General features: G+C 42.0%; 42 protein-coding genes and 1 pseudogene (1 of these 43 running past the window's edge). 26 read left to right on the top strand and 17 right to left on the bottom strand.

Features of this window, described 5'->3' with window-relative positions; all coding sequences use genetic code 11:
• From OU683_RS15870 to OU683_RS15860, 3 genes are all read left to right on the top strand, one after another.
• Positions 1-992: the 3' portion of a peptide MFS transporter gene (locus OU683_RS15870; protein ID WP_268140061.1), read on the top strand. Its footprint begins 604 nt before the window's first position; the window shows 992 of its 1,596 coding nt (coding positions 605-1,596); its start codon lies beyond the left edge, outside the window; its stop codon occupies positions 990-992.
• Positions 992-2,779, top strand: a complete 1,788-nt coding sequence (locus OU683_RS15865; RefSeq protein WP_268140059.1) for a peptide MFS transporter — start codon at positions 992-994, stop codon at positions 2,777-2,779. Before OU683_RS15870 ends, OU683_RS15865 begins: the two co-directional genes overlap by 1 nt.
• Positions 2,780-2,877: 98 nt before the next feature.
• Positions 2,878-3,429: a thioredoxin family protein gene (locus OU683_RS15860; RefSeq protein ID WP_268140057.1), complete on the top strand. Its 552-nt coding sequence runs from the start codon at positions 2,878-2,880 to the stop codon at positions 3,427-3,429.
• A gap of 54 nt (positions 3,430-3,483) precedes the next feature.
• On the opposite strand, the gene OU683_RS15855 is transcribed toward OU683_RS15860, so the two are convergent.
• The 5 genes from OU683_RS15855 to surE form a co-directional block, all read right to left on the bottom strand.
• Positions 3,484-5,418 (bottom strand): ComEC/Rec2 family competence protein, encoded by a 1,935-nt coding sequence (locus OU683_RS15855; protein ID WP_268140055.1) that lies wholly within the window; start codon positions 5,416-5,418, stop codon positions 3,484-3,486.
• A gap of 118 nt (positions 5,419-5,536) precedes the next feature.
• Entirely contained in the window at positions 5,537-6,091 is a 555-nt protein-coding gene (locus OU683_RS15850) for a C40 family peptidase (RefSeq protein WP_268140053.1), read from the bottom strand.
• Positions 6,088-7,206, bottom strand: coding sequence for a lipid-A-disaccharide synthase (gene lpxB, locus OU683_RS15845; protein WP_268140051.1), 1,119 nt, complete (start codon positions 7,204-7,206; stop codon positions 6,088-6,090). The genes OU683_RS15850 and lpxB overlap by 4 nt, the downstream gene beginning before the upstream one ends.
• A gap of 1 nt (position 7,207) precedes the next feature.
• Complete coding sequence (locus OU683_RS15840) at positions 7,208-7,489, bottom strand: hypothetical protein (protein WP_268140049.1); 282 nt, start codon at positions 7,487-7,489, stop codon at positions 7,208-7,210.
• Positions 7,482-8,264: a 5'/3'-nucleotidase SurE gene (surE, locus tag OU683_RS15835; protein WP_228915861.1), complete on the bottom strand. Its 783-nt coding sequence runs from the start codon at positions 8,262-8,264 to the stop codon at positions 7,482-7,484. The genes OU683_RS15840 and surE overlap by 8 nt, the downstream gene beginning before the upstream one ends.
• A 146-nt stretch (positions 8,265-8,410) precedes the next feature.
• Between surE and OU683_RS15830 the strand changes: the two genes are divergently transcribed.
• Positions 8,411-10,543, top strand: a complete 2,133-nt coding sequence (locus OU683_RS15830; RefSeq protein ID WP_268140089.1) for a carboxy terminal-processing peptidase — start codon at positions 8,411-8,413, stop codon at positions 10,541-10,543.
• Between the two features lie 310 nt (positions 10,544-10,853).
• Here OU683_RS15830 and rodA read toward each other — a convergent pair whose 3' ends face one another.
• The 6 genes from rodA to purH are packed head-to-tail and all read right to left on the bottom strand — an operon-like array spanning position 10,854 to position 17,950.
• A complete protein-coding gene (gene rodA, locus OU683_RS15825) occupies positions 10,854-12,104 on the bottom strand; it encodes a rod shape-determining protein RodA (protein WP_268140046.1) in 1,251 nt (416 codons plus the stop codon).
• A 5-nt stretch (positions 12,105-12,109) separates the two neighbouring features.
• Positions 12,110-14,023 (bottom strand): penicillin-binding protein 2, encoded by a 1,914-nt coding sequence (mrdA, locus tag OU683_RS15820; protein ID WP_268140044.1) that lies wholly within the window; start codon positions 14,021-14,023, stop codon positions 12,110-12,112.
• The gene (locus tag OU683_RS15815) at positions 14,020-14,526 is read right to left on the bottom strand and encodes a rod shape-determining protein MreD (RefSeq protein WP_228915867.1); all 507 of its coding nucleotides are present in this window, start codon (positions 14,524-14,526) and stop codon (positions 14,020-14,022) included. Before OU683_RS15815 ends, mrdA begins: the two co-directional genes overlap by 4 nt.
• A complete protein-coding gene (gene mreC / locus OU683_RS15810; RefSeq protein ID WP_268140040.1) occupies positions 14,519-15,346 on the bottom strand; it encodes a rod shape-determining protein MreC in 828 nt (275 codons plus the stop codon). The genes OU683_RS15815 and mreC overlap by 8 nt, the downstream gene beginning before the upstream one ends.
• Positions 15,347-15,355: 9 nt before the next feature.
• Positions 15,356-16,384, bottom strand: a complete 1,029-nt coding sequence (locus OU683_RS15805) for a rod shape-determining protein (RefSeq protein WP_029034217.1) — start codon at positions 16,382-16,384, stop codon at positions 15,356-15,358.
• Positions 16,385-16,423: 39 nt separating this feature from the next.
• Complete coding sequence (purH, locus tag OU683_RS15800) at positions 16,424-17,950, bottom strand: bifunctional phosphoribosylaminoimidazolecarboxamide formyltransferase/IMP cyclohydrolase (protein ID WP_268140038.1); 1,527 nt, start codon at positions 17,948-17,950, stop codon at positions 16,424-16,426.
• Positions 17,951-18,097: 147 nt separating this feature from the next.
• On the opposite strand from purH, the gene OU683_RS15795 reads away from it, so the two are divergent.
• Together OU683_RS15795 and OU683_RS15790 are read left to right on the top strand one after the other, a co-directional pair.
• On the top strand, positions 18,098-19,351 hold the full coding sequence (locus OU683_RS15795) for an ABC transporter permease (protein WP_268140036.1): 1,254 nt from the start codon (positions 18,098-18,100) through the stop codon (positions 19,349-19,351).
• 78 nt (positions 19,352-19,429) lie between these two features.
• Positions 19,430-20,749 (top strand): serine hydrolase domain-containing protein, encoded by a 1,320-nt coding sequence (locus OU683_RS15790; protein ID WP_268140034.1) that lies wholly within the window; start codon positions 19,430-19,432, stop codon positions 20,747-20,749.
• A gap of 94 nt (positions 20,750-20,843) precedes the next feature.
• On the opposite strand, the gene OU683_RS15785 is transcribed toward OU683_RS15790, so the two are convergent.
• Positions 20,844-21,299 (bottom strand): GAF domain-containing protein, encoded by a 456-nt coding sequence (locus OU683_RS15785; RefSeq protein ID WP_268140033.1) that lies wholly within the window; start codon positions 21,297-21,299, stop codon positions 20,844-20,846.
• An 87-nt stretch (positions 21,300-21,386) separates the two neighbouring features.
• Here OU683_RS15785 and xrtF point away from each other — a divergent pair, with 87 nt between their 5' ends.
• Both xrtF and OU683_RS15775 read left to right on the top strand, forming a co-directional pair.
• Positions 21,387-21,944 carry an exosortase family protein XrtF gene (gene xrtF / locus OU683_RS15780; protein ID WP_268140030.1) on the top strand — a complete coding sequence of 186 codons (558 nt, stop codon included), beginning with the start codon at positions 21,387-21,389 and terminating at the stop codon, positions 21,942-21,944.
• Positions 21,928-22,380 (top strand): exosortase F system-associated membrane protein, encoded by a 453-nt coding sequence (locus OU683_RS15775; protein ID WP_268140028.1) that lies wholly within the window; start codon positions 21,928-21,930, stop codon positions 22,378-22,380. Before xrtF ends, OU683_RS15775 begins: the two co-directional genes overlap by 17 nt.
• Before the next feature lie 2 nt (positions 22,381-22,382).
• On the opposite strand, the gene OU683_RS15770 is transcribed toward OU683_RS15775, so the two are convergent.
• Positions 22,383-23,330: an NmrA/HSCARG family protein gene (locus OU683_RS15770; protein ID WP_268140026.1), complete on the bottom strand. Its 948-nt coding sequence runs from the start codon at positions 23,328-23,330 to the stop codon at positions 22,383-22,385.
• A gap of 181 nt (positions 23,331-23,511) precedes the next feature.
• On the opposite strand from OU683_RS15770, the gene OU683_RS15765 reads away from it, so the two are divergent.
• The 10 genes and pseudogenes from OU683_RS15765 to OU683_RS15715 all read left to right on the top strand — a co-directional run bounded on the left by OU683_RS15765 (position 23,512) and on the right by OU683_RS15715 (position 37,920).
• On the top strand, positions 23,512-23,910 hold the full coding sequence (locus OU683_RS15765) for an HYC_CC_PP family protein (RefSeq protein WP_442800859.1): 399 nt from the start codon (positions 23,512-23,514) through the stop codon (positions 23,908-23,910).
• Positions 23,911-23,986: 76 nt separating this feature from the next.
• On the top strand, positions 23,987-27,817 hold the full coding sequence (locus tag OU683_RS15760) for an efflux RND transporter permease subunit (protein ID WP_268140022.1): 3,831 nt from the start codon (positions 23,987-23,989) through the stop codon (positions 27,815-27,817).
• Positions 27,814-29,067 carry a TolC family protein gene (locus tag OU683_RS15755; protein ID WP_268140020.1) on the top strand — a complete coding sequence of 418 codons (1,254 nt, stop codon included), beginning with the start codon at positions 27,814-27,816 and terminating at the stop codon, positions 29,065-29,067. The genes OU683_RS15760 and OU683_RS15755 overlap by 4 nt, the downstream gene beginning before the upstream one ends.
• Positions 29,051-30,811, top strand: a complete 1,761-nt coding sequence (locus OU683_RS15750; protein ID WP_268140018.1) for an efflux RND transporter periplasmic adaptor subunit — start codon at positions 29,051-29,053, stop codon at positions 30,809-30,811. Before OU683_RS15755 ends, OU683_RS15750 begins: the two co-directional genes overlap by 17 nt.
• A gap of 24 nt (positions 30,812-30,835) precedes the next feature.
• The gene (locus OU683_RS15745) at positions 30,836-31,429 is read left to right on the top strand and encodes a DUF3347 domain-containing protein (protein ID WP_268140016.1); all 594 of its coding nucleotides are present in this window, start codon (positions 30,836-30,838) and stop codon (positions 31,427-31,429) included.
• Between the two features lie 27 nt (positions 31,430-31,456).
• Positions 31,457-31,996: a helix-turn-helix domain-containing protein gene (locus tag OU683_RS15740; protein ID WP_268140087.1), complete on the top strand. Its 540-nt coding sequence runs from the start codon at positions 31,457-31,459 to the stop codon at positions 31,994-31,996.
• Positions 31,997-32,136: 140 nt separating this feature from the next.
• Entirely contained in the window at positions 32,137-32,682 is a 546-nt protein-coding gene (locus tag OU683_RS15735; protein WP_268140014.1) for a DUF3347 domain-containing protein, read from the top strand.
• Positions 32,683-32,713: 31 nt separating this feature from the next.
• Positions 32,714-33,208: a DUF305 domain-containing protein gene (locus tag OU683_RS15730; RefSeq protein WP_228915895.1), complete on the top strand. Its 495-nt coding sequence runs from the start codon at positions 32,714-32,716 to the stop codon at positions 33,206-33,208.
• Between the two features lie 82 nt (positions 33,209-33,290).
• Positions 33,291-36,653, top strand: a complete 3,363-nt coding sequence (locus OU683_RS15720; RefSeq protein WP_326493561.1) for a heavy metal translocating P-type ATPase — start codon at positions 33,291-33,293, stop codon at positions 36,651-36,653.
• A 43-nt stretch (positions 36,654-36,696) separates the two neighbouring features.
• Positions 36,697-37,920, top strand: a pseudogene (locus OU683_RS15715) (permease).
• 54 nt (positions 37,921-37,974) lie between these two features.
• Here OU683_RS15715 and OU683_RS15710 read toward each other — a convergent pair.
• The gene (locus OU683_RS15710) at positions 37,975-40,467 is read right to left on the bottom strand and encodes a zinc-dependent metalloprotease (protein WP_268140011.1); all 2,493 of its coding nucleotides are present in this window, start codon (positions 40,465-40,467) and stop codon (positions 37,975-37,977) included.
• 230 nt (positions 40,468-40,697) lie between these two features.
• On the opposite strand from OU683_RS15710, the gene OU683_RS15705 reads away from it, so the two are divergent.
• Together OU683_RS15705 and OU683_RS15700 are read left to right on the top strand one after the other, a co-directional pair.
• On the top strand, positions 40,698-42,557 hold the full coding sequence (locus OU683_RS15705; protein ID WP_268140009.1) for a T9SS type B sorting domain-containing protein: 1,860 nt from the start codon (positions 40,698-40,700) through the stop codon (positions 42,555-42,557).
• 1 nt (position 42,558) lies between these two features.
• Positions 42,559-43,560 (top strand): PorP/SprF family type IX secretion system membrane protein, encoded by a 1,002-nt coding sequence (locus tag OU683_RS15700; RefSeq protein ID WP_268140007.1) that lies wholly within the window; start codon positions 42,559-42,561, stop codon positions 43,558-43,560.
• 149 nt (positions 43,561-43,709) lie between these two features.
• On the opposite strand, the gene lysS is transcribed toward OU683_RS15700, so the two are convergent.
• Complete coding sequence (gene lysS / locus OU683_RS15695) at positions 43,710-45,407, bottom strand: lysine--tRNA ligase (RefSeq protein ID WP_268140005.1); 1,698 nt, start codon at positions 45,405-45,407, stop codon at positions 43,710-43,712.
• Between the two features lie 119 nt (positions 45,408-45,526).
• Between lysS and OU683_RS15690 the strand changes: the two genes are divergently transcribed.
• Positions 45,527-45,682 (top strand): YqaE/Pmp3 family membrane protein, encoded by a 156-nt coding sequence (locus tag OU683_RS15690; RefSeq protein ID WP_255702526.1) that lies wholly within the window; start codon positions 45,527-45,529, stop codon positions 45,680-45,682.
• Positions 45,683-45,729: 47 nt separating this feature from the next.
• Positions 45,730-46,428 carry a lipoyl(octanoyl) transferase LipB gene (gene lipB / locus OU683_RS15685; protein WP_268140003.1) on the top strand — a complete coding sequence of 233 codons (699 nt, stop codon included), beginning with the start codon at positions 45,730-45,732 and terminating at the stop codon, positions 46,426-46,428.
• Between the two features lie 86 nt (positions 46,429-46,514).
• Here lipB and OU683_RS15680 read toward each other — a convergent pair whose 3' ends face one another.
• Together OU683_RS15680 and rnhB are read right to left on the bottom strand one after the other, a co-directional pair.
• Positions 46,515-48,935, bottom strand: coding sequence for a hypothetical protein (locus tag OU683_RS15680; protein ID WP_268140001.1), 2,421 nt, complete (start codon positions 48,933-48,935; stop codon positions 46,515-46,517).
• Positions 48,936-48,958: 23 nt separating this feature from the next.
• Positions 48,959-49,558 carry a ribonuclease HII gene (gene rnhB, locus OU683_RS15675; RefSeq protein ID WP_268139999.1) on the bottom strand — a complete coding sequence of 200 codons (600 nt, stop codon included), beginning with the start codon at positions 49,556-49,558 and terminating at the stop codon, positions 48,959-48,961.
• A gap of 336 nt (positions 49,559-49,894) precedes the next feature.
• Between rnhB and OU683_RS15670 the strand changes: the two genes are divergently transcribed.
• The 4 genes from OU683_RS15670 (at position 49,895) to OU683_RS15655 (ending at position 57,378) form a co-directional block, all read left to right on the top strand.
• Positions 49,895-53,029 (top strand): SusC/RagA family TonB-linked outer membrane protein, encoded by a 3,135-nt coding sequence (locus OU683_RS15670; protein WP_268139996.1) that lies wholly within the window; start codon positions 49,895-49,897, stop codon positions 53,027-53,029.
• A gap of 12 nt (positions 53,030-53,041) precedes the next feature.
• Positions 53,042-54,463, top strand: a complete 1,422-nt coding sequence (locus OU683_RS15665; protein WP_268139994.1) for a RagB/SusD family nutrient uptake outer membrane protein — start codon at positions 53,042-53,044, stop codon at positions 54,461-54,463.
• A gap of 14 nt (positions 54,464-54,477) precedes the next feature.
• Positions 54,478-55,311: a hypothetical protein gene (locus tag OU683_RS15660; protein WP_268139992.1), complete on the top strand. Its 834-nt coding sequence runs from the start codon at positions 54,478-54,480 to the stop codon at positions 55,309-55,311.
• 180 nt (positions 55,312-55,491) lie between these two features.
• The gene (locus tag OU683_RS15655; RefSeq protein WP_268139989.1) at positions 55,492-57,378 is read left to right on the top strand and encodes a putative porin; all 1,887 of its coding nucleotides are present in this window, start codon (positions 55,492-55,494) and stop codon (positions 57,376-57,378) included.
• The last annotated feature ends 293 nt before the right edge of the window (positions 57,379-57,671 follow it).

Genomic DNA, 57,671 nt, shown 5'->3' with positions numbered 1-57,671 from the left:
GGCAAAAATATCTTGTAGAGGTAGGTAACCTGCTCTCCAAAGCCGAAAGAGATTCAGGTGCTTCCTTTGGAGGAATGTTTACAGATCTTTTTAAATCCCCGCTACAGTTAACAGTCACTGGTGTATTACTGGCAGGGTCAATCTATTATCTTCTAGCCATAGACATAGCATACGGTTTCCTTTTCATATTCCTGACTTTTGTAACCGCTATGATGTTGATGGTATACAAGGATCTTACAACTCAGGTGATGAAAGATCGCTACGTGGTGATGCTGCTCTCCTTTATTCTTGTAATTGTATTCTGGGGAGCCTTTGAACAGGCGGGAGGACTTATGAATATCTATGCTCTTGAAAAAACCGACAGGTCTTTACCCTTTAGTCTGCCATTGATAGGTAGCGAAGTGCCTGCTTCTTGGTTTCAGTCCTTAAATGCACTATTCATTATCATTTTCGGAGTGATCGTAGCCAACTTCTGGGCTAAAAGAAAATTGAAGAGTAAAGAAGCTTCTTCTATTTTCAAAATGGCGATAGGGGTCATCATAATGGGACTTGGATTTGTTTTCATGGTGTTTGCATCAATGGAATTTCAGAACAATGGAGCTTCAGCCATGTATTGGTTGGTATTAGCTTATCTTTTCCACACAATAGGGGAACTGAGTTCTTCGCCGGTTGCACTTTCATTCATTACCAAGCTGGCTCCCGTAAAATATGCATCTTTAATGATGGGGGTCTACTTTGCAGCGACTGGTCTTGGAAATAAGGTTGCGGGGATCGTAGGAGAATATTCTTCCGAAGCCGGGGATGGAACTATTTTCATGGGTATTACCATCTTCACCGTCGCCTTTGCTGTACTGGTGTTGTTGATGCTCAAACCTCTTAAACGCCTTACTCACGGAGTGGAAGATGAAGAGAGAGAATTACCACAACAGGAAAATTTTGAACTTGGAGATGAAGATCTTGTAGAAAAAGAAGAAAATAAAAGAAGAAGATAATGGCAGCTACGGTTCCGGCGGCAGAGAACGATTTCTTTAAATCAAAAGTTTTAGGTCACCCCGCAGGCCTTTTTGTTCTTTTCTTTACCGAAATGTGGGAGCGCTTCTCTTTCTACGGAATGAGAGTACTCCTTATCAACTTCCTTACAATGGCAATTGTAGGAGTGGATAATCCTGGTTGGGGCTGGAGTGCAGAAAATGCAGGCGCCCTTTTTGGAACCTATGCCGGGTTACTTTACCTTACACCTATTGCAGGTGGTATCATTGCCGATAAGATCACCGGCTATCGCTGGGCTGTAGTCATTGGAGCAGCTATTATGACCGCCGGTCACGCCTCAATGGCCCTGGAGACAGAATTCTCCCTCTATTTTGGTCTGGGCTTGCTGGTAATAGGTACGGGTTTCTTTAAACCCAATATCACCTCCATTATTTCTGAAATGTATGATGGTAAACCCGATAAAAAAGATGGGGCTTACACTATCTTTTACATGGGAGTTAATGCCGGAGCGTTCTTTGGAATGATGCTGTGCGGATACCTCGCCGAAAGAGTAGGATGGAGCTGGGGCTTTGGTCTCGCGGGAATTTTTATGTTTCTGGGGACACTTCAGTTCTGGCTTGCAAAACCTCTCTTTGGCAACATAGGAGGCGTGCCAGATAAAGCTAAACTGGCCGAAGAAAAAGCTAAAGAAGAAGCATCGGGAGTAAAAGATCATACTCACAACCCGTTTACCCTTTTTGACAAAATTCTTGTCCTTGCAACTTCTATTATTGGTTTACTTTATTTGATCAATGACCCGGTTTCCAGGATTGCAGATCTCAATCTGCTGCCGGCAGTAATGCCTTTTGACTTTAGAGGTGAACCTTTCTCTGGACCACTAGCCTTGGCTTTAATAGGTCTAGGTCTCTTTCTCGTTCTGGTCATTTCCCGAATTGCCCGTTATGCAAAAGTTGTTCGTGACCGAATGATTGCAGTGATCATCTTTGCCTTTTTTACTGTTTTCTTCTGGATGTCCTTTGAACAGGGAGCTACATCACTAATTATTTTTGCACGTGATTCTGTAGACCGTTTGCTGACAGGTACAGGGGCGACAGTTTTCAATATATTTAATACCCTTCTCACAGTGATACCGCTCATGATCATTACCTGGGTGCTCTTCCTGTTATGGAGGCAGACCTATAAACGGGTTTTGGGCTCTAATATCGTGCTGGTTATTTGCTTTGCCCTTATTTGGGCAATTGTGATCTGGATGCTGGTAAGGGAATTTCAGGGGGATGCTACAGAGATCACCGTTTCGTGGTTCAGTATTCTTAACTCATTCTTTATTATTGTCTTCGCTTCTTTCTTCTCGAAATGGTGGGAGAGCAAGTACAATCCTTCTGCAGCATGGAAGTACAGTTTTGGATTGATACTCCTGGGAATAGGTTTTGGCTTACTGGCCTTTGGCTCAAGTGGTGTAGCCGAAGGTGCAAAGGTGAGTATGATCTGGCTTATCCTGGCGTACCTTTTTCATACCCTGGGGGAATTATGTTTATCGCCGCTGGGACTTTCTTATGTTAGTAAACTGGTACCGGCGCGAATGATCGCTTTCATGTTCGGGATGTGGTATTTGGCAATTGCCATAGGAAATAAACTGGCAGGTTCCTTTGGAGGAATGATTAATGAAATTACCGAACAGTATAGTCTTTCTGCTTTTTTCCTCATATTTACCATTGTGCCAATTGCAGCCGGAGTATTGGTTGCGCTTTTAAATCCTTTGTTAAAGAAATTGATGCACGGAGTAAAATAGTTTCCTTCTAAAAAATGTATTTTTACGCCCTCTTTATGAGGGCGTATTTTTTTAAATTAGGTATGACCATTGCTATTGCTAAAGGAGAAAGAAAAAGCATGAAAAAAATTATTCTCAGTCTTATAATATTGTTACTTGCGTCACCTGTTATGGTAGCGCAAGAGATCAAGTGGATGACCATGAATGAAGCACTTGAAGCTCAAAAGGAAAAGCCTAAAAAAATATTTCTGGATGCCTATACCACCTGGTGTGGGCCTTGTAAAATGTTGGATAAAAACACTTTTTCTAATGAGGATGTCATAAAGTATGTGAATAAAAATTACTATCCTGTAAAATTTAATGCCGAAGGAACAGAGGAAGTTAATTACCGCGGGATGACCTTTAAAAATCCCAACTATGATCCTAACAGGAGAGGGCGAAACAGTCAGCATGATTTCGCCCGGGCGATGAAGATCACAGGTTATCCAAGCCTGGTCTTTTTTGATGAAAAAGGTAATCTTATTGGCCCTATTCCCGGTTACCGTACTCCGCATCAACTGGAGCTATTTCTGAAGATGTTTGTGGGGGAAGATTATAAGGATATTACCAGTCCCGAAGCTTTTCAATCTTATTCTGAAGGGTTTAATAATGAATTCGCAGTTTCGAATTAGCAATGGAATAATAATAGAACTTTGAACCTCACAAATTACAACTGTGAGGTTTTTTTATTCAATAATATAGGCTCCGTCCTGCCCGGTATAATAGAAGGGAATATTATTTTTTATAGCCGTTTCTTCCCATTTTTTGATGAGTGAAGGGTAATTACTGCCATCGGCAATGATTACCTTCGGCTTTGAGTTACTCAAAACCCGGTCGAAATTTAATCGGGGAGAGCCTGTAAGGAGCAGCTTAGTGTCTTGCGGAATTTCCTGCGGAAGGATTCCGCTGCTGTCAATCATAATCAGAAAATGCCCTTTTTGAATGTAAATATTTTTTAATGGTTTTTCTTCTATACCAGAGAGATCTTCTCCTACAGTATAATTTTGAAGTAATCTTAAATCTTTGGCCGGTACCTTTAGATCATGGTATGCCTTAAGTTTCCCGTTCTCCTGTATCCCAATTATGCTGTTCCGGTTTTTATGGAAGATGATTAGACGGTCACTCTTTTGAAATTCAGAAGTAATATAAACTGCCTGAAGAACTAAAACACTACAAAGGACGGCAATGATCCTTCTGTAATTAAAGGATCTCCACAACAGGAATAAAAGGAAAAAAAAGAAATACCAGGACAGCACTTCAGGAAGGTTAAAGGAAATATCTTTGAATAGAAATTGTTCGTGACCTGCAATCCAACTGACGGTTTCTATGAGTGTTTCAATGATCCTCTCGTAAGTTTCGGCAAGATAATAGGGGAGAATGTCTAAAAGCGCCAGAAAGATCACCAGCACGCCCAAAATAAGGATGAGGCCTAGAAAAGGGAGGATAAGCAGGTTTGAAAGAAAGAACAGTCCGGGAAATTGATGAAAATAGTATAGACTTAGAGGCAGGACTCCCACCTGTGCAGCAATGGTAACCGTTAATAGATCCCAGAAATATTTACCAATCCGGTTAGATGGAGAGTAGAGGTGGCGCAAAAGAGGTTGAAATAGTATAATGGAAAGTAGCGCAAGATAACTAAGTTGAAAACCCACTTCAAATATCCACTGTGGCTTAATGAGTAGGAGGAGCATGAGGGATAGGAAAACCGAATTAAGTGCACTTGTTCGCCTGTTCATTTCCATTCCTACTGCCAAAAAACTGAACATAGTTACCGCCCTCACTACCGAAGGAGAAAGCCCTGCAAGAATGGCGAAACCCCACAGACATAAAATGACAATGAGTGTCTTTATCAGTTTGCCTTTTTTGAATCTTTCCAGGGGTTTAAACATCTGGTGCAGGAGGAGTAATATGATTCCCACGTGCAGCCCCGAAACTGCCAGAATATGAATGGCCCCCGCTGCCGCAAAATTGTTATAGGTTGCAGCAGAGATATCCTGCTTTTGGCCCAGCAGCAGTGCCTGGACCAGCGAAAGTTCGTCTTTTCCGAAATTATTTTCTTCTAAGGCGTGAGTTATTTTCTTTCGAAAGTTTGCAGCTGCAGTGCTGATTCCAGAATTGTGGTCTGATAATTTAATATAGGCTCCCTTTCGGGAATCAGATTGCCGCCATATGTCCTTTCGGGACATAAAAGCGGAATAATCGAATTGATGTGGATTGAGAGGAGCGGCTATAGGATCCAGAGGTGAGGAAAGCATGATCTTCTCACCTTCCAGAAATGGCTTTTTAAGGCTGTCTTTTGGAGTGAGAAGCAGAAGTTTCCCAAAGGAGGATTTTCCATTGACCGCTTCAACTTCGGCAATAAATTTATTGCTGTAGAGATCGGGTTTCAGGCTTTCTTTGATACCAAGCTTCAGGAGCGGGATTTCTTCGGAAGATATTTTGTTGAGATAGTGGTTTGGCTGATGCTGCGGCAGGTGAAGGCTGCTGACAACAATTCCGAGGAGAAAAAAGAGGAGAAGCACACTGCTTCCGAAGAATAGATCGGGGAAAAGCAACTTTCTGGCTCTAAGATAGGAGATAAAAAATAGGATTAGCCCCGGCAGCAGTGTCAAAAAGGTCATTTTAAGGGATAATTCCAGAAAAAATCCGCTGCAAATTCCCAGAAGCAGCAAAAGGGTGAGCCGAATTATTGCAGTGTTCAAACTATTATTGATCAGGTGTTTACCCGAAGATAATAATTTAAAGTATGCGGCGGGCCATCACAAAATGTTCGCGCCAATAGGTCTCCTCAAGACCCGAAATGATCACCCCGCGGGAAGAGCTGGAATGAATGAAAAGGATCTTGTCATCATCCAGTTGTACCACCAGGCCAACATGATTTATGTTCTTACTACGCCTGTCGGTCTTAAAAAACAACAGATCCCCGGTTCTTACCTGTGGAAGATCGAGTTCCTCGCCCAATAATGCCATATCCCGGGAGGAGCGTGGCAATTCAATATTATTTTCTAAAAAACAGGTATAAACCAGGCCGGAGCAGTCCATGCCCTGGGTAGTGGTGCCACCGTATTTATAACTTGTTCCCAAAAATTGGAATGCGTAATCTACAATACTGAAGGTTTCCTCTGGAAGGGCTTCTATCGTCTCTTCATCGGGATCGTAAAAATCGGGAAGCGCCGCATAAGTCTGTTGTCTTTCGGGAGGTATTTGCTGCTGATGTGCTGAAGTGTTTTTTTGGGTCCCACAGGAGGTTAAGAAAACCACGAGTAGCAAGAATGAGAACTTCCAGATCTTCATGAAGCAGAAATTTTTTCAAAAATAAGCTGCGCTGTCTTTTCACTTGCCCCTTTGCCTCCTAATTTTTGCTCCAGTTCGTGATAATCTGCAAAGACCTTTTTTCTATGTTCCCCGTCCAGAATTTTGGAAAGTTCCTTTTTAAGATTAGGCCGGTTAAAGTCATTTTGAATAAGTTCCTTGACCACTTCCCGCTCCATGATAAGATTTACCAGGGAGATATACTCTAAATTGATAACCCGTTTTGCGATTTGATAGGATATAAAATTGCCTTTGTAACAAACAACTTCCGGCACCTTAAGAAGGGCAGTTTCAAGGGTAGCTGTACCCGATGTTACCAGGGCAGCAGTGGATATTTCAAGAACATCATAAGTGCGGTTCATTACCAGGTGTACATTTTTCTTCTTGATGAACGGCCGGTAAAACTCCTCTTCCTGGCTGGGTGCTCCTGCGATGACGAACTGATAATCTTTAAAATCTTCGGTAACACTAAGCATGATCTTCAGCATTTTGGAGATCTCCTGTTTTCGGCTTCCGGGGAGAACGGCGATCACAGGCCGGTCATCCAAGCCGTGTTCGACTCTTGTTTTTTTGATATCTGCGGGAGTGCGATCTGCAATGGCGTCTATGAGAGGATGACCAACAAAATTTACTTTGTAGTCATGCTTGTTCTCATAAAACTCTTTCTCAAAAGGCAGGATCACATACATTTCATCGATATCCCGCTGAATGTCCTTTATCCTGTTCTCTTTCCAGGCCCAAATTTGCGGAGAGATATAAAAATGGGTTTTGTAGCCTTCATGATGCGCCCATTTGGCAATTCGCAAATTAAAGCCGGGATAGTCCACAAAAATGATGACGTGGGGAGCCCAATCTTTAATATCATTTTTACAGAAGGAAATGTTGCGTAGAATTGTACGCAGGTTCATAATGACTTCGGCAAAACCCATGAATGCGAGGTCGCGATAGTGTCTCACGGGAGTGCCGCCTTCGGCCTGCATTAAATCCCCTCCCCAAAACCTGAATTGGGCTTCGGGATCGGTCTTCTTTAAAGCCTTCATGAGGTTTGCCGCATGTAGGTCTCCCGAAGCTTCTCCTGCAATAATATAATACTTCATATTAAGTGAGCTTAATTATGGCAATGACTACTGCAGCAAGAATCGAGGCCATTAAAACTCCACGGGCACGATAGATCTTTTCTTTTTTCAAAAAATAGAAAAATGGGAGGAAATTTAGAATGGCCCCCGCGGTTATAAGCGTGCCGATAAATCCACCGCGCCATGATTCCTGAAGTGTTTCCCATACCGGTAAATCTGAAAAAATCAGGATATAAATTAGCATCCCAGTTAGGTTTGCAGCTATGCCTGTTAAAAAACCAATAAAGATCTCTTTTTTAATCATTGAGGTCCCAGGTATTTAGATCTCTTAGGAATTGATGGGCCGTGAGATCAAATTGTACAGGTACGACAGAAACATATCCTTGTGAAAGGGCATACTCGTCACTGTCTTCTCCCTCGTCTTCATTAATAAATTTTCCTGAAAGCCAGTAATAATCGCGGCCCTGTGGATTTGTTCTTTTATCAAATTCTTCTTCCCATCGTGCATTTGCCTGCCGGCAGACTTTTATTCCCTTGATCTCCGATTCCTTTAACTTCGGAAGGTTTACGTTTAGGACCACCCCTTTTGGGAGGCCGTGTTTTAGGACCTGTCGGGTAATTCGTTTTATAAACTTCTTACAGGGTTCGAAATCGGCATTTAAGGAATAATCCAAAAGAGAAAAGCCTATTGCGGGGATCCCTTCAATTCCTGCTTCCACCGCAGCACTCATGGTGCCAGAATAAATTACATTAATGGAAGAGTTGGAACCATGGTTTACACCACTCACACAAAGATCGGGTTTGCGGTGAAGGATTTCCTGGGTTGCGATCTTGACACAATCGGCAGGAGTACCCGAGCAACTGTATTCCTTGTGCTTGTAAGTTTCCTTGACAGTGATTTGATCACAAAAGAGGGTGTCGCTAATGGTAATGGCGTGTCCCATTCCACTCTGCGGACTATCGGGTGCTACCACGATTACATCTCCCAGCTGCTTCATTACATCTATTAAGGCTCTTATTCCGGGAGCCGTAATTCCGTCATCATTGGTTACTAAGATCAGCGGTTTTTCCTGAGACATTTATGAAAAATTTATGGCTGCTAAAATAAATTAATTTCCTGAGGAAAGACTTATATTCGTAAATTAACAAAAAAGGAGAAGACTATAGAAGTTGGCATAGTTTTTACTGTATTACAGGTATACTAATGACGAAAATTCAATCCATGATGAAAAGGAACTATAAACTACTGGTGCTGGTTTTGCTGTTTGCTGCGGCTTCTTGCAGTTTTACCACAAAGACATTCAACGACCCCAATAAAGATAAAACCTTAATTGAATTGATATCGTACGTTCTTAAAAATGGACATTATGATGCCAAGGAAATAGATGATTCCTTTTCTGCTGAGGTTTATAAAGATTACCTCGAGGCTCTTGATCCTCTAAAGAGATATTTCTACGCCAGTGATATTGAAGAATTCCAGAAGTATGAAACCCTTATTGATGACCAGATAAAAAACAGTGAGATCAACTTCTTCGACCTTACTCATACCCGTTTGTTAGAACGTATGGCCGAAGCCGAAGAGATCTACGAAGAAGTTCTTGATAAGCCTTTCAATTTCAATAAAAATGAGGCGCTGGATACAGATTATAGTAAAAGAGGCTATGTTACCTCTAAAGAAGAAATGAAGGAAAGATGGAGAAAGCAGCTTAAGTTTTCGGCCATTTCAAATTTTTACGATAAAAAGAAAGAGCAGGAGCGTGAATTGAAGAATGATCCAGATTATGCTGTAAAGACAGATGCTCAACTTGAAGAGGAAGCCCGGGAGTTAACCAGGAATTCTCTAAATGAATATTTTGATTTTAGTGATGACCTAGAAAGGAAAGATTGGTTTTCTGTCTATGTTAATGCTATTGTAGAGGAGTTTGATCCACACACTTTTTATTTTGCACCTCAGGACAAAGATCGTTTCGATATGGCCATGAGTGGAAAGCTGGAAGGTATTGGTGCCCGTCTTCAAAAGAAAAATGATAATGTTAAGATCGTTGAAGTGATATCTGGAGGACCGGCTTGGAGAGGCGAAGAAGTAGAAGTTGGGGATGAGATCATCAAAGTGAAGCAGGAAGACGAGAAAGAAGCTGTAAGTGTTGTAGGAATGCGTCTTGACGATGCAGTTAATTTGATCAAAGGCCCAAAAGGATCTAAAGTAACCCTTACCCTTAAAAAGGTTGATGGGACAATCCAGGAAGTAGATATTATTCGGGATGTGGTAGAAATAGAAGAAACTTATGCCAAGGCGGCTAAAGTGGAAAAAAATGGCCGTGTATATGGAGTGATCAACCTACCGAAGTTCTATTTTGATATGGAAGATTATTCCGAAAGAAACGCAGCTTCCGATGTTAAGAAGGAGATCATAAGACTTAAAAAAGAAGGAATGGACGGGCTTGTGCTTGACCTTAGGAACAATGGAGGAGGATCCTTAAAAACTGTTGTGGATATCGCCGGTTTATTCATTAAAGAAGGTCCTATTGTACAGGTTAAATCCAAACTGGAGGGTCAGGAGATATTAAAGGATAATGATTCCTCAATCCTTTGGGATGGTCCATTGGTAATACTTGTGAATGAACTTTCGGCCTCGGCTTCAGAAATTCTTGCAGCCGCAATGCAGGATTACAAGAGAGCAGTGATCATTGGGAGTAAACAAACCTATGGAAAGGGAACAGTGCAAAATGTGCTTGACCTTAACCGATGGGTGAGAAATAATGATCTTGGAGATCTTGGAGCTTTGAAAATGACTACCCAGAAATTCTATAGGGTGAACGGAGGTTCAACTCAATTAGAAGGTGTTAAAAGTGATGTTGTGGTGCCAGATCGTTATTCTTTCATTGACATAGGGGAGAAAGACCAGAAGAATCCTCTGCCATGGGATCAAATTGAAGCGGCATCTTTTGAGCCGTGGGATGGTTATATTGATTTTGAGGAGACATTATCCAACAGCCAAAAAAGGATGGAAGATAATAAAAATATTGAGCTAATAAAGCAGAACGCCGAATGGATTAGAGACCAGCGTAATAGCACTTCTTTCCCACTTAATTATGCCGAATATAGCAGGGAGATGGAACTTAATGAAGAGCAGGCTAAGAAATTTGATGAAATTTCTGAGTATGAGTCTGACCTAAGTTTTGAGTCTCTTCCTTATGAAAAGGAATTGTTCGAGCTAGATACCGTGCTTGCTCAAAAGAGAGAAAGATGGCACAAGAACTTAAGGAGTGATATTTATATGGAAGAGGCTGTTCATGTTCTGGAGGACATGAAGATGAATAACATCAAGAAGTCAAGTCTGGCCGATATTAAAAAATAAGAAGAAGATAAATTTAGATTTTAAAAAGGGCTTTTTTAAAGCCCTTTTTTTTATGCTTTATCTGTATTTAGAACTAATCTCCATAGAAGATAGAACGGGTAGGAATATTTATATCCAGCAGCCTTACAAAGAATGGCATTAGACCCAACGGGAAGAGAAAAAAGAGGGGATTTTAGGCAGGTTTAAAATAGCCGCCAATTCTGGAAATATCCGCTTCACTGCGGTCAGAATTTAATCTTATTTGCTTTATCAAATTAGGATTTTAAGACCTTGTGGTGCTTGTTAAACAGTTTAGGGTACTATCTGTAACCTACCAGAAGGACATTCTATCAGAATCCAACTTGATGAAAATGAAGAGAAGTATTGTGAACCCCCATAGTCCCGAACCTCCGTAGCTAAAGAATGGTAATGGTATTCCCACCGTTGGGAAGATGCCTATAACCATTCCAATATTTACAAAAAAGTGGACAAAAAGTATCCCTGCTACACTGTAACCATAAACCCGGTTAAATTGGGATTTCTGCCTTTCGGCCATGTGGATGATCCTTAGCATTAAGAAGATAAACAGGAAGATAACCACTGAGCTTCCCACAAAACCCCATTCCTCCCCTACGGTGCTAAATATATAATCTGTATGTTGTTCAGGAACGAAATTTCCTTTTGTTTGGGTGCCTTCTGTCCATCCTTTGCCAAACCAGCTTCCACTGCCAATCGCAATCTCACTCTGGTTGGTATTGTAGCCTATCCCGCGGTTATCTACTTCTTTCCCAAGAACAATATTGAACCGGTCGCGGTGACGCTGTTCAAAGATATTTTGAAAGATGTAATCTACCGAGAAGGAAAGAGCTACAGCCATGATGAGGATGCTCAGATAAACAATAATTCCCGGTTTCTTTCTCTTTCTGAAGAAATACAGGAAGATTACCACTGCAGTCGCACCAATAGAAACCCAGATAGGACTAAACACAAGCGTTAGAACAAACACCAGCACCCCTATTGTACCTGCGATTAAATAAACTCCTGAAAGTCCTTCCCTGTAAAGCGGAAAGAAAAATGCGGCATAGACCATGGCACTCCCTGCATCGGGCTGGGGAAGAATGATCAAAGCAGGCAGGGCAATTATTACAAACGCCTTAAATTGGTCAGACAGGTCGCGGATGTTCGTTTGAATATCACTTATAAACTTGGAAAGGGCCAGTGCTGTGGCCACCTTGGCAAATTCTGCCGGCTGTAAGGAAAAGCTTCCGAAGGCATACCAGGAAGTAGCGCCATTAATGGTCTTTCCGAAGAAAAAGAGGCCCAGGATGGAAATTAAGGAAATGATATAGATGACACTTGCGAAACGTTCATAGAATTTCGCTTCCAGGGAGAGAAGAATCACTATTAAAAGTACGCTTAAAAGGATCCATAACAATTGTCTTCCATAGATTTGGCCGAATTCGAACGCAGAAGAGGCAGTATCATCAAGTGAAGCCGAATAAATATTAACCCACCCAATTGTTACCAGTAAGAAATAAATAAGAATAGTAAGCCAGTCGAACTGGGAAATTGTCTTGGGCATAGTTGTTAATTAATTCTTTTGGGCTTCTTTTCAACCCAGCCATATTTTTTACCGTCATTGATCAAGAACGGTTCTCCGCTATATGGTTTCATGTATTCGTCTTTGAGACTGTTTTTAAGGATCCAGTCCTCCATATCTTTTCGGGTAATTTCACCTTTAATGTATTTTTCTATCATTAAACCGGCAATTCGACCTGCGTACCTACCTCCCCAGTATCCATTTTCTACAAAAACTGCAATGGCTATTTTAGGGTTGTCAACAGGTGCAAAGGCTATAAAAATAGAATGGTCGGTGAGTTGCATTCTTTTACCGTCTACTTTGGTGAAGTTTTCGGCAGTACCTGTTTTTCCGGCGATTTCTATCCCGGGGATTTGAAGTGCAGCCGCAGTACCTGCTTTGTAAACCTGGTGCATACCTTCCACAACAGGCTCAAAATGCTCGGGATCAATTGTGGTATACTTCTTTTGGGTAAATTCCTCTTCCTTTAGCGGGGAGCCCTCAACTTCCTTGAGGATATGCGGAGTATAGAACCACCCCCTGTTTGCAATCGCAGCCGTCATGTTTGCCAGTTGTATAGGGGTCATTAGAACTTCTCCCTGTCCAATGGCATTAGAAAGTGTGGCTGTTGAAAACCATTTGTAGGTAGGGTAGTCGTAAATCTTATTATAATATTCCGAAGTCGGGATCTTCCCGGGACGACCTGTGGAAAGATCGGAGCCAAGATAGTTTCCCAGCCCAAAGCTTTTTAAATGTCCCGCCCAGGCATCTACTCCTCCCTGCGGAGTAGGATATTTTTCAATAATTCTTCTGTAGACGTTGGCAAAGTAGGCATTACAGGATTGGGCAATCCCGGGAACCATATCCAACGGACTGGCATGAGCATGACAACCCATTTTGCGGCCTCTCCCATAGAAATAGCCTCCATTACAGGAGAAACGGTCGCCGGTATTAACTACTCCCTCCTGTAAAGCGATAAGGGCATTTATGGTCTTAAAAGGCGATCCAGGTGGATATTCTGCCAAAAGCCCCCGATCATAAAGAGGGTTATTAATAGAATCAAGCCATAGCTTGGTGAAATTCTCAGATCTTTTACGGCCTACCAGGTCGGCGGGATCATAGTTCGGGGCTGTTACCATGGCCAGGATCTCTCCTGTTGCCGGTTCAATAGCAACAATACCACCTCTCTTGTTTTCCATGAGAAGCTCCCCATATTGCTGAAGCTCGGAATCAATGGTGATTTTTATGTCTTTTCCTTTTTTTGGAAGGGTGTCATAAATACCTTCTTTATAGGGCCCAATGTCACGATTAAACCGGTCCTTTTGTATGTATTTTACTCCTTTTACGCCTCGTAGTAATTCTTCGTAATAACCTTCAATGCCCTGGCGTCCTATTAGGTCTCCGGAAAGGTAATAAGAATTTTCGTTTACGATACGCTGGTTAACTTCGGTTATGTATCCAAGGACATTAGCCCCGTGTTCTGTATAGTAATCGCGTAAGGATCGCTTTTGGATATAGAAACCTTCATATTTCCGCATTTTTTCAGCCAGATAAGCGTACTCACCTTTTGTGAGCTGTGGAATTACTACCGATGGCAGGCGAGGGGAATAAATTTTAGCTTTATCCAGCCGCTCTACTAACTGTTCGGTAGATATGCTAAGAATATTACATAGCTCCGTGGTATCAAAGGGTTTCAAGTTACGGGGAATGACCATTACGTCATATGAGGGCTGGTTGGAAACAAGAAGCTCTCCATTACGATCAAATATAAAACCTCTCTGCGGGTAATCATAAACAACTTTTATAGCATTGTTCTCTGAGAGGCCTACAAAAGAATCATCCATCACTTGCAGGTAGAAAAGCCTGGCCAGGAAAATAATCCCGGAGGTGATAACTATGATGTAAAGTAAGACTTTTCTCATCTGGATCGTTTATTGAATAATGCAAGCGTTAGAAAAACAAGAATTATTGTAAACACTGCCGAAAAAAATGTTTTTTTAAGAAGTAACAATAAATGTGCAAAATTGAAAAATTCCAACAAAAACAATACAAAATGATGAACAAGTACAAGGATCAATACGTAACTTAATCGTGATCCCGGTTGGGTACTGGAAAATTTAATGGTTTGATAGTCATAGCTCACTCCAAAAGAAAACCGAAGGATTGCCGGCCGAATGTAGGCAGCTACGACGCATGCTGCAGCATTTATGCCGCCGCTATCTTCAAAAATATCTACTCCCCAACCCAGGAGAAAGCTAAGGAATATAAAAAGAGTTTGATTAGCATTGAAAGGGTACAAAAGAATAAAGAGAACGTATAGGTAAGGATTGATATAACCCAAAAAATTAATATTATTCAACAACAGCACCTGTACTAATAACAGCAATACAAATCGAAGGGTGTTAGTGAAAATTACACTATTCATCTTTAGTAAGATTTTGAAGGGCTCTTATTTCACTCTGACTTGTATTTTCAATAATGTAAACATATCCAATGTTAGTCATGTCATTGAACAGTTGGATATCGATATTATAGTAGCTCTCGCTCTGGTCCAGTGAGAAATTCTTCACGGCACCTATAGGTATGCCTTTGGGAAAGATAAGAGAGCGTCCTCCCGTAATAATGGTGTCTCCTTCGGCTAAAGGTGCAACCGATGGTACATCGGTTAATTGCACTACGGCGGGATCTTCTCCATTCCATACCAATGTCCCAAAATGGTTGGAGCGTTTCAACTGCGCGTTTATTCTTGAATTAGAATTGAGGATCGAAATTACTGTGGAATAATTTGGGGAAACGTTCTCCACGATTCCCACGATTCCCTTACTTGTAACTACGCCCATATCTCTCTCAATTCCATCACGGGCCCCACTTTTAATTGTGAGGTAATTGTCTATTTTAGCGTAATTGTTATTAATGACTTCAGATGCTCTAAAAATGTAATCGGCATCAAAACTACTGGTGTCTTTATAGGTCTCGATCTCCAGAGAATCTTCATACCCGGCAAGGCGGGTGCGGAGTCTTTCATTCTCTTCAAGTAAACGTAAATTGTATTGTTCAAGATGAAAATAGCTGTTGATGTTGCTTGTCCAGCTGTAGATGCCGCCGCTCATGAAATTGGCAGAGCTAATAAATTTACTTTTTTGATAAGAGTGTGACTGGATGGTCAAAAACAGGGAAAAGGTTAGCAGCAATAAGAATAGAATATTGTTCTTATTGCGAATAAGAAAATTAATTATTTGCTGCATAAGCTAGTCCTACTTTATCAAGATCCCCTTGTAACGATGAAGGGTTTTCAGGCAAATACCCGTTCCGCGAACCACTGCCCGTAAAGGATCTTCGGCAATATAAACCGGAAGATCGGTCTTTTGTGATAATCTCTTGTCCAGTCCACGCAACATCGATCCTCCACCGGCTAAATATATCCCGGTGTTGTAAATGTCGGCTGCAAGTTCCGGCGGAGTCTGTGAAAGGGTTTCCATCACGGCATCCTCGATCCTTAAAATCGATTTATCAAGGGCTTTGGCAATCTCCCGGTAGGAAATATTCACCTGCTTGGGCTTTCCTGTTAGAAGATCCCTTCCCTGAACGTTCATTTCATCTGGTGGTACCTCAAGATCTTCGGTAGCAGCACCAATCTGGATTTTTATTTTTTCAGCAGTACGCTCTCCAACATAAAGGTTGTGTTGTGTACGCATGTAATAAACGATGTCATTTGTAAAAACGTCTCCTGCGATCTTAACCGATTTATCACACACAATTCCTCCAAGGGCTATCACTGCGATTTCGGTAGTACCACCACCTATATCCACGATCATGTTCCCTTTTGGTTGCATAATATCCACTCCAATTCCAATAGCAGCAGCCATTGGTTCATGTATTAAATACACCTCTTTCCCATTAACTCTTTCGGCACTTTCCTTTACCGCACGCATCTCCACTTCAGTAATTCCAGAAGGGATACAGATCACCATTCTCAAAGCGGGGGTGAACATCTTCTTTTTAAGTGCAGGAATCTCCCTAATGAACATGGTAAGCATTTTTTCAGATGCATCAAAATCGGCAATTACCCCGTCCTTTAATGGTCGAATAGTTTTGATATTCTCATGGGTTTTTCCCTGCATCATCGCAGCTTCCTTCCCAACGGCAATGATCTTACCGGTAGTACGGTGGCGGGCCACGATAGAAGGACTGTCAACCACAACCTTATCGTTATGGATAATAAGTGTATTGGCAGTTCCTAAATCTATAGCTATTTCTTCAGTGAGAAAGTCGAAAAATCCCATTTTTAGTCGATTAGTTGAGGTTTGGTAAATGTAATAAAATTAATGTTTAAAATGTCTTGTGCCGGTCATTACCATAGCAAGATTGTTCTCGTTGCAATAGTCTATACTTAGTTGATCCTTAATAGATCCACCCGGCTGAATTACAGCAGTGATCCCGGCTTTGTCAGCAATTTCTACACAATCAGGGAACGGGAAAAAAGCATCACTTGCCATTACCGCTCCTTTAAGGTCAAATTCAAAGGAGTTTGCTTTGTCGATACTCTGTCGAAGGGCATCTACCCTGGAGGTTTGACCGGTACCGCTCGCAAGTAATTGTTTGTTTTTTACCAGGACGATAGTATTTGACTTTGTGTGTTTGCAAATTCTGGAGGCAAACAACAGGTCATTTAACTCCTGTTGTGAAGGTTTATTGTTTGTCGCGTAAGTTAAATCTTCTTCGGAATCTGTTTTTGAATCCCTGTCCTGAACCAAAATTCCATTAAGGCAGGTGCGTACCAGCTTCTCCGGAAGATTTGTTTCCTTCTGAACCAATAATACCCTGTTCTTTTTTCCCTTTAAAATATCCAAAGCTGCTTCGGAATAACCGGGAGCTATAACAACTTCGCAGAACAATTCATGGATCTCCCTGGCAGTAGCTTCATCAATCCCGGTGTTGCTGATCAATATTCCACCGAAAGCTGAAACAGGATCCCCTGCCAAAGCATCTTTATAAGCCTCAAGCAAAGACTCCCTCTGTGCCAGTCCGCAGGCATTGTTGTGCTTTAGAATAGCAAAAGTAGGTGCGTCTTTTTGGAATTCGTTCATAAGGTTGACTGCAGCATCCACGTCCAGCAGATTGTTATATGAAAGCTCCTTACCATGCAGCTTGTCAAACATGGCCGAAAAATCTCCGTAAAAATGCCCTTTTTGATGAGGATTCTCCCCGTATCTTAATTCCTGTCCCCCATTGAAACTTTGTTTGAAGGCCATCTCATCTTCATTGAGATAATCAAAGATCGCCGTATCGTAATGTGAGGAAATATTAAAAGCCTTTGCAGCAAATCTTTTGCGATCCTTAAGGCTGGTTTTTCCGTTGTTGTTTGATATGATCTGTAAAAATTCGGCATAATCATCTACAGATGATACACAGGTCACGTCATTATAATTCTTGGCGGCTGCCCTTATCAGGGAAATCCCGCCAATGTCAATTTTTTCAATAATATCTCCATCTGAAGCACCCGAAGCTACTGTCTTCTCAAAAGGATACAGGTCCACGATCACTATGTCGATCTGCGGGATCTCATATTGCTCAAGTTCAGCTTTATCCTGGGTATTATCACTTCGGTTTAAAATACCTCCAAAAACTTTTGGGTGAAGGGTTTTAACCCGTCCTCCAAGAATGGAAGGATAGGAAGTAATATCCTCAACCGGAACCACATCTATCCCCAGGTCCTTAATAAACTTTTCGGTTCCTCCCGTAGAATAGATGGTGATTCCCAGTTCATTAAGTTTTTTTACTACAGGTTCAAGCCCGTCTTTATTAAAAACTGAAATAAGTGCAGATTTGGCCGATTTGAAGTCGCTCATTATGTTGGTTTTGTTGAGGTTGCAAAAGTAATTATTTCGATATAAAATTAAGGGGCTGCTACCTTTAATTATATAATTATTTTGTAACGAATTTTCAAACCCGGCGTCTTATGGAGTGCAGGTATCTAATAACTCATAAAAACTACGATGTTAATATATTTAAGGGTTCTTAAAGAGAGTTTTTTTTTCGCAATAAGCGCTCTCAAAAACAATAAACTGCGAACCATGTTGTCTCTTCTGGGAGTCACCATTGGGATTTTCTCGATTATTGCTGTACTTGCCGCAGTAGATTCACTGGAGAAGGAAATTAAAGGAAGCCTGAGTTCACTGGATAACCGCACCATGATCCTCACCCGTTTCTCTTTTGGTCCCACCGAGGTGCCTCAATGGAAAAGGGAACAATTCCCCGATGTTAGCTATGAGGAATATGAATATTTGAGCCGCTCTGTACCCGATGTTTCGGCTATGTCTTACGTGCTCAATGTGCCGCCCGAAAATATTAAGTACAGCGATAAAACAGCATCAAACGTTGGTATAGCTGCTGTTTCTTCAGAATATTATGATATTGAAGCCCTTGAGATTGAAGAAGGCCGTTTCTTTAATATGGCCGAATCTGTTAGTGGTACACCTGTCATCGTGCTGGGGCATGATGTTTACGAGAACCTCTTTGGAAACCGCAATGCCCTGGGGCAGCAGGTAAGGCTCTACGGAAGGAAATTTACCGTAATTGGCGTATTGGAAAAGAAGGGGGCAAGCCTTTTTGGTGGCAGTCATGACACAAATGTGTTTGTACCTGTTAATGTTGTAAGGAGGATCTATGGAGGAAGCAACCGCGGCACTTTTCCACAGGTGGTTATCAAACCCGATCCCGATGTTGACAGCAATGAACTTATAGCATATATCTCACAACAGCTCCGAAACTTCAGGGGGTTACGACGCGATGATGTCAACAACTTTTTTGTGAATCAACTGGAAGGTTTTACCGATCTTATCGATAATATGACAGGGCAGCTGAATTTCTTCGGACTTATAATTAGTGGTTTCTCTCTCCTTGTAGGGGGGTTTGGAATAGCTAACATCATGTTTGTTAGTGTAAAAGAACGTACGAACCTTATTGGTATTCAAAAATCTCTCGGAGCCAAGAACAAGTTCATCCTGTTTCAGTTTTTATTTGAAGCCATAATACTTTCTGTTATAGGTGGTCTTATAGGTCTACTCCTGGTGTGGGTCGGTTCTATTGTGGTCTCCCAGTTCACTGGAAGTTTCCAATTCATTCTTTCTTCCTGGAATATGTTTATAGGTACAGCAGTATCGGCAGTCATTGGATTGATTTCGGGAATAGTGCCGGCAATTTCAGCATCAAAACTGGATCCTGTTGAAGCTATTAGAACCGGAATGTGAAAATTTATTATACTTTGTATAACACAATACTATTTTATGTAGATTTATTCTGTCAATCAATCTTTTAATCAATCTAACATGAAAAAATTATTCACATTTCTCGCTTTTATTTGCGTCTCGATAGTTGGGGCGCAGGAATTTGATGTTCAGAAAATGGACAGTCTTTTTGAAGCTGTTGAAGAGAACAACAAGGGGATGGGTAGCTTTGCTATTCATAAGAACGGCAAACCTGTTTACACAAAAAGTATTGGTTATGCCAATATGTCTAAAAATATTAAGTCCCATGTGCGTACCAAATACCGCATTGGTTCAATATCCAAGACATTTACTGCCGCCATGATCCTGCAACTGGTTGAAGAGGGGAAATTGTCGCTGGACACCAAACTTTCAGAATTTTATCCTTCCCTTCCCAATTCAGAAAAGATTTCCATTGAAGATATGCTAAGGCACCAAAGCGGGCTTTTTAATTTCACCAATGAGGAAGCTTACCTGGATTACATGGAGGAGCCTAAATCCAAGGAAGATCTTTTGGCAATATTTAAAGCTCATGAGCCTTCCTTCCAGCCCGGGGAAAAGAACGAATACTCCAATACTAATTACGTGCTGCTTTCTTTCATCCTGCAGGATGTAGAAAATAATAGCTATGCCGGGGTGCTTAAAAAGCGAATTATTGAACCGCTTGAGCTGAAGGATACCTATTACGGCGGAAAAATAAATTCAGATAATGCTGAAGCCTTTTCATACCAAAAGAAAAAGGATTGGAAACCAGCTACCGAAACCGATATGAGTATTCCTATGGGCGCAGGGGCAATAGTTTCCACCCCTTCAGATCTCAATTCCTTTTACACAGCTCTCTTTGAAGGGAAAGTGCTCAAACAAGAAACTTTTGAGCAGATGAAAACTTTCAAAAATGGTTATGGAATGGGGCTTTTTAATTTTCCCTTTAACGACAAAACCCTGTATGGTCACACAGGGGGCATAGACGGGTTTAATTCCATGAGTGCCTACTATCCCGAAGAAGACCTGGCCGTAACTTATATTTCCAACGGTACAGATTTCTCTCCTAATGAGATTGTAATTGGAGCTATGAGTATTTATTGGGGATTGGACTTTACACTTCCTTCTTTTGAGCCTGCCATGGAAGTGCCCGAAGAAAAACTTCAGGAATATACTGGTACTTATGGCAATGAAACCTTCCCGCTAAAGCTGGAGATCTTTGTAGAAGATGGAACTTTGATGGGGCAGGGAACCGGGCAGCCATCTTTTCCTCTTGAAGCTTATGACGAAAACAAGTTCCAGTTCACCCGAGCCGGATTAAAACTGGAATTTGAACCCGAAGCCGATAAAATGATATTGATGCAGGGCGGTGGTACTCATGAATTGACCCGCGAAGAATAGAACGGTAAAGAAACTAAAACAATTGGTGCCAAAAATGACATTTTTGGCACCAATTATTTTTTAGCGTCATGCTAAACTTGTTTCAGCATATTAATTACAGTATCTCTGCTACTTTTTCGTTCACATATTCCAAAAAGCGCTCATCTTCTTCAGTAAAAGGATCTGCGACATTGGAATCAATATCTATTTGACCAATGTTTTCACCGTTTTTGAACAAAGGCACAACAATTTCTGCTTTAACATGAATGCTGCAGGCGATATAATTGTCCTGAGCTTTGACATCGGGTACCACAAAATTTTGGTTGGAGACAGCTACCTGGCCGCAAATGCCTTTTCCGAAGGGAATGATGGTATGATCTGTAGGTTCACCTGCAAAAGGTCCTAGTTTCAATTCATTTTTATCGCCGTTCTTAAAGTAGAAACCAACCCAGGTATAGTAATTAACTTCAGCTTTAAGCAACTCACAAAGTTGGGTAAGACGAGCTTCTACAGAAGCTTTTTCATTGGCAATAATATCTGCGGTCTCTTTTCTTAATTTATCAAATGACATTGTTTACTTTTTTGAGCAAAAGTATTTAAAAATTCAGCTTAGCCTTTGATTTTAAATAAATACTTTTGATGAAACCATAAGCACAATTTGCGCCGCCTTATTCAGAAATACGCCCCGGTAATACGGTTTATTTTCACCTTTTTAGGTGGCTATCTCCTGTTAGCATTGCTGTACAATTTGTACCTGCAAAATTTTGACTGGGGAGAATATTATCCCGATTTTCTTACGCACCTTGTGGCGGTCCAAAGTGAAGCCGTGGTATCTGCTTTTAACTATAATTCGCAAGTAACACCGGGATACCCCGAAACCAACATGCACTTGATGGTCAACGGTAAATTTGTGGCTCGGATTATTGAAGGTTGTAATGCCGCCAGTATTATTATCCTCTTTGTATCTTTTATGTTAGCTTTCTCGGGAAAATTAAAGACTACTTTTTTCTTCACCCTGGCGGGAGTCGTAATTATTTATGTGGTAAATATCTTAAGAATTGCCTTTATGGCCATTGGGATATATGAACTTCCCGAATATGCCCATTTCCTGCACTCTATTGCTTTTCCGTTGGTGATCTATGGAGTTGTTTTCCTTCTTTGGTTACTCTGGATTATTATTTACAGTAAAGAAATTAAATATGAAAGGAGTCGTTAAGATCATTATCATCCTGGGACTTGTGGGGGTGCTGGCGCTTATAAGAGTTTATGAATACAGATTTTTCTACGATCCCTTTATGTATTTTTTCGAACAGGCTTATCAAAGCGGGGAAACGATAGATTTTTCTTTTGAAATGTTTTTTAATGTCTTTTTGCGATTTTCCCTTAATACTCTTGTTTCTCTTTTGATCTTGTGGGTAGCCTTTCAAAGTTGGGGTATCATCAAATTCTCTGGAGTTATTTATCTCACCTTTTTTATAGTGCTTTTTCCGCTTTTTGTTTACTTAATGCATCACGTGCAGCCACAGGATTACCTTGCCGCTTTTTACGTGCGGCGGTTTTTGGCCCATCCACTGCTCATTTTGATTTTGCTTCCGGCTTTTTATTATTACAGGTTGCAGGCTGCTGCAAATCAAAAACTGGATCGCAATTAAGATTAAACTTTCATCTTTTCACGGTTGTTTTGCAACCATTGTTTAAAGCTAAGGAGTTCAGGATCTAACTTCCTGGTATTTTCCACGTCTCTTGCTTTGCAATATTCTCCTTCAAAATCTGCTTTAAACTGGAACATATTTCCAAGATCATCTGCTCCGGGAAAATCAAAGGTTCTATAGACAGCAGGTTCCACAGCATTATACCGGATCTTCTTTCCATAGACTTCCGAAAAAGTCGTGGCCATTTGATCTCCGGTAAGATGTTCCCCGGCAATACCCACACTTTTATTCATGTACTTATCTCCCGCCTTGAAAATTCCGTAGGCACTCTTACCTATATCTTCTGCTGCAATACCAGGGAGTTTCTTATCGGCCATAGGAAAAGTAAGGTAAAGCTCCCCATCCGCGCCTTTTTGAGGAGCCATTCCGAAGTTGATGAAATTATCCCAATAAAAAGAGGTGTGGAGTAAGGTGTAGGGAACCCCGCTGTCTTCAAAATATTTATTTGATTCTCCTTTTGCGTCCAGATGAGGTACTTTATAGTAATTCATGAGGGTTGGCATGCGGTCATCATCTAAAGGAATCCACTTTCTCGTGTCTTCAAGAGTTGACCATATCACATGCTTAATGCCTGCCTCTTTTGCTGCTTCAGCCATATTTTTTGCCTGTTGTTTCTCCTTCTCGGGTGAAAAATGTTCCCAAAAGAAAGTAACACAAAAAGCTCCGTAAGCTCCCTCAAAGGCTTTAACGAGACTCTGCTGGTCATCAAGATCTGCTTCAACTACTTCGGCACCCTTCCGTTTTAATTCCATCGATTTCTCTGAATTTGCGTTTCGGGTTATCGCTCGCACCTTAAAATTGCTTTTCCGATCATTTAAAATCGCATTTACCAGGCTACCACCCTGAGCCCCGGTGGCTCCAACTACAGCAATAATTTTCTGACTTTCCATCTCCTAAACATTTAAACGATTAAGTGTCATAAAGTTATGTCTTGAGGGTGTGAAAAAATTGCTAATTTTTTATCTTTTTTTGCAGCTGACACAATCTTCTGGAAAGAGCAGATCTTGTATAATTATGGAAGACTTTTGTACTTAGCTGCAGATAATTAAAAAATATATACCTTTGTGTTCTGTGAAAAGACTTTTTCAAAAATCCGGATCTTTAATAATGGCATTTTTGGTGCTGTTCTCTACCGTATCTTTTACGGTAGACAAGCATTTCTGCGGTGAAATTCTTGTAGATCAGGCGGTTTTTTCTGAAGCTAAGACCTGCGGAATGCATGGCGATATGTCTACTTCGGCTGAAGATGAATGCTGCGATGAAGAAAAGATTTTGGTGGAAGGCCAAAAGGAATTAAAGATCTCTTTTGATGATCTTGACCTAGATCAACAGGTTTTCCTGTCTTCTTTCACCTTGTCTTATGCTAATCTTTTTGAAGGAGAGCCGCAGGCTTCAACTCCTTTTTTCCATTACAAACCTCCCTTGCTCGTCTATGACATACATTTGCTTGACGAGACTTTCCTTATTTGATATTTAATTTGATTTTTTGACCCTGCGCGCCGGGGTTCCTGTGTTTGTTCACATTTAATCAATTTAATATCAAAGAATGCTTTCTAAAATAATAAGTTATTTCCTTTATAACCGGCTGGTGACAAGCCTGTTGCTCATCTTTATGATTGGCTGGGGAGTTGTTACTTCCCCTTTCGACTGGGATTTGGATCTCCTGCCTCGAGATCCCGTGCCTGTAGATGCAATCCCTGATCTGGGCGAAAATCAGCAGATCGTCTTTACCGAATGGCCGGGGAGATCGCCACAGGACATTGAGGACCAGATCACCTATCCCTTGACCACTGCCTTACTCGGAATTCCGGGGGTGGAGTCTATTCGTAGTACGTCGATGTTCGGATTCTCCAGCATCAACATCATTTTTGATGAAGATGTGGAATTCTACTGGTCCCGTACCAGGATCCTTGAAAAGATCAACTCTCTTCAATCGGGACTTTTGCCCGAAGATGCCCAACCTACTTTGGGACCCGATGCTACTGCTTTGGGCCAGGTCTTCTGGTACACCCTTGAAGGAAGGGACACCGCAGGAAATGTTACCGGCGGCTGGGACCTGCATGAAATAAGATCGGTGCAGGATTATTATGTTAAGCTTGGTTTGAGCGGTGTGGAAGGAGTTTCTGAAGTTGCTTCTGTTGGTGGATTTGTGCGTGAATACCAGGTGGATGTTGATCCCGATGCTTTAAAGGCATTCAATGTGGGTATCGATGACGTGATGATGGCGGTAAAAAATTCCAACCGTGATATTGGTGCCAAGACTATTGAGGTCAACAAGGTGGAATATCTGGTTCGCGGGTTAGGTTATATTGAATCCCTTGAAGATATTGAAAATACTGTGGTCGCAGTCAATGAGAACAAGCCGATCCTTATTTCTGATGTTGGGGTTGTAACCCTGGGTCCTGCCGAAAGACGCGGAATTTTAGACAAAGCAGGTGCTGAGGTTGCAGGAGGAGTAGTGGTTGCACGCTACGGATCAAATCCGCTGGCGGTGATCAACAATGTCAAAGAGAAAATAGAGGAGATTGCCCCGGGAATGCCTGCAAAGGTGTTGCAGGATGGAACGGTGAGTAAATTAACTGTAGTTCCTTTCTATGATCGCACCCAGTTGATCCAGGAGACGCTTGGAACTCTTGAAAGTGCTCTTTCTGATGAGATCCTTATTAGTATCATCGTCGTGATCATCCTGGTGCTAAATTTACGTGCGTCAATCCTTATTTCCAGTCTGCTGCCCATTGCGGTGCTCATGACCTTCATCGCCATGCGCTACTTTGGGATAGATGCCAATGTGGTGGCGCTTTCAGGTATTGCTATTGCGATTGGGGTCATGGTAGATGTGGGGATCGTCTTTGTGGAAAATACACTGCGCCATCTCGAATTTCCCGAAAACAAAAACGCCCGGGGGTCAAAACTTCTTGAGGTCATAAGAACTGCCACAATAGAAGTTGGCCCTGCGGTAACGACGGCACTTGCGACAACAGTGGTAAGTTTCCTTCCGGTATTCTTTATGGAACATGCCGAAGGAAAACTTTTTATTCCGTTAGCCTTTACCAAAACTTTTGCCCTGGTAGCTGCTTTTCTATTGGGTATCATCGTTCTACCAATGCTGTCTTACTATTTCTTCTCATTCCGCCTGAAGAAGGAGAAGGTCAACCGCATCTGGAACTATAGCCTTATTGGCGGCGGAATTCTACTTGCGCTCCTTTTTAAGATGTGGTTGCCTCTAGCTTTAACAGTGATCGGAATTCTTAGGTTGCTTGAACCAAGAAGCCGTGGCTTCCTTGGAAAATATACCCGGGAGATCTCACTTTTTATAATTCTTGCAGTAACTATTTTCTTCCTCACTACGCACTGGATGCCACTGGGAGTACGGAATTCTATCATTGAAAATTACCTCTTTGTGATCATCCTACTGGTGATCACTCTCGCAGCACTGCTGGCTGTAGTAAGGTTCTATGAGCCTATCCTGAACTGGTGCCTGGAAAACAAGAGGTCATTTTTAATGCTTCCGGTAATTACAATTCTTATCGGAGTATTGATCTGGCAGGGATTCCCTAAAATTTTCGGATTCATTGGTGACGGCGCAGAAGAAGTTGGCTGGGAATTAAGGGAAACTGCAGCCTGGGGAGGTGCTTCCGAGGCATTCCCCGGCGTAGGTAAGGAATTTATGCCAACGCTGAATGAAGGAAGCTTTTTACTGATGCCTACTGCAATGCCGCACCTGGGAATAGAGGGCAGTAAAGAAGTGCTTCAAAAGCTGGACATGGCGGTCACTAATATACCGGAAGTTGAGGTTTCAGTAGGGAAACTGGGAAGGGCTGAGACTGCGATAGATCCGGCTCCAATTTCCATGTACGAGAATGTCATCAATTATAAACCCGAATATATGCTGAACGAGGAAGGTGAAATGCAGCGCTTCAGGGTAGATGATGACGGAAATTTCATTCTGAAGTCAGGGAAAGCCTTTCCTCATGAAGAAGTCGTCCTTCAGAATATAACGACTAAAGACCTGATACCCGATGAAGACGGGGAATATTTCAGAAACTGGAGAGATCACATCAACAGCCCTGATGATATTTGGGACGAGATCGTCAGCGCGACCAGGTTACCCGGAATTACTTCGGCTCCAAAACTGCAGCCCATTGAAACCAGGCTTGTGATGCTGCAAACCGGAATGCGTGCTCCAATGGGGATCAAAGTCTACGGGCCAGACCTGGAGACCATTCAGGCTTTCGGATTTAAGCTTGAAGAGATCCTAAAACAGGTTCCTTCTGTTAAAGAAGAAGCTGTGTTTGCAGATCGTATTGTTGGTAAACCATATCTTGAACTCGATATCAACAGGCAAAATATTGCCCGTTACGGCCTTAGCATTGAAAAAGTGCAGCAAACCATTGAAACCGCAATCGGCGGGATGGAGATCACAGCCACAGTTGAAGGCCGGGAGCGTTATCCTGTGCGGGTGCGGTATCCACGAGAACTTAGGAATTCGCCGGAGGAGATTGAGCAGATCCTGGTGCCAACACCTACTGGAGCGCAAATTCCGTTGGGACAGCTGGTAGAGGTGCGGTACGTGAAAGGTCCGCAAATGATCAAGAGTGAGGATACATTTTTGGTGGGTTATGTGCTTTTTGACAAAAAAGAAGATTTCGCCGAAGTAAACGTGGTGAACGATGCGCAGGAGCTCATTGCCGAAAGAATTGCCACAGGAGAACTTGTAGTGCCGCCCGGGGTGAGCTTTGAATTTTCAGGGAATTATGAGAATCAGGTACGGGCTGTCAAAAGGCTGGCTATTGTAATTCCAATTTCGCTGGTCATCATCTTCCTGTTACTGTACTTCCAGTTTAAAACCGTGATCGCCTCTACGATCCACTTTTCAGGGGTATTTGTGGCTTTTGCTGGTGGATTCATCATGATCTGGCTTTACGGGCAACCCTGGTTTATGGACTTCAGTATATCGGGATTGAACATGCGCGACTTGTTCCAGATGGGCACGATCAACCTGAGTGTAGCCGTATGGGTCGGGTTTATTGCCCTTTTTGGGATCGCAACAGATGACGGGGTGCTTATGGGAACATACATTCACCAGGTTTTTGAGAAACGTGACCCGCAAACAGTGCCCGAAGTAAGGGCAGCCGTTCTCGAAGCAGGTAAAAAAAGGGTAAGGCCTGCAATGATGACCACTGCAGTGACAATCATTGCCCTGTTCCCGGTACTTACTTCTACCGGAAAAGGAGCAGATATTATGGTGCCTATGGCAATTCCCATTGTAGGAGGAATGGTCATACAGATCATGACCATATTTGTAGTGCCGGTATTGCAGGCCATATGGCGCGAGACGGTGGTTACAAAAAATAGAAACAAAATTATAGCAGAATGAAAGACGCTTTAAAAATACCTTTTTTGACAGGTCTGTTTTTTCTTCTCTTCGGAAGCATGGAGGCTCAGACGCTGGAGGATTACTTGTTGATCTCTGCGGAAAATAATCCGCAGGTCAAAGCAGCATATTCCGAATTTGAGGCCACCCTGCAGGAAGCGCCGCAGGTGAAGAGCCTGCCCGATCCCACCCTCACCGTTTCGGCTTTTGGTCAAATGGTGGAGACACGACTGGGGCCGCAGGAAGCCCGTTTTTCCGTCATGCAGATGTTCCCCTGGTTTGGAACTCTTGAGGCACGGGAGAATGTGGCAACTTTAATGGCCGAAGCAAAATTCCAGGCTTTCCTGGAAACCCGCAATGAGATCTTGTTGCAGGTGAGTACTAAATACTATGAACTTTACGAGCTTGAGCAACAGCTGCAGTATCAACAAGAAAATCTCGACATACTTCAGAACTATAAGGACCTTGCGCTTTCACGCGTAAGTGCAGGAAGCGGAGCATTGTCTGATGTTTTACAGGCAGACATCATGCGGAATGAATCTATTACAGGTTTGGAAGTGATCCGGCTCAGAAAGGATGTGCTGCTCGCGCAGTTCAATGCCTTACTGTATCGTGAAAAATCTGAAGCAGTAGTAGTTCCGGATGAGGTAGAAATACTTCCTGAAGATACAATTTTTGACACCTTAGTTGAAAACAACCCTCAGCTGGAGGGACTGGAGAATATGGCAGCATCGGCCCGGGCCCGCGAAGAACTGGCGAAAAAGGAAGGAATGCCGAATGTTGGGCTGGGACTGGATTATGTGATCGTTGGGGAGAGAATGGATATGGCAGTTGAAGACAATGGCCGCGATGCCATTATGCCTATGCTTACTGTGAGCCTGCCCATCTTCCGCGGGAAGTACAAAGCGGCCAGAAAACAGGCGGCATTTTTGGCCGAGAGTTATGAGCAGCGAAAAGAAGGATTGAAAAATCAACTTTCAGCAGAACTGGAGGCAGCCCTTTTTGAAGTCCGGGAGGCGCAGGCAATGTTGCAGCTTTACAGGCGGCAGGTGGAAAGTTCAGAACAGGTACTCAATTTGTTGCTTTCCTCTTACCGAAATGCAGCTTCAGATTTTGAGGAGGTGTTGCGGGTTAGGCAGGAACTTTTAAAATATCAGCTGGCGGTGGCAGGGGCAGAGGCCAATTATCTCACCGCACTGGCAAAAATCGATTATTTATCGGGTAAAACTTTAGATTATGACAGGCAGAAATAAAAATATACTCATCATAGCCGGTACACTGGTGGCAGGGATCCTGCTTGGCTGGCTTTTCTTTGGCGGCAGCGACGATGCCGAAATTCATGACCACAGTGCAGAAGTCGCGCAGGAAACTGTTTGGACCTGTTCCATGCACCCACAGATTCGGGCAACCGAGCCGGGGAAATGTCCAATTTGCGGAATGGATCTTATTCCGCTGGAAAGCTCAGACGCCATGGAAAATCCCGATGCTGTGCAAATGACCGAGTACGCCATGAAACTCGCCAATATCCAGACGCAGGAAGTTGGTAGCACATCTGCAGAAAGGGAGATAGAACTTAACGGAAAAGTGGTGGTTGACGAAAGGATCTCCTATACCCAGAGCACTCACGTGCCGGGAAGGATCGAAAGGCTGCTGGTCAATTTTACCGGCGAGGAAGTCCGCAGGGGGCAAGCCCTGGCTGTGGTCTATTCTCCCGAACTTGTTACCGCCCAGGAAGAACTTTTACAGGCCTATGCTATTCGTGAGTCGCAACCTGAACTTTTTGAAGCCGCAAAACAAAAGCTGAGAAACTGGCGGATTGGTGAAAACCAGATCAACCGGATCCTTGAAAGCGGAAAAGCCACAGATCGCTTTACCATCACCGCCGATGTGAACGGGGTGGTGACCGAAAAATTAGTGGAGGTAGGAGATTATGTGGAGCGTGGAATGCCGCTATACCAGATTGCCGACCTGTCAAAAATGTGGGTTCTTTTTGACCTTTATGAGAGGACTTTAGGGATGGTCGATGTGGGAGACACAGTAGAATTTACTGTAGCTTCTATCCCGGGAGAAACTTTTACGGGGACTATTAACTTTATAGATCCCATAATAGACCGCCAAACAAGGGTGGCTACTGCAAGGGTAGAGGTTTCTAATATTGATCAAAGTCTAAAACCGGAGATGTTTGTCTCGGGGGTAGTGACGGGAGGTGGTGATGATAAAGCAGTTTCAGGATTGACTATTCCGCGGTCGGCAGTACTGTGGACCGGGAAGCGCAGTATCGTCTATGTGAACGAAGGCACTGCAGATAATCCTCTCTTTGTGATGAGAGAGGTGGTGCTGGGACAACTCCTGGGATCTTCGTACGTGATTCAGGAGGGACTGGCTGTGGGAGAAGAGATCGTCGTAAACGGAACTTTCACCGTAGATGCTGCGGCCCAACTTGCAGGAAAACCAAGTATGATGAACCCGGCAACGGCAACTTCAGCCGCAGCACAGGTCGATGTAAGGCAGTATCTGCAGGATAGCGGTTATGACTACAGGGCGCAGGCTTCCAAAGAATTTCAGCAGCAACTTGACAGGCTGGTGAGAGATTATCTTCAGCTAAAAGATGCGCTTGTAGAGGGACAGGCAGAGGAAAGTCTTAAGTTTACAAAACAGGTTGCCAATACCCTTCAGCAAATAAAAGCAACAGGAATGGCGGGGGAAGCAGAATCTTTTTGGCAGGAGAAGAAGAAGTTCCTGTTGCAGCATTCCGAAGAAGGACTCAACACAACTGATCTGAAAAAGCAAAGGGAGAATTTTGTTTATCTTTCTGAAGCCCTCATCAAAACTGTAGCCGCCTTTGGAACAGGAGATAAAACTATTTATGTGGATTATTGTCCTATGGCAAATTCAGATAAAGGTGCGTACTGGCTGAGCGATGTGGCCGAAATAAGGAATCCTTACTATGGGGATGCCATGCTCACTTGTGGCGAAATTGTAGAACAAATTCAATAATCAATAATTATAAACAACAGAAAAATGAAAAGAACAAAAATGACAATTATGGCTCTTGCTGGAGCATTTTTACTTGCTTCATGCGGAGAGACAAAAAAAGAAAGTGAAGTGGAAGATGGTGCGATGCCAATGCAAAACGAGATGCATATGGAAGAGACCGAGGTTCACGATATGGATAATATGAGCACGAACCTTGATGATGGTACCCAGGGTGATCTGGCTTTTAACGACCAGAACATGGAGGTTGTCTACAATCACTATATGCACGTCAAGACCGCTTTAGTGAACACTAATGCTGAAGAAGCAAAGAGCGGAGCCCAAATGATGACCGAAGCACTTCAAAATGCAGGTGGTAATGAAGAAGCTTTAAATGCAGCTCAAACTATTGCCCAAACAGATGATATCAATGTGCAGAGAACGACTTTCCAGGACCTTTCTGCAGCCATGGAAAATATGCTAGTAGGAGAATTATCTTCAGGAGAAGTTTACAAGCAGTATTGTCCAATGGCCTTCGATGGAAAAGGAGCCTACTGGTTGTCATCTTCAGAAGAGATCCGTAACCCGTACTACGGTGACAAGATGTTGAAGTGTGGAAGCGTTCGTGATACTATCAAATAGTAGCAAGTGAAGCTTTTTATTAAAAATATGGTTTGTAACCGCTGTAATATGATGGTGAGGTCTGAACTGGAACAGTTCGGGCTTCATCCTGTTACAGTTCAACTGGGTATGGCCGAGATAGAAAGGGAATTAACTCCCCAAGAAAAAAAGCTTCTAAATGAGCGATTTAATAAATTGGGGTTCGAACTTATTGACGATAAAAAGACCCGGCTCATTGAGAGCATAAAAACTACAGTTGTGGAATTGATCCATAATTCTGATGATCTTCCAAAAATGACATTTTCGGAATATCTTTCTGAAAAGTTTCACCAGGATTATTCGGCCCTCAGCAAATTGTTTTCGGAAGTTCAGGGGGTGACCATTGAACAATACGTTATTACTCAAAAGATCGAAAAAGTCAAAGAACTTTTGGTCTATGATGAGCTTTCTCTAAGCCAAATCGCCCATCAACTGCATTATTCCAGCGTTTCCCATTTGAGCAAACAGTTCAAAAAAGTCACTGGATTGACTCCCACGCATTTTAAGCAGGTAAAGGAAAATAAGCGTACACCGCTTGACGAACTATAGGTTCTTGTTCTTTCCTTTTTTAGAAATTGAGACTGTCTTTGAAAAACCCGATGAATATTGGGTTTTACGATTCTTTTATGAGTCTTTGCCTTGGCTTTTTCCGAACTTAGTATAAGACTAAATTTTTAAACCATAAACTCATGAAAGCTTATTTAAAATTAATGATGCTTTGTTTCGGTTTGATCCTGCTGCACTCCTGTCAGGACAAGGAAAAACAACAAAGCGTGGAAATTAATACTCCCGAAGAAGTTAAAGAAGCAGCAAAAGAAACCCCGGATATTGCCGACCAGCATTTTATTGATGGTATGACAGGGAAAATATGGCATAACTATCTGGAGATTAAAATGGCCTTAACCAATGCAGATGCAGACGAGGTACAGGATGTGGCTGAAAGTATGATCGCCTCATTTTCGGCAGAGCGCGCCGAGATGAAAGCTATAGCCCAGCAAATGTCTGAAACCGGGGACCTGGAAAGACAAAGGGAATTGTTCGCAATATTTACAGAAAAAGCGGGACCTATGTTTGAAGATGCATTATCTGGTGGTACTATTTATAAAAAGTTCTGTCCAATGGCATTTGATAATAAAGGAGCTTATTGGTATGCAGATATTGAAGAAATAAACAATCCGTATTTCGGTGATAAGATGCCAGATTGTGGTTCTGTAGAAAAGACGATTAAAAAATAAAAAAGCTAAACCAATCAAAAACCAAAATAAGATGAATTCAGAAGATAAAAAACAGCATAAAATGAGTGGCAGCAATTACGGCAGGTTCTTGTTAATGCTCGGTTTGTCCTTTGTGGCTATGTATATTACAATGTACATGAATACCTATGAATGGGATCATGTTTATTTTAGTATGACCCGGTTTTATATGACTTGTCTTGGTATTTCAGCGATGGCGGTGATCATGCTTTCTCTTATGCTCAAAATGTATAAGAACAAGAAGAAGAATATTGCTATTTATCTGGGTAGCCTTGTCTTATTCGTATCGGCATTAGGTTTAGTTAGAGCGCAGCGGCCTGTTATTGGGGATGTTTTGTATATGAAAGCGATGATCCCTCACCACTCGATCGCAATTTTGACCAGTAAACGCGCAGATATTGATGACCCTGAAACTAAAAAACTGGCTGAAGAAATTATAGAAGCTCAGAAAAGGGAGATCGCGCAAATGAAAAAGATAATTTACCGCCTGGAGAATGAGGAGGAATAGGAGAATCTTACCATAATTTTCCCGAATTGTATAACACATTCGGCTTCTTTCCTGCGAACTTTGGAGTCTAAAGTGAAAGAAAATGGTACATACATATAAAATTACCGGCATGACCTGCAACGGCTGTCGTGCTCATGTAGAGAAGACGCTTCAGGAAGTTAACGGGGTGAAAAATGTCACTGTTGATCTTGAAAATGCTGAAGCGGTGATCGAAATGGAGAAGCATATTCCTTGGGACATCTTGGAAACAGCCCTGCAAAAAGGCGGTGGAAATTATCACATCCTCGCTCCCGGTACTGCTGAAGCAAACTCAAACTTCTCCAAAGTTCCCAAGAATGATAATTCAGTTTCTGAAGATAACACTGCTGATGATAGTCAAAACTTTGGAAAAGTTGAGACAAGCATGACCCATACCTATCAGGTGACCGGCATGACCTGTAATGGCTGTCGAGCTCATGTAGAGAAGACGCTTCAGGGAGTAAAAGGGGTGCAAAACGCTTCAGTAGACCTGGAAAAGGCTGAAGCCGTGATCGAAATGGAGAAGCATATTCCGGTTGGCACATTTGAAGCAGCCCTTCAAAAGGATGGAGGGAAGTATCACATTGTTGAACAGGAAGGAAAGGGAGAAACAAACTTTTCCAAAGTTCCCCAGAATGATAATTCAGTTTCTGAAGATAACACTGCTGATGATGGTCAAAATTTTGGAAAAGTTGAAGAGGCTGATTTAATGACCCACACCTACAGCATCATCGGGATGACCTGCAACGGCTGCCGTACTCACGTGGAAGAAACCTTTAATAAGGTTGCAGGAGTAAAAAAAGCGAAGGTTGATCTTGAGAAAGCCGAAGCTGTCATTGAGATGGAAAAGCATATTCCGGTTGGGGTTTTCGAAGACGCCCTTCAAAAAGATGGCTGGAATTATCACATTTTAGATGCGCCCAAAAATGGAAAAATTGAGCAGCGTTTTGAGATCGTAGGTATGACCTGTAGCGGCTGTAGAGAACACGTGCAGGATGTGCTGCAAAAGGTTGATGGAGTAGGGAAAGCCAATGTGAACCTGGAAAAGGCAGAGGCCTTTGTTTCCATGAACAAGCCTGTTCCTGTGACTGCTTTACAGGAAGCCCTTTTGGACGAGGCGGGTTCGTATAATATTTATTTGCCGGGCCAGGATTCCTCTGTGCCACCTAAACCCAAAAAACCACAAGGGAAAGGCACGGGAACCTATTACTGCCCCATGCATTGTGAGGGGGACAAAACTTATGATCAACCGGGAGATTGCCCTGTCTGCGGAATGGACCTGGTGGAAGAAGTGAGTTTGACCGTAAAACCAGATCAATACACCTGCCCCATGCATCCTGAGGTAGTTAAGGATGAGCCTGGAAGCTGCCCCATCTGCGGAATGGATCTCGTACGCATAGAGCCGGATCTTACCGGAGAGCAGAAAACCTATAACAAGCTCGTTAAAAAGTTCAAAATTGCCGTTGCTTTTACACTGCCCATCTTCCTGATTGCCATGGGGGAAATGATCCCCGGCAACCCAATTTATAAATGGATGAGCATGGAGGCCTGGAATTGGGTACAATTTGGACTTTCCATTCCGGTGGTTTTTTATGCTACCTGGATGTTCTTTGAAAGAGCATATAGATCGATCAAATCCTGGAACCTAAACATGTTCACCCTTATTGGGATTGGTGCCGGGGTTGCCTGGCTTTTTAGTGTTTTCGGAATGGTGTTTCCTGACTTCTTTCCCGCGCAATTTAAAACGCATGCGGGCACTGTGCATGTCTATTTTGAAGCTGCCACAGTAATTCTCACTTTAGTTTTAATGGGACAGGTGCTGGAAGCCCGCGCGCACAGCCGTACGAATTCTGCAATCAAGGAGTTGCTGAAACTGGCTCCCAACAAAGCGACTATTGTGGTTGACGGAGAAGAAAAAGTTATTGACACAGATAAGATAGAAGTGGGCGACATTCTTCGGGTGAAACCGGGAGAAAAGATCCCTGTGGATGGAAGTATTAAAAAAGGAGAAACCAATATCGATGAATCCATGATCACGGGGGAACCTGTTCCAGTGGAAAAAGTTGAAGGCGATAAGGTGACCTCCGGAACAATTAACGGAAACCGTAGTTTCACCATGACGGCTGAAAAAGTAGGTGATGAAACCCTGCTTGCCCAGATCATTAAAATGGTAAATGACGCGAGCCGTTCGCAGGCACCTATTCAAAAGCTGGCCGACAGGATCTCAGGCTACTTCGTGCCGGTAGTGGTATTTATTTCTATTATTACCTTTATCATTTGGGCTATCTATGGCCCCGAACCTCAGTACGTCTATGCGCTTATCAACGCTATTGCAGTGTTGATCATTGCCTGTCCCTGTGCCCTGGGCCTAGCGACGCCAATGTCGGTCATGGTAGGAGTTGGAAAAGGTGCACAGAATGGGGTGTTGATCAAGAACGCACAGTCCCTGGAGCAAATGAACAAAATTGATGTTTTGATCATCGACAAGACTGGTACCATTACCGAGGGAAAACCTTCTGTAGAGAAAGTGGTGGCCTATGGAAGTTATTCTGAAGACAAGGTGATCGAATTAATGGCATCGGTAAATGCCCAGAGTGAGCACCCTTTAGCTTCAGCAACGGTGAATTACGCGAAGGATCGAAAAATAGCTATTTCTGAAGCATCAGACTTTAATGCGGTTACGGGGAAAGGCGTGACCGGTTCTACTTCAGGAAAAGAAGTGGCAATCGGAAATGAGAAACTTATGAGTCAGCTTAATGCTGATATTTCAGAGGAACTTCAGAAAAAAGTAAAACAAGAGCAGGAGCTGGGGAAGACAGTGTCATATATCGCTATTGATAATGAGGTTTCAGGTTATGTCACCATTACCGATCCTATCAAGAAAACCAGCCGCCAGGCCATTCAAGAACTTATGGATGATGGTGTGGAAGTGATCATGCTTACCGGTGATAATGAGACAACGGCCTCGGCAGTGGCTTCTGAGCTGCATCTCACAGGTTTTAAAGCCGGAATGCTTCCGCAGAACAAGCTGGAAGAGGTGGAAAAACTTCAGGCACAAGGTAAAAAAGTGGCTATGGCCGGAGATGGGATCAACGATGCACCCGCACTTGCCAAAGCCGATATTGGGATTGCTATGGGTACAGGAACCGATGTTGCCATTGAAAGCGCCGAGATCACTCTTGTAAAAGGTGATTTGCACGGAGTGGTTAAAGCCAAAAAACTTAGTTCAAAGGTAATGACCAACATCAAACAGAACCTGTTCTTTGCGTTGATCTATAATACGCTGGGAGTGCCTATTGCGGCGGGAGTTTTATACCCGTTCTTCGGACTTTTATTATCACCAATGATCGCTGCTTTGGCGATGAGCTTTAGTTCGGTGTCGGTAATTGCAAATGCACTGAGACTGAGAACTGCCAAAATTGACTAGTCAAAAATGGCATTTTAATATATAATTTTAAAACCAGGATTGAATGCAGGACTTTTGGAAAAGCTGGGCAGAAGCTGCTTAGACAAGTACAGGATTTTTTTGGAAAGCTCTCTGGGCTTTCATTCTCGGATATATCATTAGTAGTGGGATCCAGATCTTTGTTACCGAAAAGAAGATGGAAAAAACAATGGGAGGAAAAGATGCGAAAGGAGTGCTCCTGGGTACCTTCTTCGGCTTTATTAGCAGTTCCTGTAGTTTTTCTGCCCTTGCTTCTACTAAAAGTCTTTTTAAAAAAGGAGCAGGTTTTGTTCCTTCTATAGCTTTTCTTCTTGCCTCCACAAATCTAGTAATAGAGCTGGGGATCATCATTGCCATTTTCCTGGGTTGGCAATTTGTGGTAGGGGAGTATGTGGGAGGAATCCTGCTTATCCTCATCAGCTGGCTCATTGTAAGGCTGATTAATCCAAAGAAACTGATCAAAAAGGCACGGGAGCGGCTAAAAGGAGAAGAGGATGATGATGAAGGATCAGATAAAGCATGGAAAGAGAAGATGAAGTCTGAAACTGCCTGGGCCAAGGTGGCAAAGCAATATGCCATGGAATGGAAGATGGTGTGGAAGGATGTAACCATTGGCTTCACCATTGCCGGAATAGTAGCTGCCTTTGTGCCCGATTCTTTTTTTAGAACCCTCTTTATCAACAGCGGCCCGGAGGTTGAAAGCTATAGCTTCTTTACCATTTTAGAGCATATTATAGTTGGGCCCGTTGCTGCGTTTCTAACCTTTATTGGTTCCATGGGAAATATTCCGCTGGCGGCGCTGCTCTTCGGAAAGGGAGTGAGTTTTGCAGGAGTAATGGCTTTTATCTTCAGTGACCTGGTAGTATTTCCGGTGTTGCGGATCAATGCAAAATATTATGGCTGGAAAATGTCACTTTTTATCCTCTTTTTGCTGTTTACTGCACTTATTGGAACTTCCCTGGTTTTGCATTATTCTTTTGACCTGTTAAGTCTGCTACCCGATCCGAAAAACGTGAAGATCCTTGAATCTGAACATTTCCAGATCGACTACACTTTTTTCCTTAACCTTATATTTCTTATCCTTTCCGGAATTCTGATCTACATCGGCTTTTTTAAAAGGAAAGATGTTGACCATATGAAAGAAATGGCTCCGAAGAGTCAGGTGATGGAAAATGTCATGAAGTACCTTGCCTTAATTTCTTATGTATGGCTTTTAGGGGGCTGGATTGTAAGATTATGGGTAATATAAAAAAAGAAGAGCCGGACAAACGTCCGGCTCTTTCATTTTATGCCTAATTAAGGTTTAGCTGTTTGGGTCCAGAATAAGGTTTACTCTTTCCAAAGCGTCTTCCAAATGATAACGGGTAAGCGTATCTCTGCTTCGACCAATGCTGTTGCGAAGGTCACGCTGAAGCTTTTTCAACTCTCCACGAACAACAGGACGAATATCACTTTGGGCAACATCAACATTTGATCTTGTGACCCATGAACGGTAGCGGGCAGGAATTTCAGACTGTTCTTCGGTCATAAGGTATTCCATGCGATCGATGTACGCTCTTTGAAGATTTCTTCGATAAGTGTCGATATTTTGGCCTCTTCCCAATTCACTCCAGACACCTGTTCTAAGGTCCTGCATCATGTCCAGAAGTCCGTAGGCGCTATTTCCGTTCATTTCACGGTTCTCGATCAATCTTGCCATTCTTCCGAAGTCAAGCAGGTTGTTAAGCGTTCTTTCCTGCGTGTTCCTGATCCTTTCAACATTCCCATCAAATTCTATCCTGTTGAAGATCTCCTGATCAATAAGCCACTCGGGAGTTGAGAACAATTCCTCCTGAAGGAAATTCATTGCGTTCTTTTGCTTTTCGGCTGTAACGTGGAAATAAACAGCACCTTCCTGGTCGTAGGTTTTTGTTTCCTTGATCACACCACCCACATTGGCAGCAACGTGACCCATGTAACGGTTATATTGCCCAAGCACTTGCTCATACATCGTTTCAAGATCATCGTAATCTTTCCCTTTTTCTGCAGTCCACTCGATGAGGTTTGGGATGATCCTTTTAAGGTTTTTGATCCCATACTGGCTGGCAAGAACAGCGTCATCTCCAAGATCTTCGGTTTGTGAAGTAGGATCGATCACTCCGCTCTGTTGGCCACCAAACCTGTAAACAGGGTCTCCTGCTTTTTCAAGGATCCAGGAGTCGAGAATTTCTTTCTCCTCTTTCCCTTCTTTTTCAGGAATTGGTTTGTAACCCCACATGATGGAATACTTGTCGTAAGGACCAATATCAGGCATCAAAGCTACATCTCCATCTTCGGGTTGTGCAATATAATTGAAACGGGCGTAGTCCATAATAGATGGAGCTGTTCCGTACTTTTTAGTGAATTCAGGATCTCTAAGGGACTCTACAGGATAAGCAACACTGCTTCCCATGTTATGAGGCAATCCTAAGGTATGGCCTACTTCATGAGAAGATACAAACCTGATCAAACGACCCATGATCTCATCTTTAAATTCTACTCCGCGGGCATCTTCATTGATTGCCGCAGTTTGTACAAAGAACCAGTTTCTTAGAAGGGTCATTACGTTGTGGTACCAGTTAATATCCGATTCCAGAATCTCTCCCGAACGCGGGTCACTTACGTGAGGCCCGTTTGCATTTGGAATAGGAGAAGCAAGATAACGCACTACAGAGTAGCGAACATCTTCGGGACTCCAGTCGGGATCTTCCTCTTTTGAAGGAGGATCTTTGGCAATAATGGCATTTTTGAAACCTGCAGCTTCAAAAGCAACCTGCCAGTCCTCAATTCCCTGTTTGATGTATGGGATCCATTTTTTTGGAGTCGCACGGTCTACATAGTAAACGATCTGTTCCTTGGGTTCAACCAGTTCTCCTCGCTTGAATTTTTCCATATCTTCCTCCTTCACCTCCAGTCTCCAGCGGTCAAGGTAACGTACAGTTTCACTTTTTTGAGCATCCAGCCCATAATCTGTTTGTCCTGTAGTAAACCAGCCTACACGCTCATCATAATACCTTCTTTCCATTGGAACTTCTGGAAGCAGGATCATGGAGTTACTCATTTTTACTGAAATTGATCCCGTACTTGAATTAGAAGGTGGTTCCCCGGCATTGTAAGTCTTCACGTGGCGAACCTCAATATTTTTTGGATAACTGCGGATGGTGTCAATATAAGACCTGCTATCATCCAGACGGCTTATTTTGTAGCTTTTGCGACGTCCTTCAGGAAAACCTAAAGCCTGTACATCCTTTTTAAAAAGATCTGTCACCTTGATAACTGTTGCATTGTTCACAGAATCTTTATGAAAAGCCTCAATGTCAAAGGAGAAAAGGATAGGTTCAAAGTTGGAATTTCTTACAGCTTCATGGACTGGTAATGAGTCGGCAGCAAACACATCGTGGGATACCACTCGTAGAAGTACGTTCTTGTTCTTTTTTTCCCAGCGTAGCACCTGTTCATTTTGTTTTCCGCCACCAAAACCAATGCCCGATGCAGTTTGGGCGATCCTGGTAACCATAAGCATTTCCCTGTTAAAAAGACTGTCTGGGATCTCGTAGTAGTAATCGTCATCAATTTGATGTACTGTGAAAAGTCCGGTGTCGGTTTTTGCTTTTTTGGTGATCACCTTATCGTAGGCCTTGATCCCGTTTTTATCTTTTTCTGAAGAGTCTTTAACGGCTGCCGTTTTCTTGTCCTTTTCAGGCTTAAATACGGCACAACTTGTTATTGAGAAAGAGAAAAAAACAATAACCAGCCGCAACATTAATCGGTTGTTCATTAAGTAGAATTAATTAGTTAAGAATTGCCCAATTTATAAAAACCGATTCCGGTTGCCTAACCAAAACCTTTTAAAATAAAATGAGGTGCATTTTGCTAATACTTGGACAGGAGAGGGAGTAAAAGGTTTAAACTGAAGTACAGAGAAATAAAAATCATGATAAAGATCATAAAAAGAAGCTGCTAAGGTTTTGTTAAAATCCCTCTTCATTCCCGTACCTTTGAAGGAAGATGAAAAACCTCTTATTTCTTATCTTTTTCTTCATTTCGGGGAATATTTTTTCCCAGCTGGGTTTTTGTGAGGGCAGTAAAGGAGTTCCTATTTTCCATGAGGATTTTTCGTCGGGGACTTTACCTGCGGGAACCACAACGTATATTCGTGTTTCGGGCGATCCTTACGACGGTTTTTATACCATTTCGAGTACTATTGGGCAGCAAATTGGTGGATGGCATTCTTATTTGCCTAATACTACCTTATCCAATGGAAATGCGCTCATTGTTAATGCAGATGACAATAATGCCGGACTGTTTTTTCAAAGAGAAATTTCGGGTCTTTGTGAGGCCACAACTTATGAATTTTCTGCTTTCTTAATAAATATTTTCAATGCTTCAAGAAGTGATTGTCCTAATGGGGAAATTCCAATTAATGTAATTTTCCAGATCCTTGATCAAACAGGAAATACAATTTTAGCTGAAGGAAGTACCGGAGATATCTATTCCTCGGTTAATCCTGTCTGGAGTCAAAAAGCACTTACCTTCAGGTCTCAGGCAGGTCAAAATAAGGTAATACTAAAAATGTTTAATAACGGAGTTGGTGGCTGCGGAAATGACCTTGCTATTGACGATATAATCTTTAGGTCCTGCGGCGACCTGACTAAGGTTAGTTCTCCCAATCTTTCTGAAACTTTTCTTGAAGTTTGCGAACCTGATGCTCCTGTCACCGTTGAGCTTACCGCAACGCCCGATAATACAGTGTATACCAGCCATGCTTTCCAGTGGCAGGAAAGTGTAGACGATGTGAACTGGCAGGATATTGCGGGGGAAACAGGAATGAATTTTTCTTCTTCTCCAATTAGTTCGACCCGGTTCTTTAGAGTAAAAGTGGCTGAAGATGCAGTGAATCTGGTTACCAATCTCTGCAGTTCGGTTTCTGAATCTTTTGCCGTATTTGTAGTGGAAACACCTGAAGCTCCAGTGAGCCTGGGAGATTTGGATGTTTGTGAAGGGGATCCTGTCCCATCGCTTGAGGTGATAGTTGAGAGTGACGAATCGGTTAGGTGGTATGATAGTGCTACAGGCGGGGTGGAGGTGGCAACAGGAAACGCTTTTGTTCCTCCTGCTGCAGGAAGGTACTATGCCGAAGCTAAAAAGACGGGTTTTGACTGTAATCCCGGCCCGCGAACTCCGGTTGAACTACAAATCTTTTCAAAGCCCCAGGTTGTTGATGAAGAGAGGCAGCTTTGTCCGGGACAGGAAATAAGACTTGACGCCGGGGTGGGTAATTTCACATATCAATGGAATACTGGAGCCACCACCCAAAATATTGTCGTCACCCAGTCCCAGGGTTATTCAGTTATAATAACAAATCCCAGTGGCTGTAGTTCAATTAAGCAATTTGAAGTGAGTGTAGTAGATGTTGCAGAGATTGGCAAAATAACTTCCGAAGGAACTTCTGTTATCATTGAACCTGCAAATGTAGGAGAGTTCCAGTATTCCCTGGATGGTAACAATTTTCAGGGATCTAATATGTTCCAGAATATTTCCGGCGGAGTTTACACTGCTTATATACGGGATCTTGAAGGCTGCAACACAGTTTCTGAAGAATTCCCTCATATTGTGATGCCCAAATTTATTACTCCCAATAATGACGGAATCAATGACAGGTTTGAATTGAAAGGGATCGAATATTTCAGCAGTTCAGAGATAAGAGTTTTTAACCGCTATGGAAAAATACTGGCTTCCGGAAAAGGAGAAGGATTTTCCTGGGATGGAACTTTTAGCGGAAAAGATCTGCCCTCAGAAGATTACTGGTTTCACCTTTCAATAGAAGGTTTTGAACCTGTTAAGGGACATTTTACTTTAAAACGTTAGGATGCGCCAAAACAAAAAAAATATACTCAAAGAATCCCCTTTTTGGATAATGATCCTCATATTTTTTTTGGAAGTAAGTGCTGTAACTGCCCAGGAAATTATTCCCACCTATTCAGATTACCTCACAGATAATTTATTTCTTCTTCATCCTTCTCTTGCTGGAGCAGCGGGAAGAAATCAATTGCGAATAACTGCAAGGCAGCAATGGTTTGATGTAGACGACGCACCTGGAATGCAAACTCTTACAATCAATGGGAGACTAGGAAACAAAGAAGGGATAGGAGCTATTATTTTTAATGACCATAATGGCAATTTTTCCAAATCGGGGGCCTACGGAACTTTCGCTTATCATTTGAGGCTGCCTTCCCGAGACCTTGAGTTACACCGGTTGAGTTTTGGGATAAGCGCAGGTGTGATCCAGCACCGGCTCGATCAAAGTGGCTTCACTCAGCCAGATCCTTTACTGGGGCAGGAAAAGACTTCTGTGGCTTACGCCAATATGGATGTGGGGATGTCCTATTTTAAAAAAGAATTTTATATACATTTTGCAGCCAAAAACCTGTTGCCGGTTAACAGAGAACTATTTAATTCTGAAAATATCGTTGTGAATCAAAGAAAATATTTTTTGACAAGCGGTTATATATTTTCTCCTTCTTACGACTGGTATTTGGAACCTTCTGCTATGCTGCAAGTGGCTGAAGACACCGGTGAAAAGGCAATTGATGCAAACCTCAAAGCTTATAGAAACTTTGATTTTGGCCAGATTTGGACAGGAATTTCTTACCGGCAGGGACTGGACAAAGTAGAAGAGAATAATGAAAATTTGAGATATGTGACTCCTTTTGCCGGCGTGGAATATCGCAGTTTTCTTTTTGGATACACCTATTCGCAGCAGTTTAATAATGTGGTGTTAAGCAACAGCGGGTTTCACCAGATCACTTTGGGTTATAATTTTGGTGCCGCACGTAAACGCTACCATTGCGGCTGCCCTGCCATAAATTAAAAAACGGTCTTAAAAGTACATCTTACGTCATTCTGAATTTACTTCAGAATCTTATTTCGTTTGAAAACAAACCAGAACCTGAAACAAGATCAGGTTGACGCAATCAGGGCTTTTAAGACCGTTTCTGGTATAGTGTCAAAAAGGGTATTTTAAAACCACTTTTCTACTTCGTCAAGCTGCAGCGCAGCAACGGGTAGTTTATTTTTTTTGCGAAGACCATTCAGCTTCTGGTGGACCTGGGTGGCCTTATTTTCCTGAAGCTTGGCAACCGTTCCAAACTCATGCATAACGGTATCTACCCATTCCTGAGGAACCCCAATTTTTATGAAATCTTCTGGTTTTGGCGTTGCAGCTCTCTTTTCTGGCTTCATTTGCGGGAAGAAAAGTACTTCCTGAATGGACTGCTTGTTGGTAAGGAACATGATCAACCTGTCCATTCCAATACCAAGGCCCGATGATGGAGGCATTCCGTACTCCAGGGCACGTAAAAAGTCATTGTCAATAAACATTGCCTCATCATCCCCTTTTTCAGACAAAGTTAATTGCTCCTCAAAACGGTTTCGCTGGTCGATAGGATCGTTTAGCTCAGAATAAGCATTGGCGATCTCTTTACCGCAAACCATGAGTTCAAATCTTTCGGTCAATTCAGGGTTTTCGCGGTGTTCTTTACAAAGCGGGCTCATTTCTTTAGGATAATCTGTAATAAATGTTGGCTGAATAAAGTTGCCTTCACATTTCTCACCAAAGATCTCATCGATAAGTTTTCCTTTACCCATGGTTTCATCTACTTCTATACCCATGCCTTTGGCAGCCTCAAAAAGTTCTTTTTCAGACTTTCCGGTAATATCGAAATCTGTGAATTTCTTAATGGCATCGGTCATCGTGATTCGGGCATACGGAGCCTTAAAGTCCACCTGGTGCTTTCCGAAGGTAGCCTCTGTAGTGCCATTTACGGCAACGGCGCAATGTTCCAGCAAATTCTCTGTAAACTCCATCATCCAATTGTAGTCTTTGTAAGCTACATAGATCTCCATGGCAGTGAACTCGGGATTGTGCGTACGATCCATACCTTCATTGCGGAAGTTCTTTGAGAATTCATATACTCCGTCGAAACCACCTACAATAAGACGCTTTAAGTAAAGTTCGTTCGCAATCCTTAGGTAAAGTGGAATATCCAGCGCATTGTGATGCGTGATAAACGGCCTTGCAGCTGCTCCCCCCGGAATGGATTGTAAAATGGGCGTTTCAACTTCAAAGTAGCCTTTGTCGTTAAAAAAGTTACGCATCGCATTGAACAGCTTTGTCCTTTTTATAAAGATCTCTTTTACTTTTGGGTTTACAGCCAAATCGGCATAACGCTGGCGGTAGCGTAATTCGGGATCATTGAATTCATCAAAAATGTGACCTTCCTTATCGGTCTTTGGAAGCGGAAGAGGTTTTAAAGACTTGCTTAAAAGGGTAAAATTTTTCACCATTACCGTCTTTTCTCCTACTTGCGTCTTGAAAAGCTCTCCTTCAATTCCTATAAAATCTCCTATGTCGAGGAGTTTTTTGTAAATATCGTTGTACTTGCTTTTATCATCCCCGGTACAGATCTCATCACGGTTGAAATACACCTGAATCCTTCCGGTGGAGTCCTGAATTTCAGCAAATGAAGCTTTTCCCTGGATCCTTCTTGACATTAACCTACCGGCGATTACCACCTTCTTGTTTTCTTCAAATTCAGCTTTAATTTCCGAAGTAGTATGGTCAACGGGATAAAGAGCTGCGGGATAAGGATCAATATTTAATTTTCGCAGAGAGTCAAGTTTCTCACGACGAATGATTTCCTGTTCAGATAAATGCATGTTTTTAATTTCAAATTTCGACTGGCAAAGATACAGACTAATGGACTACCAATCAATTGTTTTTTGAAGTGGAGGCCGTTTACAAGGTTGCAGTAAATTTTGATATCTTTGCAATACTTATGAGTCTTTGGAGAGTAATATTATCGATTCTTTTCCCACCGCTGGCTGTAATGGACAGAGGCTGTGGGTCTATTTTAATTGTTTTGATCCTTACCCTTCTGGGATGGATTCCCGGAGTGATCGCAGCTTTGATCATTTTGAATAACAAGAGGTAATACCAATCTCACTTCTCGAGCTCATATTTCAATTCTAAATATACGATTTGAATAAAAATATAAATTTTCAGGAATTAGGACTGCGGGATTACAAAGAAATTTGGGAGTACCAGGAACAACTTTTTAAGGAGATTCTGGATCAAAAAATTTCCAATCGCAGAGAAGGAACTGTAGAAGCTACAAAAAACCACCTTCTTTTTGTAGAGCATCCCCATGTATATACTCTCGGAAAAAGCGGAGATATCTCCCATCTTTTGATCAATGAGGAGCAATTAAAACAAAAAAATGCCACTTTTTACAAGATCAACAGGGGAGGGGATATTACTTATCATGGCCCGGGGCAAATAGTGGGATACCCTATTCTTGACCTTGAAAATTTCTTTTCAGATATTCACAAATATCTCAGACTTTTAGAAGAAACTATAATTCTCACGCTTGAGGAATACGGAGTAAAAGCCGGCCGCAGTAAAGGGGAAACAGGAGTGTGGTTGGATTCCGAAACTCCTTTTGCAAGGAAAATATGTGCGATGGGCGTTCGCGCCAGCCGATGGGTGACAATGCACGGCTTTGCATTTAATGTAAATGCAGATCTTGGCTATTTCGACAACATTGTTCCCTGCGGAATAAAAGGTAAAGCGGTTACTTCCTTAAATGTGGAGCTTGGAGTTAAAGAAGTTCCTGTGGACGAGGTGAAACAAAAAATAAAGAAGCACTTTGCCGCCCTTTTTGAAGCAAAACTGGTTTAGAGTTCAAGATTCAAGATTCAAAGTTCAAGATGCAAAATGGTTGCCACGAATTCACGAAAAATCTCTTAACCTTTACTAATCCCTAATCACTGCACTTCATAAAGCAGCACTTCATCCTCTTCTCCCTGTACTACAAGTTCCAGAGCAGGGTCATCATCTGCGTTATTGAGGTCTATTAATGAATTTCCGTAAACGGGAAAGCCATTCAGTAAGGTAGCATTGCTGTCAAAAACATATACCTTCTTCGCCTGCAGGTCGGTCACGGATACATAGATCTTATTGTTGATATAGAAGATTTGCGGCGCACTGTAAAGTCCAAAATCGAGAGTGACCGAATTTCCTTTAATAGTCAACTCATTTTCTGAAAGCATCACCAAAGTTTTTGCGGTGGCGGTGATGCGGGTGTTTTCAGTAAGATCAAGATCCTCTTTTTTGATATTTCCTTTTTCATCAATTTTGATGATCTGGCCTTTGGTATTTGATGAGACGAAGTTTCCGTCGTACTCGTACCACTTATTTTCGGAAAAATCAAGATTTTCTTTTACAGCGACGCGTATTTTCCCTGTACGGCTTAAAATATTCAATTTACCTGAAGTTTCGGGGATCACGATGTAATCCTTTCGCCCAATCCTAATGTGCTTTGGAGTCTGTGCGATATCCGATTCCGCTTTGGAAAATTGGAAACCTTTCACACTCCTTCCTTTTCGATCGTACATAAAAACCTCTTTTCCCTGTACAATCAGGAACCGGTAATCTCTCTTGTTGTCATAGTCAAAAATGGCAAGGGGCTGCGTGATTTCATCTCTAAACTTCAATGGGAATGGTTTTACAGGATTGCCATCCCGGTCAATCACATGCAGCGCATTTTTGCTGGCGAAGGCAAGTTGATATCTTCCATTCCTTAGAATATCTACCGTCTGGACGTCGCCTAAAATGCGGGAGTCCATTTCCTTTTTCCAGTGGATCTTACCTTCGGGAGAGATTAGATAAAGCGTATTTTGAACATCCTGAACAGCTATATCCATGCCGTTGGTACGGTGATTTTTAAAGAAAATGGGGTGAGAGTTTAAAGCAGCTCCAAGTTTGATAGCCGCAGCCCGGGAAGTTGGTTTTTCGGTCTTTAAAGCTGCGCTTTTAGTTAGAATACTGTGCAGGTGCGCAAAGTTGTCCTGGTAGATATATTGAATTGCCGAAATAGGAAAATTTGTATAGTCCAGTCCATTCGATGTGTCTTCATTGTTTGCCTGATTGTTCCTCAATATCAAAAGGGACGCTTCTGAACTCAGATTTTCTGAAGAAGACTTATAAGCTTCAGAATTTGCCAAAACCAGTTCATCCTGAACGGCTGCCATCACTTCTTTTAATGCTTCGGAAGTTTTCCCGAACAAAATATAATTATCCAAAAAGGTGAAAAAATGAAGCTCTTCGGGATTCAGCAGTGGCTGAAGCATTTTTTGAAAAGCATTGGAGTTGGGATATTCATAAATTGGTATTCCGCGGAATTCTTCGGTTGGCTTAAGCTCAAAACTGAAGGTGTTTCGTGCACTTTCGGGTTCATTAGCATGAACAGCAAAAACAAAACCTTCAGAAAGCTGAATTATTCCTGCTTCGCTGGCTGTTTCGAGAAGGGACATTTCATCAGAAAAAGATTCTTGTTTAATACCTCTTAAAAAGGTCAAATTATCATTTAGTTTTTTGAAATTTTTAAAAGAGATCGAGGTGAACTCTTCGCTGTTAACAGGAGCAATATTTGCGAGGGTGTTTTTGGCAGTTCCTGCTTCCTTAAACACATTCACGATTCGGGGAATGGTGTCGGAAGCAACTGTGATGCCATTTAGGCTAATGTCGTTTTGCGAAATATCTATGTCCAGCACGGTCCATTTGCTGAAGTTAGAAAATCTACCAGGGAAGATGTCTTTAAGAAAAAAAGGCGCTTTTTCAGAATTCAAAAACAGAGAAGTTTTCTTAGGGGAAGCAGCCTTAAATGCAGTTTCAAGATCTGGATCCCAACTGTGGCTGCCTTTAGAAGCATCTTTCAGTAATTGTAGCGAACTGCTTAACAGGCTAATGCTATCTATACGCGCCGAATAGGCTGTTTTGTCTTCCAGCACATATTTTTTTATTTCATAGTCGTCGGAATTTATGGTCTCTACCTGCCGGTTTTGTATTGAGTCAAGGTTCACTGGTTTTAGCTCATTCTTACTAATGAAAAGGAAATCAAAGGATTTTTCTCCTTCGGTACTGAGAACAAGAAGAGCTTCTTTTTTGTGAGGAAAAAACTTCAATATTTCAAGCCTCTGCTCCATGTCCTTATAAAGGGAATGGTTTGAGTTTAGCTTAAGAAAATCATTATTCTGTAGATTGCTAAAGAACAGATCCGGGTTTTGCATTTGAAGAATGACCGCTGGCTCCTTTGGTAAAAAATCTGTAAGTGCACTTGCAGTAGGACGATCATCGGCACAGGAAACTAAAAGTGAGATGAGGCAAATTGCTATTATCTTCTTCATGGGAAGGTTTAGGTGAAAAATTTTTAAAGGGAAAGCTCCAATTGTTCAGGAAGGAGTTTAAAGCTTTTACGATGGTATTTTGTGATTCCATATTTCTTTATGGCTTCACGATGCTCTACAGTAGGGTATCCTTTATTCTGTTTCCAGTTATACATTGGATATTCCTCATGTATTTTTATCATGAATTCATCCCGGTAAGTCTTTGCCAGGATTGAAGCGGCCGCAATGCTCAAAAATTTCCCATCTCCTTTTATTATACATTCGTGAGGCACTTCCCGGTATGTTTTAAATCTATTGCCATCAACAATAATAAATTCGGGAACAGGATTCAGATTGTCTATACATTTATGCATCGCCAGGATAGATGCATTCAAGATATTGATCTCATCGATCTCCTCCATATAAATATGGTGTACCGAATAACAAACAGCTTTCTTTTTAATTATTCCCTGCAGTTCATTTCGTGAAATTGAATTTAGCTGTTTAGAGTCATTAATAAGCTTATTACGAAATCCTGGGGGCAGGATTACTGCCGCTGCTGTAACCGGCCCTGCCAGGCAGCCTCTCCCGGCTTCATCTGTGCCGCACTCCAGTGGTAATTTTGAGAAACTTTTTGCTAACATGTTGTTAAGGTGCTGTAGGGTAATACTTTATTCAGGATCGGGAAAATATTTCCGGTAGTACAAAAATAGGAAATAAGTGCAGCCCCAAAAATACAGGAGGAAGAAAAGGTTGTTTAAAATTACACACTTTAGAATTTAATGTTTTATTCCTTTTAAAATTCGGCGATTTTGGTAGTTCTGGTAGTATCTGGGTCCCTTTTCTATCAAAATGATTATGAATAATCTTGACAACCAATAAACTTGTTAAATCTTTAACAAGTAAGTTTGTGTCATTGTCTTGTTTTATTAAGATTTTATTACCATTTTTGGCACTGGCTAATTCAAATAATTCATAAAATGAAAAGAAAATTAAGTGGAATTCTAACACTTTTACTGGTGTTAGTCGTGCAAATTGCCTTTGCACAAGACAATTTGATTACCGGGACGGTAACCAACGGCGAGGGAATGCCTCTGCCTGGTGTGAACGTTCTGGTGAAGAATACCTCTCGGGGTACTCAGAGTGATTTTGATGGAAATTATTCAATAAGGGCAAGCGAAGGTGAAGTTCTTGTGTTTTCCTACCTAGGTTTTAAAACTGCGGAATATGTTATTGATGAGTCCACTACCAGAGTGGATCTTACTTTAGAGGAAGACGCAGCGCAGCTTGAAGAAGTAATCGTGGTTGCTTACGGTACTCAAAGTAAGAGATCTATTGTAGGATCTGTTGTTTCTCTTGGAGAAGAGGTTCTTGAAGAGCAGCAGTTAACAAGTGTTACCAGTGCGCTTCAAGGAAATGTTCCAGGGGTGAACATGTTGACTTCTGGTGGACAGCCGGGGGAGAACCCAACAATAAGGATTCGTGGGATTGGTTCTATTAATGCAAGTGCCGAGCCGTTAATTATTGTTGATGGTGCGCCATTTAATGGTAACATTAACTCCATTAGTGCCGACCAGATTGAGTCAATGAACGTGCTTAAGGATGCATCTTCAACTGCTCTTTATGGATCTCGTGGTTCTAACGGGGTGATCGTGATTACAACTAAAAAAGGAGCTTTTAATTCTGAGCCTGTACTCACAGTTACAGCTGTAGGTGGTATTTCCACACCGGCTGTTGAGTTGCATGATGTATTGGGAACTAATCAATACATGGGCTATGCCTGGGAGGCTTCAAGAAATGCTTACGTGGCAGCAGGTAATGATCCTGCAACTGCAGGGCAGTTGGCTTCAAATAACCTAATTAGCCAGCTTGGGTACAACCCTTATGATGTGGCGCAGCCCGTTGATGCTAGTGGAAATCTTGTTCCCGGTGCTAATCTACTATGGGAAACAGATTGGGAGGATGAAATTCTACGCAGTGCTGCCCTTCGCCAGGAATATACAGTTGGTTTAAATGGTGGGGGTGAAAAAACAAGATATTTTCTTTCTGCAAACTATCTTGAGCAGGAAGGTTCTGTAAAGGAATCAAACTTTGAAAGAGTAACAACCCGTTTAAATCTTGAAAGTGATGTAAGAGATTGGTTAAAGGTTGGCCTTAATACAGCTTATTCTACCTCCAGCCAAAACTATCCGAGCCAGTCAGGAAGCTCATATCAGAGTTCTATTCAGTGGATTTACAGTGTAGCTTCACTTTATCCATTGTACAGAAGAGATGAACAAGGTGCACTGATCCTGGATGGTTTTGGAAATCCTATCTATGACTATGGTCAAAATGAAGGTTTAGTTAACGCTTCAAGACCAGTGTTTAATAACGAAAATGCTGTTGGTTCTTTATACAAGTATAAAACCTTAAATAAAAGACACAATATCAACGCTAATGGGTTTGCAGAATTAACTTTCACAGATTATCTGTCTTTCAAATCAAACCTATCTTACGAGCAGTATATTTTTGATAGCTATGTTTATGCTGATACCGAAGTAGGTTATGCTTCTAACGTTGGAGGTAGAATTACACAGAATCGGGATATCACAACTACAATCAACTTCATTAATTCCTTAAACTTCAATAAGACGTTTGGTAATCACTCTATTAATGCAGATGCAATTGTGGAGGCTTACGAGGTTGAGTTTGACGAGTTTGATGCTGCCGGAGAAGGATTCCTTCCAAATGTGTTTTCTTTAAGCGGTAGAACAACACCAACCGAAGCTGCTGGAGCTATAAATATGGAGCGACTTGTGGGATATCTTGGACGTGTAGGGTATAATTATGCCGATAAATATTTTATTGAAGGTTCTTACCGTAGAGACGGTTCCTCAAGATTTTCATCTGATACACGTTGGGGAGATTTTTATTCCGTTGGTGGTTCATGGGTTATTTCTGATGAGAACTTCCTGAATGACAGTCCAGTTCTTAGCTATCTTAAATTAAAAGGTTCGTATGGAGAACTAGGAAATAATAACATTCTTGATGCGGATGGAAACGTTCTGTATTTCCCATATATTCAGGCTTTTGAAACTGGATGGAACCAGGGAGAGAACACCGGAGTTCTTTTAGGAGGCGTTGTTGATCCATTGTTAACTTGGGAGACTACTGCTATGCTTAACGTAGGACTTGATTTTACTTTGTGGAATAATAGAGTTGAAGGTAGTGCTGAATACTATAACAAAGAGTCAGTTGATTTGATCTATTCTCAGCCATTAGCGCCTTCTACAGGTAATACCGATATTACCACAAATGTGGGGAGTATCAGGAACTATGGATTGGAGTTCATGTTGAGAACCAGAAATATTATTACTGATGATTTTTCCTGGTCAACTAGTGTGAATTTCTCTATGGATAACAATGAGATTACTGAACTTACTCAGGAGTCTTTCATTAGCGGAACTAAGAGATGGGAAGAAGGAAGATCTCTTTATGAATTCTGGATCCAGGAATATGCCGGAGTTGATCCTGCAACAGGAATGGCCCTTTGGTATATGGATGTTGAAAATGCAGAAGGGGAGCCAACTGGAGAAAGAGTTCTTACCGATGACTATTCAGAAGCTGACAGATATTACGTGGGAGAATCTTTACCTGATATTATTGGAGGTTTCTCTACAGATTTCAAGTATAAGAACTTCGACTTAAATGCTTTGTTTAACTTTAGCTTTGGAGCTCAATTGTATGACTATGACTATGCAGGTTTAATGACCGGTTTCGCAACATTGGGTTATCAGCAATCTCCTGATCTTGCTGCAAGATGGCAACAGCCTGGAGACATTACAGAGGTACCTAAGCTTTTGAATGCTAACCAGAATTTTGCTTCTACATCGACAAGATTTTTGTTTGATAATGATTACGTAAGGTTAAAAGCAATAACTTTAGGATACAATCTTCCTCAGAATACTGTTGAAAGCCTTGATTTATCTTCTTTCCGTCTTTATCTTAGAGGAGATAATCTTTATACATGGCAGACACATGAAGGAGTTGATCCAGAGCAAAGTATTAGCGGTACTACAAACAGTAGATCCTATATCTTAAAGACTGTGTCATTAGGATTGAACGTTAAATTTTAAAAAAAAATTAAAATGAGAAAAAATTTGTTTAAATCATTTTTTCTTTTGGGGATTCTATTTTCAATAGTAGGGTGTTCAGAGGAATATTTGGAGGAACCAAAGCCTGCGGGCCAGGTTTCTGAGGAGGTTGTTTTCAATTCTCGTGCTGGTGTGGAAGCCTATATTTCTGGTATCCATAGAGCAGCCAGAGATCAATTTACTACTGGTCATGATGCCGGTGGAATAAACTCCATGTATTATGCACGTGCGGTTAAGGGTAATGATATTATTCAGGGACCAACATGGTTCAGGTTTGATTATGAGCAGGCAAATAGGGAGCCTACCTACAGGAGAACTAATTTTAGCTGGGAATTCCCTTATTTTATGATCAATCAGGCTAACACCCTGATCAATGGAATTGAAGCTTCTGAAACTCTTTCAGATGAAGAAAAAGCTGAACTAATGGGGCAGGGTCTCGCACTACGCGCTTTCTACTACTTCCAGTTGGCTATGGAATTCCAACACACTTATACATATGATGCCACTTTACCTGCACCTCCTATTTATTTGGAGTTGTCTTTGGAAGGAAAGCCTATGTCAACTCTACAGGAAATGTATGACTTGATCATTTCAGATCTTACTACTGCTGTTGACGGGCTTAATGATTCAAGATTAAATAAATCTTATATCAATAAAGCTGTCGCTCAGGGTATACTGGCGAGAGTTTATCAGGTAACCGAGAATTGGGAAGGTGCCGAAGAGATGGCAAATGCTGCCTACGGAGGTGATGTTTCAGCGGTTTTAGATGCCTCTACCTATGATGATGGTTTCAATGAAATGTCAAACCCCGAGTGGTTATGGGCTATGCCTCAGTATGCAGATCAAACGATGTACTATTTTAGTGCACCGCATGCACAGGCCGATTTTGAGCATCCTTCCTATCAGGGAACATATATCAACAGTAACTTTGTTGATGAGTTTAGTGATACAGATGTTCGTAAGCTTTTCTTAGCATACAATCCAGATGTTTCATGGCAGAACTACATCACTACAAAATTTAACTTTGTTGATTTTGGTGTTGACTTTGCTATAATGAGATACGCAGAGATGATTCTTATCGAAGCTGAGGCGCTTTACTGGCAGGGGCAGGTTGACGCTGCTCATGACCTTCTTTATAAGTTGCAGCTTAACCGTGATCCTCAGGCTGTAAAGTCTGGTGCAACCGGGCAAGTTGTTTTAGAAGAGATTTTAGTCGAAAGAAGAAAAGAACTTTACGGTGAAATAGGAGTAGAGTGGTTCGATGCTAAACGTCTAAGAAGAGGTATCTTCAGAGATGCTAACCACCGTGTGGTTGTTGACCTTGCTGCGGATGATAAGAGGTTCTTCCTTAAAGTTCCTCAGGATGAGATCGATGCGAACGACGCAATTGACGATTCTGTAAACGCTAACAGATAAACTTAACAAATATTATGAAAAGACAATTAATATTATTTATAGCGGCTATTACAGCATCCTTTGTTGTTGGATGTAGCAGCGACGATGATTTCACAGCGCCTAATTATGTTACTTTTGAAGCTGAAAATCCAGTTGGAGTTGGTGTCGAAATAGGTGGGACAACAAGTCATGAAGTAACTGTTTATACGGCGAATGTAACAGGTAGCGACAGGACATTTGATTTGGTTGCCGCTGATGGAACCACAATTGACGCAGCCGGGTACACACTTCCTGCCACAGTAACGGTACCGGGAGGTACTAATGAAGGCACTTTTACCGTGGATGTATCTGACATGGACCTTGGCTTGACTGGTAAAAACCTGGTTATTGCGATTTCAGGAGAGGAAGGTCTTTATGTGGGAGACCCTTACACTATTACTGTAACTCGTACCTGTGTGGGAACAGAATTCGTTGCTGATTTCGAATTTGATGGCTACGCAAGTGAATTTAGCTGGTCATTAGCAAATGCTGATGGTGAAGTTATAGTTACTGGTGGTGGTTATGAAGATGGTACTGAAAGTGCTTCAAGATCCCTTTGTCTTGATGAGGGAGCATACACAATGACCATAAATGATTCTTACGGTGACGGTTTAACCTATCCTAATGTTGGATCGGTTACCTTAAGCTATGCCGGAGAAGATTTTGCTGTAGTTCCTGGAGATTTTGGATCAACTGAAACTGTTGATTTTACAATTACAGCCGATGGGGCATCAGTAGATGGTGGAGACACTGATGGTGGAGACACTGATGGTGGAGACACTGATGGTGGAGACACTGATGGTGGAGACACTGATGGTGGGGATGCCTAAAAATTCTCATTTTTAGAAAAATTTAGAGGCTGTCTTTCAAAGGCAGCCTCTTTTTTTTGAATGCCTGTGAAGTCACCTGCCCCTAATTCTTCCAATTATCATACTTTTGTTCCATTGATCATTCCTATGAAGAAAAAGCAACTCTTATTTCTCTATTTATTGTTAATCCCTATTTGGGGTATGGCTCAGGAAAGAAAACTTACCCGTTCAGGTGCAACTGGTAACGAGCGTGAGATGGATGCAGGGGAAAAGGGCCCTGAAGTTGAAAGAGCCCCTATTGAACTTTATAAAATCGTTTCTGTAGAAAATGATACGACCATAGTCGATACGACCCTTAGCATTTATAAAGATTACCGGTTTAACTACCTCAGGAAAGATAATTTTGGTTTACTGCCCTTTTCCAACGTGGGTAGATCCTATAATAGGCTTACTTATGATTTTCTCGATGAACGTTATGTTCTGCCTCAATTTGGTGCCAGGGCAAGACATTATAACTTCATGGAAGTAGAGGATATTTTCTATTATAACGTTCCTACGCCGTTTACCGAATTATTTTTTAAAACGGTTTTTGAACAGGGGCAGGCAGTAGATGCCCTTTTTACAGTTAATACTTCTCCAAATTTGAATTTTTCAATAGCCTACAAAGGTCTTCGATCCCTGGGACGATATAAGCATTTACTCAGCAGTACGGGTAATTTTCGTGCTACCCTAAGTTATAATTCCCCTAATGAAAAATACAGCCTGCAGACGCATTTTGTCTCGCAGGATCTTCTCAACGAAGAGAACGGAGGACTCACAGATGCTTCTCTTGAACAATATATTGCTAAAAACCCCGAATTCGAAGATCGTTCGCGCCTGGATGTAAATTTTCAGGATGCACAGTCCACCCTGTACGGGAAAAGATTCTTTCTGGATCATTCCTATGCTTTGTATAAGAGGAATGATTCCCTGGCCCAGAGAAATTTGACAATCGGTCACCGGCTGAATCATACTTATAAGAAATACAGGTTTCAGCAGGAAAATGCCAATGAAATATTTGGACCCTCTTTCGAAGAGGTGGGTATTAGAGATGAAACCCGCCTTACATCTACTTCTAATGAGGTTTATGTTGGATTTACAGCAGGAAACCTTGCGCAGATTGTGGCCAGGGGGAGGCATACCAATTATGATTATGGTTACAATACAGTCCTTGACCTTGAGGATGGGTTTATCACAAATAGGCTGCAGGGAAATATTATTTCAGCAGGAGGGGATTACACAGGAACCTTAGGCGGCTTCCAGTTCAAAGGTAATGGGATGATTAATTTAATTGGGGATCTTAAAGGTTATGACCTTGGTGCAAGGCTTGCTTATGTGCTTTCGCCAGATTTCTCTATTGCCGCCACGGCCAATATTAATGATCGTGCACCTAATTACAATTTCCTTTTATATCAAAGTGATTATATAAACTATAACTGGGAAACCTCGTTTTCGAATGAAAGCAGGCAGTCCCTAGGATTCGACTTATGGGCACCACAGCTGCTAAATGCAAACCTTGAGTTTACTACCATAAATGATATGGCGTACTTTGCTCTTGATGAATTGGGGAGTGTCCAACCTTTTCAGCACGAAGGACAGGTGAGTTACATAAAAGTGAAGGGACAGCGTGAATTTAGTTTAGGGAAATTTGCTCTCAACAATACCGTACTTTTCCAGTCCGTACTTGACGGGGGGCAGGTGTTTAATGTGCCAGATCTGGTTACCAGGAACACCTTGTATTATAGAGATCATTGGTTTCAGCGGGCGCTCTACCTTCAAACCGGTTTTACTTTAAACTATTTTACCGGGTATAACCTGAATGGGTATGATCCCGTTCTGGCTGAATTTTATGTACAGAACGAACAGGAGTTTGACGGCTTTCCAACTGTAGATTTCTTCTTTAACGGAAAGATAAGACAGGCCCGCATTTTTTTCAAGCTGGAACATTTGAACGATTTGATCCAGGGAAACAATAATTTTTCTGCGCCTTTATATCCTTATCGTGACTTTGGAGTAAGATTTGGACTGGTCTGGAATTTCTTCATGTAGATCTTTTGGGCGTTTTCCCACCGTCGCTGCCGCTTGGATGGGGCCGGGCTATTCGCTTCAATCTTTTTGTCCATGCTTCCCAAAAAGGATTTCCGCTGCTATCCCTAACGCGTAGCGAAGTACGAAATACGAGACACGAAGTAGGAAGTTTAGTTTTTTATTCTTTTTTAAAGCTGGTAACGTCATAACTCTAACTTCTAACTTGGTATATCTAGATTTTTTATCACCCTTCAAAAATGTCATTTTCAGCATCTTAGTTTTGGGGGTTTTAAAAATGTCAAAAAAACCTTAAA

This window comes from Salinimicrobium sp. TH3 (assembly GCF_026676115.1).
GTDB lineage: Bacteria > Bacteroidota > Bacteroidia > Flavobacteriales > Flavobacteriaceae > Salinimicrobium.
Note: the sequence above shows the minus strand (reverse complement) of the source record. Positions and strands in the feature narration are given on the sequence as shown.

Bases quoted from the DNA above. Each gene is read 5' to 3' on its own strand.
- OU683_RS15755 (WP_268140020.1), top strand. From the start codon at position 27,814: ATGAAAGACGCTTTAAAAATACCTTTTTTGACAGGTCTGTTTTTTCTT.
- OU683_RS15815 (WP_228915867.1), bottom strand. From the start codon at position 14,526: ATGAATAGTGTAATTTTCACTAACACCCTTCGATTTGTATTGCTGTTA.
- OU683_RS15665 (WP_268139994.1), top strand. From the start codon at position 53,042: ATGAGAAAAAATTTGTTTAAATCATTTTTTCTTTTGGGGATTCTATTT.
- OU683_RS15860 (WP_268140057.1), top strand. From the start codon at position 2,878: ATGAAAAAAATTATTCTCAGTCTTATAATATTGTTACTTGCGTCACCT.
- OU683_RS15795 (WP_268140036.1), top strand. From the start codon at position 18,098: ATGTTAATATATTTAAGGGTTCTTAAAGAGAGTTTTTTTTTCGCAATA.
- OU683_RS15775 (WP_268140028.1), top strand. From the start codon at position 21,928: ATGAAAGGAGTCGTTAAGATCATTATCATCCTGGGACTTGTGGGGGTG.
- OU683_RS15850 (WP_268140053.1), bottom strand. From the start codon at position 6,091: ATGAAGATCTGGAAGTTCTCATTCTTGCTACTCGTGGTTTTCTTAACC.
- mrdA (WP_268140044.1), bottom strand. From the start codon at position 14,023: ATGAGAAAAGTCTTACTTTACATCATAGTTATCACCTCCGGGATTATT.
- OU683_RS15700 (WP_268140007.1), top strand. From the start codon at position 42,559: ATGCGCCAAAACAAAAAAAATATACTCAAAGAATCCCCTTTTTGGATA.
- OU683_RS15710 (WP_268140011.1), bottom strand. From the start codon at position 40,467: ATGAACAACCGATTAATGTTGCGGCTGGTTATTGTTTTTTTCTCTTTC.
- OU683_RS15770 (WP_268140026.1), bottom strand. From the start codon at position 23,330: ATGGAAAGTCAGAAAATTATTGCTGTAGTTGGAGCCACCGGGGCTCAG.
- rodA (WP_268140046.1), bottom strand. From the start codon at position 12,104: ATGCCCAAGACAATTTCCCAGTTCGACTGGCTTACTATTCTTATTTAT.
- OU683_RS15785 (WP_268140033.1), bottom strand. From the start codon at position 21,299: ATGTCATTTGATAAATTAAGAAAAGAGACCGCAGATATTATTGCCAAT.
- OU683_RS15840 (WP_268140049.1), bottom strand. From the start codon at position 7,489: ATGATTAAAAAAGAGATCTTTATTGGTTTTTTAACAGGCATAGCTGCA.
- mreC (WP_268140040.1), bottom strand. From the start codon at position 15,346: ATGCAGCAAATAATTAATTTTCTTATTCGCAATAAGAACAATATTCTA.
- OU683_RS15670 (WP_268139996.1), top strand. From the start codon at position 49,895: ATGAAAAGAAAATTAAGTGGAATTCTAACACTTTTACTGGTGTTAGTC.
- rnhB (WP_268139999.1), bottom strand. From the start codon at position 49,558: ATGTTAGCAAAAAGTTTCTCAAAATTACCACTGGAGTGCGGCACAGAT.
- OU683_RS15740 (WP_268140087.1), top strand. From the start codon at position 31,457: ATGGTTTGTAACCGCTGTAATATGATGGTGAGGTCTGAACTGGAACAG.
- OU683_RS15680 (WP_268140001.1), bottom strand. From the start codon at position 48,935: ATGAAGAAGATAATAGCAATTTGCCTCATCTCACTTTTAGTTTCCTGT.
- purH (WP_268140038.1), bottom strand. From the start codon at position 17,950: ATGAGCGACTTCAAATCGGCCAAATCTGCACTTATTTCAGTTTTTAAT.
- OU683_RS15830 (WP_268140089.1), top strand. From the start codon at position 8,411: ATGAAAAGGAACTATAAACTACTGGTGCTGGTTTTGCTGTTTGCTGCG.
- OU683_RS15655 (WP_268139989.1), top strand. From the start codon at position 55,492: ATGGCTCAGGAAAGAAAACTTACCCGTTCAGGTGCAACTGGTAACGAG.
- OU683_RS15855 (WP_268140055.1), bottom strand. From the start codon at position 5,418: ATGACCTTTTTGACACTGCTGCCGGGGCTAATCCTATTTTTTATCTCC.
- OU683_RS15720 (WP_326493561.1), top strand. From the start codon at position 33,291: ATGGTACATACATATAAAATTACCGGCATGACCTGCAACGGCTGTCGT.
- lysS (WP_268140005.1), bottom strand. From the start codon at position 45,407: ATGCATTTATCTGAACAGGAAATCATTCGTCGTGAGAAACTTGACTCT.
- OU683_RS15750 (WP_268140018.1), top strand. From the start codon at position 29,051: ATGACAGGCAGAAATAAAAATATACTCATCATAGCCGGTACACTGGTG.
- OU683_RS15865 (WP_268140059.1), top strand. From the start codon at position 992: ATGGCAGCTACGGTTCCGGCGGCAGAGAACGATTTCTTTAAATCAAAA.
- OU683_RS15805 (WP_029034217.1), bottom strand. From the start codon at position 16,384: ATGGGATTTTTCGACTTTCTCACTGAAGAAATAGCTATAGATTTAGGA.
- OU683_RS15705 (WP_268140009.1), top strand. From the start codon at position 40,698: ATGAAAAACCTCTTATTTCTTATCTTTTTCTTCATTTCGGGGAATATT.
- OU683_RS15735 (WP_268140014.1), top strand. From the start codon at position 32,137: ATGAAAGCTTATTTAAAATTAATGATGCTTTGTTTCGGTTTGATCCTG.
- OU683_RS15745 (WP_268140016.1), top strand. From the start codon at position 30,836: ATGAAAAGAACAAAAATGACAATTATGGCTCTTGCTGGAGCATTTTTA.
- surE (WP_228915861.1), bottom strand. From the start codon at position 8,264: ATGTCTCAGGAAAAACCGCTGATCTTAGTAACCAATGATGACGGAATT.
- OU683_RS15660 (WP_268139992.1), top strand. From the start codon at position 54,478: ATGAAAAGACAATTAATATTATTTATAGCGGCTATTACAGCATCCTTT.
- lpxB (WP_268140051.1), bottom strand. From the start codon at position 7,206: ATGAAGTATTATATTATTGCAGGAGAAGCTTCGGGAGACCTACATGCG.
- OU683_RS15760 (WP_268140022.1), top strand. From the start codon at position 23,987: ATGCTTTCTAAAATAATAAGTTATTTCCTTTATAACCGGCTGGTGACA.
- OU683_RS15790 (WP_268140034.1), top strand. From the start codon at position 19,430: ATGAAAAAATTATTCACATTTCTCGCTTTTATTTGCGTCTCGATAGTT.
- OU683_RS15730 (WP_228915895.1), top strand. From the start codon at position 32,714: ATGAATTCAGAAGATAAAAAACAGCATAAAATGAGTGGCAGCAATTAC.
- OU683_RS15690 (WP_255702526.1), top strand. From the start codon at position 45,527: ATGAGTCTTTGGAGAGTAATATTATCGATTCTTTTCCCACCGCTGGCT.